This window comes from Mesorhizobium sp. M0983, from assembly GCF_040318975.1.
In the GTDB taxonomy this organism is placed as follows: domain Bacteria; phylum Pseudomonadota; class Alphaproteobacteria; order Rhizobiales; family Rhizobiaceae; genus Mesorhizobium.
Genome location: NZ_JAMYNH010000007.1, coordinates 115,344 through 173,014 on the forward strand (window position 1 = coordinate 115,344; position 57,671 = coordinate 173,014).

At 63.8% G+C, this 57,671-nt stretch carries 49 protein-coding genes (2 of these 49 cut by a window edge); 28 read left to right on the top strand and 21 right to left on the bottom strand.

The features are described from left to right. Nucleotides 1–1,968, bottom strand: the 5' portion of a protein-coding gene (locus tag NKH71_RS15325) for an ATP-binding protein (protein WP_352895146.1). 717 nt of this gene lie to the left of the window's left edge; 1,968 of the gene's 2,685 nt are visible here — the first part of the coding sequence; it begins with the start codon at nucleotides 1,966–1,968; its stop codon lies off the left edge, out of view. 333 nt (nucleotides 1,969–2,301) lie between these two features. Here NKH71_RS15325 and NKH71_RS15330 point away from each other — a divergent pair, with 333 nt between their 5' ends. After that, a complete protein-coding gene (locus NKH71_RS15330; RefSeq protein ID WP_352483273.1) occupies nucleotides 2,302–2,472 on the top strand; it encodes a hypothetical protein in 171 nt (56 codons plus the stop codon). Nucleotides 2,473–2,498: 26 nt separating this feature from the next. On the opposite strand, the gene NKH71_RS15335 is transcribed toward NKH71_RS15330, so the two are convergent. The 5 genes from NKH71_RS15335 to NKH71_RS15355 all read right to left on the bottom strand — a co-directional run bounded on the left by NKH71_RS15335 (nucleotide 2,499) and on the right by NKH71_RS15355 (nucleotide 9,434). After that, nucleotides 2,499–4,088 (bottom strand): indolepyruvate oxidoreductase subunit beta family protein, encoded by a 1,590-nt coding sequence (locus NKH71_RS15335; protein ID WP_352895147.1) that lies wholly within the window; start codon nucleotides 4,086–4,088, stop codon nucleotides 2,499–2,501. Further along, complete coding sequence (locus NKH71_RS15340) at nucleotides 4,081–6,234, bottom strand: thiamine pyrophosphate-dependent enzyme (protein ID WP_352483275.1); 2,154 nt, start codon at nucleotides 6,232–6,234, stop codon at nucleotides 4,081–4,083. The genes NKH71_RS15335 and NKH71_RS15340 overlap by 8 nt, the downstream gene beginning before the upstream one ends. Nucleotides 6,235–6,279: 45 nt before the next feature. Continuing rightward, nucleotides 6,280–6,759 carry a MarR family winged helix-turn-helix transcriptional regulator gene (locus NKH71_RS15345; protein ID WP_352493744.1) on the bottom strand — a complete coding sequence of 160 codons (480 nt, stop codon included), beginning with the start codon at nucleotides 6,757–6,759 and terminating at the stop codon, nucleotides 6,280–6,282. Beyond that, nucleotides 6,759–8,330, bottom strand: a complete 1,572-nt coding sequence (locus tag NKH71_RS15350) for a phytoene desaturase family protein (RefSeq protein ID WP_352493743.1) — start codon at nucleotides 8,328–8,330, stop codon at nucleotides 6,759–6,761. Before NKH71_RS15350 ends, NKH71_RS15345 begins: the two co-directional genes overlap by 1 nt. 312 nt (nucleotides 8,331–8,642) lie before the next feature. Then, nucleotides 8,643–9,434 carry a cyclase family protein gene (locus NKH71_RS15355; RefSeq protein WP_352791874.1) on the bottom strand — a complete coding sequence of 264 codons (792 nt, stop codon included), beginning with the start codon at nucleotides 9,432–9,434 and terminating at the stop codon, nucleotides 8,643–8,645. A gap of 121 nt (nucleotides 9,435–9,555) precedes the next feature. Here NKH71_RS15355 and NKH71_RS15360 point away from each other — a divergent pair, with 121 nt between their 5' ends. From NKH71_RS15360 to NKH71_RS15435, 16 genes are all read left to right on the top strand, one after another. Beyond that, a complete protein-coding gene (locus NKH71_RS15360; protein WP_352791875.1) occupies nucleotides 9,556–11,130 on the top strand; it encodes a phytoene desaturase family protein in 1,575 nt (524 codons plus the stop codon). A gap of 108 nt (nucleotides 11,131–11,238) precedes the next feature. Continuing rightward, a complete protein-coding gene (locus NKH71_RS15365; RefSeq protein WP_352791876.1) occupies nucleotides 11,239–12,765 on the top strand; it encodes an ABC transporter substrate-binding protein in 1,527 nt (508 codons plus the stop codon). A gap of 70 nt (nucleotides 12,766–12,835) precedes the next feature. Then, nucleotides 12,836–13,843 carry an ABC transporter permease gene (locus tag NKH71_RS15370; protein ID WP_352791877.1) on the top strand — a complete coding sequence of 336 codons (1,008 nt, stop codon included), beginning with the start codon at nucleotides 12,836–12,838 and terminating at the stop codon, nucleotides 13,841–13,843. Beyond that, on the top strand, nucleotides 13,836–14,684 hold the full coding sequence (locus tag NKH71_RS15375) for an ABC transporter permease (RefSeq protein WP_352895148.1): 849 nt from the start codon (nucleotides 13,836–13,838) through the stop codon (nucleotides 14,682–14,684). Before NKH71_RS15370 ends, NKH71_RS15375 begins: the two co-directional genes overlap by 8 nt. Continuing rightward, a complete protein-coding gene (locus NKH71_RS15380) occupies nucleotides 14,681–15,571 on the top strand; it encodes an ABC transporter ATP-binding protein (protein ID WP_031193635.1) in 891 nt (296 codons plus the stop codon). Before NKH71_RS15375 ends, NKH71_RS15380 begins: the two co-directional genes overlap by 4 nt. After that, nucleotides 15,564–16,394 (top strand): ATP-binding cassette domain-containing protein, encoded by an 831-nt coding sequence (locus tag NKH71_RS15385; RefSeq protein WP_023717868.1) that lies wholly within the window; start codon nucleotides 15,564–15,566, stop codon nucleotides 16,392–16,394. Before NKH71_RS15380 ends, NKH71_RS15385 begins: the two co-directional genes overlap by 8 nt. An 80-nt stretch (nucleotides 16,395–16,474) precedes the next feature. Then, entirely contained in the window at nucleotides 16,475–17,074 is a 600-nt protein-coding gene (locus NKH71_RS15390; protein WP_352483281.1) for a VOC family protein, read from the top strand. Nucleotides 17,075–17,215: 141 nt separating this feature from the next. Continuing rightward, nucleotides 17,216–19,510, top strand: a complete 2,295-nt coding sequence (locus NKH71_RS15395) for a bifunctional salicylyl-CoA 5-hydroxylase/oxidoreductase (RefSeq protein ID WP_352493742.1) — start codon at nucleotides 17,216–17,218, stop codon at nucleotides 19,508–19,510. Beyond that, entirely contained in the window at nucleotides 19,507–20,280 is a 774-nt protein-coding gene (locus tag NKH71_RS15400; RefSeq protein WP_023717869.1) for an SDR family NAD(P)-dependent oxidoreductase, read from the top strand. The genes NKH71_RS15395 and NKH71_RS15400 overlap by 4 nt, the downstream gene beginning before the upstream one ends. After that, complete coding sequence (locus NKH71_RS15405) at nucleotides 20,274–20,753, top strand: MarR family winged helix-turn-helix transcriptional regulator (protein WP_023717870.1); 480 nt, start codon at nucleotides 20,274–20,276, stop codon at nucleotides 20,751–20,753. The genes NKH71_RS15400 and NKH71_RS15405 overlap by 7 nt, the downstream gene beginning before the upstream one ends. Further along, on the top strand, nucleotides 20,741–21,553 hold the full coding sequence (locus NKH71_RS15410; RefSeq protein WP_023717871.1) for an enoyl-CoA hydratase family protein: 813 nt from the start codon (nucleotides 20,741–20,743) through the stop codon (nucleotides 21,551–21,553). Before NKH71_RS15405 ends, NKH71_RS15410 begins: the two co-directional genes overlap by 13 nt. Before the next feature lie 231 nt (nucleotides 21,554–21,784). Next, nucleotides 21,785–22,933 carry an acyl-CoA dehydrogenase family protein gene (locus NKH71_RS15415; RefSeq protein WP_352483285.1) on the top strand — a complete coding sequence of 383 codons (1,149 nt, stop codon included), beginning with the start codon at nucleotides 21,785–21,787 and terminating at the stop codon, nucleotides 22,931–22,933. 75 nt (nucleotides 22,934–23,008) lie between these two features. Next, the gene (locus NKH71_RS15420; protein ID WP_352483286.1) at nucleotides 23,009–23,404 is read left to right on the top strand and encodes a RidA family protein; all 396 of its coding nucleotides are present in this window, start codon (nucleotides 23,009–23,011) and stop codon (nucleotides 23,402–23,404) included. 177 nt (nucleotides 23,405–23,581) lie between these two features. After that, a complete protein-coding gene (locus tag NKH71_RS15425; protein WP_023717874.1) occupies nucleotides 23,582–24,373 on the top strand; it encodes an ABC transporter substrate-binding protein in 792 nt (263 codons plus the stop codon). Nucleotides 24,374–24,482: 109 nt separating this feature from the next. Beyond that, a complete protein-coding gene (locus NKH71_RS15430; protein ID WP_023717875.1) occupies nucleotides 24,483–25,157 on the top strand; it encodes an amino acid ABC transporter permease in 675 nt (224 codons plus the stop codon). A 30-nt stretch (nucleotides 25,158–25,187) separates the two neighbouring features. Continuing rightward, complete coding sequence (locus NKH71_RS15435) at nucleotides 25,188–26,480, top strand: cysteine desulfurase-like protein (protein WP_352548809.1); 1,293 nt, start codon at nucleotides 25,188–25,190, stop codon at nucleotides 26,478–26,480. Here the strand turns inward: NKH71_RS15435 and NKH71_RS15440 are convergent. Next, on the bottom strand, nucleotides 26,411–27,283 hold the full coding sequence (locus tag NKH71_RS15440) for an NAD(P)H-dependent oxidoreductase (protein ID WP_352791077.1): 873 nt from the start codon (nucleotides 27,281–27,283) through the stop codon (nucleotides 26,411–26,413). The two genes, NKH71_RS15435 and NKH71_RS15440, sit on opposite strands and share 70 nt — an antisense overlap. A 93-nt stretch (nucleotides 27,284–27,376) precedes the next feature. On the opposite strand from NKH71_RS15440, the gene NKH71_RS15445 reads away from it, so the two are divergent. Further along, the gene (locus NKH71_RS15445; RefSeq protein ID WP_023717878.1) at nucleotides 27,377–28,297 is read left to right on the top strand and encodes a LysR family transcriptional regulator; all 921 of its coding nucleotides are present in this window, start codon (nucleotides 27,377–27,379) and stop codon (nucleotides 28,295–28,297) included. A gap of 22 nt (nucleotides 28,298–28,319) precedes the next feature. Here NKH71_RS15445 and NKH71_RS15450 read toward each other — a convergent pair whose 3' ends face one another. The 5 genes from NKH71_RS15450 to NKH71_RS15470 are packed head-to-tail and all read right to left on the bottom strand — an operon-like array spanning nucleotide 28,320 to nucleotide 33,604. Beyond that, the gene (locus NKH71_RS15450; protein WP_352483289.1) at nucleotides 28,320–29,150 is read right to left on the bottom strand and encodes a dipeptide ABC transporter ATP-binding protein; all 831 of its coding nucleotides are present in this window, start codon (nucleotides 29,148–29,150) and stop codon (nucleotides 28,320–28,322) included. Next, nucleotides 29,147–30,022, bottom strand: a complete 876-nt coding sequence (locus tag NKH71_RS15455; protein WP_352483290.1) for an ABC transporter ATP-binding protein — start codon at nucleotides 30,020–30,022, stop codon at nucleotides 29,147–29,149. The genes NKH71_RS15450 and NKH71_RS15455 overlap by 4 nt, the downstream gene beginning before the upstream one ends. A 4-nt stretch (nucleotides 30,023–30,026) precedes the next feature. Beyond that, nucleotides 30,027–30,944, bottom strand: a complete 918-nt coding sequence (locus NKH71_RS15460) for an ABC transporter permease subunit (protein ID WP_023717881.1) — start codon at nucleotides 30,942–30,944, stop codon at nucleotides 30,027–30,029. A gap of 1 nt (nucleotide 30,945) precedes the next feature. Next, nucleotides 30,946–31,953 (bottom strand): ABC transporter permease subunit, encoded by a 1,008-nt coding sequence (locus tag NKH71_RS15465; protein WP_352483291.1) that lies wholly within the window; start codon nucleotides 31,951–31,953, stop codon nucleotides 30,946–30,948. 58 nt (nucleotides 31,954–32,011) lie between these two features. After that, nucleotides 32,012–33,604 carry an ABC transporter substrate-binding protein gene (locus NKH71_RS15470; protein ID WP_023717882.1) on the bottom strand — a complete coding sequence of 531 codons (1,593 nt, stop codon included), beginning with the start codon at nucleotides 33,602–33,604 and terminating at the stop codon, nucleotides 32,012–32,014. Between the two features lie 479 nt (nucleotides 33,605–34,083). Here NKH71_RS15470 and NKH71_RS15475 point away from each other — a divergent pair, with 479 nt between their 5' ends. Both NKH71_RS15475 and NKH71_RS15480 read left to right on the top strand, forming a co-directional pair. Further along, complete coding sequence (locus tag NKH71_RS15475; protein WP_352791079.1) at nucleotides 34,084–36,045, top strand: long-chain fatty acid--CoA ligase; 1,962 nt, start codon at nucleotides 34,084–34,086, stop codon at nucleotides 36,043–36,045. 7 nt (nucleotides 36,046–36,052) lie between these two features. Further along, entirely contained in the window at nucleotides 36,053–36,787 is a 735-nt protein-coding gene (locus NKH71_RS15480) for a class I SAM-dependent methyltransferase (RefSeq protein WP_352483293.1), read from the top strand. Here NKH71_RS15480 and NKH71_RS15485 read toward each other — a convergent pair. From NKH71_RS15485 to NKH71_RS15495, 3 genes are all read right to left on the bottom strand, one after another. After that, on the bottom strand, nucleotides 36,771–37,493 hold the full coding sequence (locus NKH71_RS15485; RefSeq protein WP_352483294.1) for an HAD family hydrolase: 723 nt from the start codon (nucleotides 37,491–37,493) through the stop codon (nucleotides 36,771–36,773). The genes NKH71_RS15480 and NKH71_RS15485 overlap by 17 nt on opposite strands. 5 nt (nucleotides 37,494–37,498) lie before the next feature. After that, nucleotides 37,499–39,142 (bottom strand): glucose-6-phosphate isomerase, encoded by a 1,644-nt coding sequence (gene pgi / locus NKH71_RS15490; protein ID WP_352895149.1) that lies wholly within the window; start codon nucleotides 39,140–39,142, stop codon nucleotides 37,499–37,501. Nucleotides 39,143–39,236: 94 nt separating this feature from the next. Then, the gene (locus NKH71_RS15495) at nucleotides 39,237–39,392 is read right to left on the bottom strand and encodes a hypothetical protein (protein ID WP_156948037.1); all 156 of its coding nucleotides are present in this window, start codon (nucleotides 39,390–39,392) and stop codon (nucleotides 39,237–39,239) included. 5 nt (nucleotides 39,393–39,397) lie between these two features. On the opposite strand from NKH71_RS15495, the gene pdxR reads away from it, so the two are divergent. Together pdxR and NKH71_RS15505 are read left to right on the top strand one after the other, a co-directional pair. Beyond that, nucleotides 39,398–40,891 carry a MocR-like pyridoxine biosynthesis transcription factor PdxR gene (pdxR, locus tag NKH71_RS15500; protein ID WP_352467513.1) on the top strand — a complete coding sequence of 498 codons (1,494 nt, stop codon included), beginning with the start codon at nucleotides 39,398–39,400 and terminating at the stop codon, nucleotides 40,889–40,891. Nucleotides 40,892–41,085: 194 nt separating this feature from the next. Continuing rightward, entirely contained in the window at nucleotides 41,086–42,675 is a 1,590-nt protein-coding gene (locus tag NKH71_RS15505) for a trimethylamine methyltransferase family protein (protein ID WP_352791081.1), read from the top strand. Between the two features lie 3 nt (nucleotides 42,676–42,678). On the opposite strand, the gene chrA is transcribed toward NKH71_RS15505, so the two are convergent. The 4 genes from chrA to NKH71_RS15525 all read right to left on the bottom strand — a co-directional run bounded on the left by chrA (nucleotide 42,679) and on the right by NKH71_RS15525 (nucleotide 48,373). After that, nucleotides 42,679–44,067: a chromate efflux transporter gene (gene chrA, locus NKH71_RS15510; RefSeq protein ID WP_352590780.1), complete on the bottom strand. Its 1,389-nt coding sequence runs from the start codon at nucleotides 44,065–44,067 to the stop codon at nucleotides 42,679–42,681. Further along, on the bottom strand, nucleotides 44,064–44,903 hold the full coding sequence (locus tag NKH71_RS15515; RefSeq protein WP_352493737.1) for a chromate resistance protein ChrB domain-containing protein: 840 nt from the start codon (nucleotides 44,901–44,903) through the stop codon (nucleotides 44,064–44,066). Before NKH71_RS15515 ends, chrA begins: the two co-directional genes overlap by 4 nt. Before the next feature lie 264 nt (nucleotides 44,904–45,167). After that, the gene (locus NKH71_RS15520; protein ID WP_352493736.1) at nucleotides 45,168–46,973 is read right to left on the bottom strand and encodes an IlvD/Edd family dehydratase; all 1,806 of its coding nucleotides are present in this window, start codon (nucleotides 46,971–46,973) and stop codon (nucleotides 45,168–45,170) included. 227 nt (nucleotides 46,974–47,200) lie between these two features. After that, nucleotides 47,201–48,373, bottom strand: coding sequence for an Mrp/NBP35 family ATP-binding protein (locus NKH71_RS15525; RefSeq protein WP_352791101.1), 1,173 nt, complete (start codon nucleotides 48,371–48,373; stop codon nucleotides 47,201–47,203). Nucleotides 48,374–48,568: 195 nt separating this feature from the next. Here NKH71_RS15525 and NKH71_RS15530 point away from each other — a divergent pair, with 195 nt between their 5' ends. After that, nucleotides 48,569–48,946: a VOC family protein gene (locus NKH71_RS15530; protein WP_352483299.1), complete on the top strand. Its 378-nt coding sequence runs from the start codon at nucleotides 48,569–48,571 to the stop codon at nucleotides 48,944–48,946. Between the two features lie 40 nt (nucleotides 48,947–48,986). On the opposite strand, the gene NKH71_RS15535 is transcribed toward NKH71_RS15530, so the two are convergent. Beyond that, a complete protein-coding gene (locus NKH71_RS15535; RefSeq protein WP_352483300.1) occupies nucleotides 48,987–49,991 on the bottom strand; it encodes an inorganic phosphate transporter in 1,005 nt (334 codons plus the stop codon). Further along, a complete protein-coding gene (locus NKH71_RS15540) occupies nucleotides 49,991–50,632 on the bottom strand; it encodes a DUF47 domain-containing protein (RefSeq protein ID WP_023717896.1) in 642 nt (213 codons plus the stop codon). The genes NKH71_RS15535 and NKH71_RS15540 overlap by 1 nt, the downstream gene beginning before the upstream one ends. A gap of 193 nt (nucleotides 50,633–50,825) precedes the next feature. Here NKH71_RS15540 and NKH71_RS15545 point away from each other — a divergent pair, with 193 nt between their 5' ends. The 5 genes from NKH71_RS15545 to fdhD form a co-directional block, all read left to right on the top strand. Next, nucleotides 50,826–51,725 carry a LysR family transcriptional regulator gene (locus NKH71_RS15545; protein WP_023717897.1) on the top strand — a complete coding sequence of 300 codons (900 nt, stop codon included), beginning with the start codon at nucleotides 50,826–50,828 and terminating at the stop codon, nucleotides 51,723–51,725. A 133-nt stretch (nucleotides 51,726–51,858) separates the two neighbouring features. Further along, nucleotides 51,859–52,338 carry a formate dehydrogenase subunit gamma gene (locus NKH71_RS15550; RefSeq protein ID WP_352791084.1) on the top strand — a complete coding sequence of 160 codons (480 nt, stop codon included), beginning with the start codon at nucleotides 51,859–51,861 and terminating at the stop codon, nucleotides 52,336–52,338. After that, nucleotides 52,335–53,891 (top strand): formate dehydrogenase beta subunit, encoded by a 1,557-nt coding sequence (locus NKH71_RS15555; RefSeq protein ID WP_352791086.1) that lies wholly within the window; start codon nucleotides 52,335–52,337, stop codon nucleotides 53,889–53,891. The genes NKH71_RS15550 and NKH71_RS15555 overlap by 4 nt, the downstream gene beginning before the upstream one ends. Nucleotides 53,892–53,903: 12 nt before the next feature. Next, nucleotides 53,904–56,816 carry a formate dehydrogenase subunit alpha gene (fdhF, locus tag NKH71_RS15560; protein ID WP_352483303.1) on the top strand — a complete coding sequence of 971 codons (2,913 nt, stop codon included), beginning with the start codon at nucleotides 53,904–53,906 and terminating at the stop codon, nucleotides 56,814–56,816. 183 nt (nucleotides 56,817–56,999) lie between these two features. Continuing rightward, on the top strand, nucleotides 57,000–57,671 hold the 5' portion of the coding sequence (fdhD, locus tag NKH71_RS15565) for a formate dehydrogenase accessory sulfurtransferase FdhD (RefSeq protein ID WP_023717901.1). It continues 156 nt past the right edge of the window; 672 of the gene's 828 nt are visible here — the first part of the coding sequence; the start codon lies at nucleotides 57,000–57,002; its stop codon lies off the right edge, out of view.

Sequence of the window (57,671 nt, forward strand, 5' to 3'; positions counted from 1 at the left end):
CGTCTGCCCCTCCGCAAGGGCCCGCTGCAAAAGGTCGACGCCGTCGGTCTCGCCCAGCCTTACGCGGACCGTGCCAAGCACGGTGAGCGCCGGCAAGTGCATCACCATCGGCAGGCGCTCCACATTCATGACGCCCTGAGCGATGGTTGCGGCCTCGCGAAACCGACCCTGTTCCATGCAAAGCTGCGCCTGCCGGCCGAGCAGGTATTGCGCCGCCGAATCGAGGTCGTGCCTGGTGCAGAATGCGATGCCTTCGGCCAGCAGCCGCTCCGCCAGCTCGAAGTCCTTGGCCACCACCGCGCATTCCGCAAAGTTCGTATAGGCCCGCGCCGCATGGTCGTGGAGCCCGTGCTCGAGCGCCAGGGCAAGGCTTTCCTCCAGCCGCTCACGGCCGCCAGGGCAGTCGGCGAACATGAGCGCGGTGCCGACATTGTTGAGGGCGTGAACGCGCGTCTCGACCTCACCCAGCCGATCGGCCAGGCTGATCGCGCGCTCGCCCCATTCGATCGCCTCGTCGAAACGATAGTGCAGCATATGGAGCTGCGAGCGTGTGCTGTAGGCCATTGCCACTTCGGGACCCGGCGGCAGGCCTTCCACTTCATGCACGGCCTGGTCGGCATACTCTTCCGCCTGCGGGCCTTCGCCGCGCCGCCAGTGCAGCCGCGACAGCCAGCGCAAATTGAGCCCTATCTTGTCGACCCGGTCCAGCTGCCGCCAGATGGCGATGGCGCGATGCCGGGCCTCGATGATGGCATCATAGACAAGCAGTGCCAGGCCGGCCTCGTAGGCCCAGTCCTCGTGCAACTGCGCGGCCAGTTCCGGCGGGGCTTGGTCGACATATCTGAGTGCGGTCGCCAGATGCGAGGCCGCCTCCCGGTGCGCGCCCAGGCGGGCGGCCTGCCGGGCGGCGAGCGGCGCGAGTTCGAGCACGCGTTCGCCATTGTCGGCGCCACCGGCGTGATGGACGCGGCGCGAAAGCAGAGCGCTTGCCTGCGACGCCGGAACTTCCGAGAGTGCCGCTTCGACCTTGGAATGAAGCAAACGTTGCAGAGAGGGGGAGAGCCGGTCGAGCGTCGCTTCCCTGGCAAGCTCGTGGCGAAATGTCAGCGCGCCCTGATCGTCCCGCCGCAGCAATCCACGGTCGACGCATCGATCCACGAGCGCTTCGGTCTCGTCCCCGAGAAGGGCCCGGATCAGCCACGGCTCAACGCTGCCCGGCATGATGCTCATGACCTCCAGCACGTCGCGCTCTCCAGGCGTCAGGCGCGACAGGCGGGACCACACCGCGTCGCGTATGGAATCGGGCACGCGCGCCGATTCGGTCTCGCTGCTGGACAGGAGCTCGGTAACGAAGAAGGGATTGCCCTCAGTAATGCGGTAAAGCCCGTCGGCGGAACGGCCGGCCTGTTCGGCCAGCATCGTAACCGCCTGGGGAGACAGCGGTTTAAGCGTCACGCGGCGTACGGAGGCGGCGGGAAGATCGCCGAGCACGTGGGTCAGCGGGTGATCGGCGTTCAAGTCCTCTCTGCGCATGCTGAGCACCAGCATGGTGCGGAGCAGGGAGACGCGGCGACCGAGATATCTTACGAGGTCGAGCGTCGCATTATCCGCCCAATGCATGTCCTCGAAGATGAGCACGGTCGTGCCCTTGGCGCGCTGCAGCGCGTTCAGCAATGCCGGGAAAAGCCGCTCCGGGGCTGCGGTCTCCTCAAGCAGCGCTGCCACGCGCGGGTCGAGCAAGTGCGCCATGTCCTGGAGAGGGCCCAATGGACGCGGCGTGAAGAGCGCCTCGCACCAGCCCCACAGCACCCGGCAGTCCCGGTCGGCGTTTTCCGCGAATTCGCGCAGCAGAGAGGTCTTGCCTAGGCCCGCCTCGCCATGCACCAGCACGGTCCCGCCATGTCCGGCAGCAGCTCTCTCGGCCGCGGCCAACAAAGCTCCAAGTGGGTCCTCTCGCTCAAGCAGCATCAAACCCGCGCCTCCAGAACATTGAAGGTACAACAGTAGGCAATGAGTGCAACACGCTCATTTCACATGACCTCACATGACCGCGGCGATTTGGCAAATCACCCCTGGGAAGCGGGCGTTATTTTGTCCCGGAGCCGATATGTTTGCTGCTGCCATAGGCATGAAGACTACAAAACAGGCAGACAACCAAGGCGGCGACAAGACCTAGCGAAGCGGGCTGGATAGCCTCACTTCCGTGATGATAGCGTGAAAGAAACGCGTTCCATCGATCCAGCCCAAAGCCTATCTCATCGTCGGCCGTTCCGGCCTGACGTTCAACAGGGGGTGAAAATCATGGAAGAGGAAGACGATGTCCTAAGCGACCTGAGCTATGTCGCCGAAAATTTCGATGATGTGGCAAAGGAAACGATCGTCCTGGTGCTGGAGGCTGCGATCGCCGAGATCATTGGCCTCAGAATTGCCCTGCAGACTGCCGCGTCGAAGGCGACACGGGCAACAGACTGAGTTGCAGCCGGGGTTGAACGAGCGCCTCAACTCGGCGAGGTGTCACCCAGCGACGCCACGGTTTTCAGCGCGCCGTCAAGCATGTCGCCCTTCTCGTCCTTCAGCGCGGCTTCGCGCAGGCGTCTGATCCAGTCGGCGGCGTCCGGGCGGCCCTTGACCACGTCGAGCGCCGACAGCACGCGGTCGAACTTCGACTGCGCGCGGGCATGGGTATCGCTGTAGCCTTTGATCAGCCGGCGGCAGTTGAGGATCTCCGTGCCAAGCGCGTAGTCCTGGCCGACTTGGCCGAGCGCCAGCGCATACCAGCGCTCGAGATGGGCGGTCTCGACCTTGTGGCGCAGCAGGCGGCGGCGCCAGCGGCGCAGGCCGCCGATGAACCACAATGCGGCAAAGCCGGCAAAACTGTCGGTGCGGACGTGGCGGCCGCGATTGATGCGGCGGTCGAGAAAGGCGGCGAGCCTCGGCCGGCTTTCGATATAGCTGCCGAGCCCGGCCGGCAGCGTGCCGCAGAATTCCTCGATGCGCGGATGGAAGTATTCGGTCACCTGCAGGACCGAGCCGTCCTTGACGCCGACCTCGCGGCGTACGCGTCGGTCGCGGCTCGAGCGCGTCTTCAGGTCGGCGACGCGGATCATGTCGTCGTAGCACATCGCATTGGCCAGATGCTTGGCGGCGGCGATCGACAGCGCGTAGTCATGTTCGGCATTGTCCAGGACGACGGCCCGGTCTAGCCGGTCGAGATACTCGCCGCCATAGTCGATGTCCTGATAGTCGACAACCTTTTTCAGACCGCGCATCGCCATGTCGCGGACAGGAGCCGGCAAAGGATCGACCCGGGCGGCCAGGTGCTGCCAGCCTCCCAAGAGACTTTGCGGGCCGCTGACTTTTGTCGCCGCGCCCGAGCCAGTTTCAGCGGCTGCCGGCTGTGCCGTCTTATCGCCCGAAGGCGCACTCGCGATGCCGCGCGCCCGATCGTAGGAGGCACCGAAGGCGGCGAGGCTGGCCTTCACACCGCGGCCGCCGGCACTGACCGCCTGCTCGTAGCTCTCGCGTGTGAACGGCAAGGCATCGGAGCCGGCCAGCGCGCCGAGCAGGCTCGCCGAGATCACCGAGCCGTTGTCGGCGGCGATCTTCTCCATGTCGAAGGCGATGAAGCGCTTGGCCGCGGCTTCCGCCGTGGCATGCACCTTGGCGGACGAGGCGCGGCCGTCGCCAGGCTCGATCTTTTCCGAGACAGCTGCGATGCGGTGCGACGAGGCGATCAGTGTCGTGCGCTCCGGCGTGACGAAGCCGCGGATGATGGCGCGGCCGGCCTCCATCAGTTCGGCGGCGATCAATATATCGACGTCGCCCTGCGACGGCGACAGCGCGAAGACCGGCAGCCGGCCGCTGTCGCGGCACATCTCGACGTAATAGATGGTGGCGCCGGTGCGCTGGGCGACGCCGGCGACCGAGGTCGATTGCGCGACATAGCCGTTGCGCTCGGTGACGTCGGTGATCCAGTCGGCCAGCACGCCGCCGCCCTGGCCGCCGACCGCCAGCACGGCAAGCTTGATGACGCGCTCGTCGTCCGGCGCGCCGGCCTTGGAACGGGCTGATGGGACAGCGTCAAGCATCGGCGAATGTCAGGCGCCGGCTTTCACGGCGCCGCTGCAAGAGGCCGATCATGGCGCGGCGCGCCGCTTCCAGGAAACGGTCCCGGCGGCTCGGATTGTGCACCACGTCGGCGCGGTAAAAGGACGGGCAGAGCACCGCCGCGTCGGCAACCTCGCCGCAATTGCCACAGCCGACGCAGCTCTCGTCGATATGCGCCACCGGATCGTCGCGCAGCGGGTCGTCCAGCGACTTCACCGATAGCGACGGGCAGCCGGAAAGCCGCATGCAGGCATGGTCGCCAGTGCAGATATCCTCGTCGACGCCGAATTTCGGCTTGACCATCCGCTTACCGCCCTTGATCGCCTTGTCGACCAAAGGCTTTTCGCGGCGCTGCCGGTTGAGCATGCATTCGGACGAGGCGACGATGACTTTTGGGCCCTTCTCGTCCGTCGTCAGCGCTTCGCGCAGCGCGTCTTGCATCTTGGTTACGTCGTAGGTGCGGTCGATGTGGCGCAGCCATTTGACGCCCATCCCCTTCACCGCCTCGGTGATCGGATGCTTGGTCGACTTCGTCTTGTTGCCGGCGCGGGACGACAGGATGTCCTGCCCTCCGGTCGCGGCCGAATAGAAATTGTCGACGATGACGATGACGCCGTCGTTCTTGTTGAACACCGCATTGCCGATCGATGAGGTCAGGCCGTTGTGCCAGAAGCCGCCATCGCCGACGAAGGAGATCGAGCGGCGCCTGGCATCGGGCGAATTGAACGCCGAGGCCGAGGCCGGCCCCAATCCGTAGCCCATGGTGGTGGCGCCGAGCTCGAAGGGCGGCATGATCGAAAATAGATGACAGCCAATGTCGGAGGCGATGTGGTGCTTGCCCAACTCCTGTTCGACCAGCTTGGTCGCTGCGAAGATCGGCCGCTCCGGGCAGCCGACGCAGAAGCCGGGCGGGCGGCCCGGGACGACGTTGATCAGGTCGGCGGTGTCGAGCCCGTCGCCGATCTTGTTCGGCGCGCGGACCTCGCTTGGCAGCAGATGCGGGATGGTGGCGCGCAGGAATGATCCGATGCCGTCGAGCATCACTTGGCCGGTGTATTCGCCGGCCATCGGCAGATGTTCCTTGCCGACGAGCTTGGTGCCGCGCCCGGCCTTGTGCAGCATCGCGGCAAAGGCCTGTTCGATGTAGTTGGGCTGGCCTTCCTCGACGACGAGGACGGCGTCCTTGCCTTCGCAGAAGGACAGGAACTCGTCATCGACCAGCGGGTAGACGGCGTTCAGCACATAGAGCGGCACGTCGGTGTCGCCATAGGTGTCGGCGAGGCCGAGCCGCTGCAGCGCCCGGATGACGGAATTGTACATGCCGCCCTGCATGACGATGCCGACCGCGCCGTGCTCCGGGCCGAAGAACTCGTTGATCTTGTTGTCGCGGATGAAATCCACCGCCGCCGGCCAGCGTTTCTGCACCTTTTCCTTCTCGTGCAGGAAGGACGCGGGCGGCAGCACGATGCGGCCGGTGTCGCGGCGCGGCGCCTCGAGCGCATCGGCGACCGTCATCGCCGGGCGCTTGTTATCCTTGGCGATGAAATGGCCGTGCACATGGCAGCAGCGGATGCGCACCTGCAGCATGACCGGCGTGTTGGAAACCTCGGACAGCTCGAAGCCGTCCTCTACCGCCTTGACGATCGACGGCAGGTTCGGTCGCGGGTCGAGCAGCCAGACCTGGCTTTTCATGGCGAAGGCGTGGCTGCGCTCCTGCATGATCGACGATCCTTCGCCGTAATCCTCGCCGACGATGATCAGCGCACCGCCGGTGACGCCGCCGGACGCCAGGTTGGCCAGCGCGTCGGAGGCGACATTGGTGCCGACCGTCGACTTGAAGGTCGCCGCACCGCGGATCGGATAGTGCACCGATGCCGCCAGCATGGCGGTAGCGGTGGCTTCGGAGGCGCTTGCCTCGAAATGCACGCCAAGCTCGCCGAGGATATCCTGCGCATCGGCCAGCACGTCCATCAAATGGCTGATCGGCGCGCCCTGATAGCCGCCGACATAACCGACGCCGCATTGCAGCAGCGCCTTGGTGATGGCCAGAATGCCCTCGCCGGAAAACTCCTCGCCGGCGCCGAGTCTGAGCTTTTCGACTTCCTTGGCAAAAGACCGTTCGGCCATTTTGGGCTCCTTCCGTTGCCGCCAGGAATCTGGCGGCGCGTAAGATCAGATGTCGTGCTTGCGAATGTTCTTCAGCATCTTTTGCAGCGTCGCGATCAGCGCCGCGTATTCGGCATCGTCGATGTCGTCGAACATCGTCTCGAAAGCGTCGTGCATGGCCGGCCAGGCGCGCGCGAATTCGGCGCGGCCATCGTCGGTCAGGAACACATGGCGGATACGGCTGTCGGTAACCCCCTGCTCGCGCCGCACAAACCCTTGTCCCTCCAGCGTGTCGAGCGTGCGGCTCAAGGTCGACTGCTCGATGACGGTATAGACCGACAGATCGTTGACGGTGACGCCATCGGTGACCGACAGGACGGCCAGCGTCCTCACCTGCGGAATGGTCAGGCCCTGCTTGCGGAAATTGTCGCGCAAGGTGGCATTGTAGCGGCCCATGATGCGGTTCATCAGATAGGGCGCGAATTGCTGCAGGCCGATCTGGCCCAAAGTCGAGATGCGCTGGCGCTTTTCAACTTTCTGTTCCATCACAGCCTCCCCGCCAGGAGAAAGCCGGAGCCGCCGCCCAGCCCGGCGCCGGGATGGGTCGAGGCGCCGATGTGGTAGAGTCCCTTGACTCCGGTGGCGTGATTGCGGCTCGTCTTGAACGGCCGCCACAGGAACGACTGGTCAATAGTCGAGGAGCCGCCATAGGGATCGCCGCCGACCAGATTGATGTTCATCGCTTCCAGGTCGGCCGGCGAATAGGCGCGACGTGCGATGACGCTGTCCTTGAATCCTTCGATATGGCTGGCGAGGATCGCTTCGGCACGGTCGGCATAGGCTTCGCGCAGCGCCTCGGTCCAGCGGCCATCCGCAGGCGTCTCGAGCTTGCCGGCCGCATCACCCTTGATATTGCGAGGCGCCTCGGGAAGTTGAAGCCACAGGATCGCCTTGCCGTCTGGACAGCGCGACGGGTCGAGCGCGTGCGGCTGGCCGACGCAAATGGTCGGCACCTCCGGCAGCATGCCGCGCACGGCCTCGTTGCAGGCCTTCGAGACGCCGTCGAGCCCCGGCGTCAGATGCAGCAGCGCGACCTTGTCCAGGCCCTCGCCGCGCCATGCCGGCGGCTTGTCCAAGGCATAGTGGATCTGGAAATTGCCCTTGCCGTAGCGGTATTTTTGCGCCGCCTCGACGTCGGCTTTCGGGGCCGCGTCACCGAGCAGCCGCTCGTAGAGCTGGGTCGGCGTGACCGAGCAGATAACGCTCTTCTTCGCCGTGACCGTCTCGCCCGAAGCCAGCCGCACACCGGTGGCGCGGCCTCCGCTCTGGACGATGGAGGCAACGTCGGCGCCGGTGCGGATTTCGCCGCCACGTTCCCTGATCAGGGCTTCGAAGGCGGACAGCAGGTTCCTGGCACCGCCCTTGACGATCGGCGCGCCGGCCGCCTCAAGCGCGAAGGCGATGACCTTGGCGATCTGTCCCGAAAACGCATCTTCGGGCCCGAGGCCGGCATGCAGCACCCAGGGCGCCCACAGCGCGCGCATGGTTTCCGACTGGTAGGTGCTTTCCAGCCAGCCGCGCGCCGGCACCAGCGCGTCGCCGACAAAGGCGGCAAGGCCACGCGGGCCGCGCCGCCATGCCTCGCCCGCCAGCAGCTTTGCCGTCGGGTAAGACCACAGGCTGCCGCCGAGCAGCCCGAACAGGAGGCCGGCATTGCGCTCGATCTCGCCGACATCGCTGCCGTGCCGGTCGCCGTCGCCCGCGGCAAGCGCATTGGCCGCCGCGACATTGGCGGCGCGATCGGAGCGCAGGATGGCATGGCTGCCATCCGGACGCAGCACGCCGGTCGGCGTGGAGGTGTTGCAGAACTCCAGCCCGTGCCGCGCCAGATCCTTGCCCAGCGCCGCATAGGCCGGCGAGGTGATGAACAGAACGAAGGTCGTCGCCATCACGTCGTGGATGAAGCCGGGCGCGGTGATTTCTTCTGTGCGCATGCAGCCGCCGATGCGGTCGTTGCGCTCGAGCACCAGCACCTTCGCCCCCTTGCCGCCAAGCATCGCGGCGCAGACCAGCGCGTTGATGCCGCTGCCGACGATGATGTGATCAGGAGCGCTCATCGATGCGTGCTCCCGGTGAGCGGAAGGTGGAATTCATTTGCGCGGGTTGGCGTTCCTTCGCGCCCCCCTCTGTCCTGCCGGACATCTCCCCCACTTGGGGGGAGATCGGCTGTCACCGCGGCCTTCGCCACTCTCCAACGTCGCAGGAATGAGCGGGGCGCCGAAACTGCCAATCTCCCCCTTAGAGGGGGAGATGTCCGGCAGGACAGAGGGGGGCGCCGTAGAGCGGCAGCTTTGCAACGCTGCCGCTCCCAACCCGTCACCACAGCATTGCCTGCGCACATGATCTTCTCCCGAAGACCGCCAGTTGCCCTATTGTCTCGGCACCAGCGCCAGGGCGCGGATCGGGCTGCCGGTACCGTGCTCGATCTTGAGCGGCGCCGCGATCAGGATCGCGCCCTTCGGCGGCAGCCGGTCGAGGTTGCAAAGGCTGGCGAGGCCGTAGCGATTGGCCTTGTGCATCAGGCTGTGCGCCGGGAATGGCGGCTCCATGCCGCCGGCCTTGCCGGCATCGGTGCCGATCGTCTCGCTGCCCCAGCCCTTGATGTCCTTGCCGATCAGATACTGGATGGCTTCCGCGGTCGGGCCGGGCGTGTGAGGACCGGTCTCATTGGCGTTGAGGAACTCGGCTTCCGAGCCGTTGCGCTTATACCAGTCGGTGCGCATCACCACCCACTCGCCCGCGTTGATAACGCCATGTTCGGCTTCCCATGCCTTGATGTGATCGACGGTGAGCAGGAAATCGTGATCGGCGGCCGCTTCCTTCGAACAGTCGATGACATTGACGGGTCCGACAAAATTCTGCGCCGGAATGGTGTCGGTGGCGCCGTCCGGATAATCCTTACCGGTGATCCAGTGATTGGGCGCATCAAAATGCGTGCCTGAATGCTCGCCGAGTTTGAGCCAGTTCCACGCCCACCAAGGTCCGTTCTTGTCATAGGCGGAGATGGCGTGGATCTCGATCTTCGGCGTGTCTACCGCCAGTTCCGGCGGCAGCTTGATCAGCGGTGTGTCCGGCCCGAGCGGCGCCGTCAGGTCGACCACCTGGATGGCGCCTGAAAGAAGCTGGCCGGCGACTTCGCCGAGGAGTTGTTGCGTATCCATGGTCTCTGTTCCCTCTTTCTCGATGGTGCTGAAGGCTCTCGCGGCCCTTAATATCCTACTAGACGAAAACATATGCATCTGCAATTATCTTTAAGCATAAAGGAAATGGGTTGGGTGGGATGTGAGCGAGTTCGACGCCATATTTGTCGGGGCAGGCCACAACAGTCTGGCATGCGCCGCGCATCTGGCGCTCAAAGGCTGGAAAACAGCGGTTTTCGAACGCAACGCAACGATCGGCGGCGCCGTCCAGACGCGCGAATTCACGTTGCCGGGCTTCCGGCACGATTTCGGCGCGATGAATCTGAGCCTTTTTGCCGGCTCCGCCTTTCACAAGAAATATGCAAATGAATTGAAAACCCACGGGCTGGAATTCGTGCCGGTGTCCGACTGTTTTGCCAGCGCGTTCCCCGACGGCCGCTGGTTCGGTGTCAGCAGCGATCTGGAAACGACCGCTGCACGAATGGCCGCCTTCTCCGCAATCGACGTCGCCACATGGCGCCGCTTGGTTGCGGCATTCCCGGCCGAGGCCGAGCATCTGTTCCGGCTGCTGGGCTCGCCGATGAGCGGTCGAGCGCTCGCCGGCACTGCCTGGAACCTGTGGCGCAAGAAGGGTTTTGCCGGCGCGCTCGATACCGGGCGGCTGCTGCTTTCCTCACCCCGCGCGTGGCTCGAGGAGATTTTCCAGTCGCCGCATGTCAGGGCGACGCTCGCCACCTGGGGCATGCATCTCGACTTCGCCCCCGACATCGCCGGCGGCGCGGTGTTTCCTTACCTCGAATCCATGGCCAACCAGTGCTTCGGCATGGTGCTCGGCAAGGGCGGCGCCGACACCATCATCCACGCTTTGTCGGGGATGCTCACGGCTGCCGGCGGCAAGATCGTCACTGGGGCTGACGTCGCCGAAATCACGGTGTCCGCCGGCAAGGCGACCGGCGTGCGGCTCGCTTCCGGCGAGATCCACACCGCCACCAAGGCTGTTATCGCCGGTGTCGCGCCCAAGGCGCTGATCGGGAAGCTGTTGCCTGACGGTTCGGGCGACGCCGGTTTCGACACGGCCATGAAAAACTTTCGCCACGCGCCGGGGACGATGATGATCCATCTGGCGCTCGACGATCTGCCGGATTGGCGCGCCGGCGCCGAGCTTCGGCAGTTCGCCTATGTGCATCTGTCGCCGTCGCTCGATGCCATGTCGCGGACCTATCAGCAGGCGATGTCAGGCATGCTGCCGGACGAACCGGTGCTGGTCGTCGGTCAGCCGACGGCGGTCGACACATCGCGCGCGCCCGACGGCAAGCATGTGCTGTGGGTGCAGGTGCGCATGCTGCCGGCCGAGATTGTGAGCGATGCGGCGGGCACGATCGCGGCGGCTCACTGGGACGAGGCTAGGGAGCACTACGCCGAGCGCGTCCTCGACATTATCGAGCGCTATGCGCCCGGCCTTCGCCGGAAGATCCTCGGCCGCGCCGTGTTCTCGCCCATCGACCTCGAACGCGAGAACCCCAACCTTGTCGGCGGCGACCAGATCTGCGGCAGCCATCATCTGGCGCAGAATTTCCTGTTCCGGCCGGCGCGCGGCTACGCCGGCTGGAACACGCCGGTCGGCAATCTGCATCTGACCGGGGCGGCAACATGGCCGGGCGCCGGCACTGGTGCGGGCTCGGGCTTCATGCTCGCACAACAACTTGGCGGGAGGTAAAGCCGTAATTTTCAACTAGGGTGAAGGAGGACAAGGCGCGGTTGCCCAAGGAGCCTGAACCCACCGATTGACAACGACACCGCGCATAAAAGCAACAGGGGAACGACCATGACAATCAACAGACGAGAATTGCTCGGATATGGCGCGGCCGCGCTTGGCGCTACGGCGCTCGGCCTGCCGCAAATCGCCAAGGCTGCCGGCGAACTGACCATCGCCTACAATGTCAACCTGCCGTCCTGGGACCCGACCACCGGGCCTTCGGCAGTCAACCCGACCATCCAGGGCCTTTACCAATCGGTGTTCGACCAGTTCATCCCGCAGAAGCCGGACCTTTCCTTCGCGCCCGGCCTGCTCACCGAATGGGGCTGGAACGAAGATCGCAGCAAGATCACGATGACGGTGCGCGAGGGCGTCACCTGGCATGACGGCTCGCCATTTACGGCCGAAGACGTGGTCTGGTCGCTGCAGCGGGCGGGCGATGAAAAGACCGGCAACCCGATCCAGTTCGTCTGGAAGAACGTCAACAATTTCAAGATCGACGGCAACAAGATCACCGGCGATGTCGTGCAATTCGACCCAGTGTATTTCAAATGGATGTCGTTCCTGACCGGCTACATCATGCCGAAGGCCTATTACGAAAAGGTCGGCGCCGAAGGCTTCGAGAAAGCTCCGATCGGCACCGGGCCCTATATGGTCGACAAATTCGAGCGCAACGCCTTCCTGCGTCTCAAGGCCAACCCGAACTACTGGGGCGGCAAGCCGGCCTTCGAAAACGTGACCATCAAGTTCGTCACCGATGCGGCGAGCCGCGTCGCCGAGATCGAGTCCGGTTCCTCGCAGGTTACGCTCGAAATCCCCTATGAGGAATATGACCGCCTGATCGCCAAGGACGGGCTTGCCGGCTCGTGCAAGAACGTTTCCGACATCGGCATGATCTTTTTCAACGACATCGACGTGATGCTGGACAAGAACGTGCGCCAGGCGGCGGTGATGGCGGTCGACAAGAAGCTGCTGGTCGACCGGCTGCTGCGCGGCTACGGACAGCCCATCGATACGCTGGAGACGCCGGAATACGCCGCCTACGATCCGTCGATCAAGGTCGAGCACAATCCGGAAAAGGCCAAGGAATTGCTGGCCGCATCCGGCTATTCGCCGGAAAAGCCGGTCAAGTTCACGATCCAGACGACCAAGGGCTTCAAGCCCAAGGATTACGAGATGATCCAGGCGATCGTCGGCATGTGGCGCAAGGTCGGCATCGAGGCGACGATCGAGGTCTACGAAATCGCCAAGCACTACGAGCTGCGCGCCGCCGACAAGCTGGCGCCGGCAGCCTTCTACAATTGGGGCAACGCCATCGGCGACCCCACCACTTCGACCGGCTTTGCCATGTATGGCCCGAGCCCGCATTCGGTGTGGGACAGCCAGGACTTGATCGACATGATCAACCCGCTATGGGGCGAGAAGGACGAGGCCAAGCGCATCGCCGGCTGGAAGGCCGTCGACAAATACATCGCCGAGCAGGCCTATGTGCTGCCGCTGATCCAGTATGCGCAGCCGATCGTGCATGCCAAGGGCGTCAATGTCGTGCAGCATGTGTCGGGCGCGCTGTTGCCGGCGCTGATGAGCCCGGCCTGAGATCGGCCCGGGACTAACGCGCGCCGTCTGCAACGACGGCGCGCCTTTTCCGCCAGGCATACAGGCGACCATGCTGCTGCAAAGATTCCTGATCCGTCTTCTGACGATGGCGATCACGCTGTTCGGCGTGGCCGTCGTCGTCTTTATCGTCATCCGCGTCGCCCCCGGCGATCCGATCGCGATGATGCTGCCGCCCGGCGCCACCGATGCCGACATCGCGCGGCTGCGCGCTCTGTACGGGCTGGACAAGACGATCGTCCAGCAATTCTTCATCTGGCTGTCCGGCGTAGTCAGAGGCGATTTCGGCACGTCGATCTCACTGCGGCAGGATGTGCTGGGGCTGGTCTTCAATCGCCTCCCGGCGACGCTGGAGCTCGCCTCCGTCGCGCTTGTGATGGCGGTGGCGATCGGCGGCACGATGGCGATCCTCGGCGCGCGCGAGCGCGGCACCGCGGTCGAGGCCGGCATCGACATTGCCAGTGGTGCGGCGCTCTCAATTCCCGATTTCCTGTGGGGTCTGGTGCTGATCTTGTTGTTCGGCGTGCTGGTGCCGGTGTTCGACATTTCCGGCCGAGTGTCGCCGCAACTCGACCTGCCCTTCGCCACGCAATTCTATCTGTTCGAAAGCATCGTGCGACTGCGCTTCGACCTGACCAGGGACCTGCTGGCACACATGCTGATGCCGGCGATCGCGCTGGCGCTGCCGCTGGCCGCGATCATCTCGCAGCTGCTGAAACAGTCGCTGAAGGAAGTGCTCGACCTCGACTATGTCGTGCTGGCGCGGGTAAAGGGCTTTTCGGAAACGCAGGTCATCCTGCGCGAGGCGTTGAAGAACGCGGCGCTGCCGACGCTCACTCTGGTCGGCGTGCAGTTTACCTTCCTGATCGGCGGCACGGTCATCGTCGAACGGCTGTTTTCCTATGAAGGTCTCGGCAATATGGCGATCGATGCCGTCATCAATCGCGACCTGCCGATGATCCAGGGCATCGTGCTGGTGTTCGCACTGCTGTTCGTGCTGATCAATCTTGCCGTCGACATGATGTATGCGCTGCTCAATCCGAGGCTGCGCCATGGATGAGGCCCGCATTTCAAGACATGGCTGGCGGGCACGCCTGTGGCTGGCCGGCGGCTGGCTGCTGATTGCGCTGCTGGCCGCAATTTTCGCGCCGCTGGTCGCACCGCAGGACCCGCTGGCGCAGGATTTGATGCTGGAGCGCCTGCCGCCGTTCTGGCTGAGCGGTGCCGAGCCCGGCGACTGGCTCGGCCCCGACAGCCTCGGCCGCGATCTGTTGTCACGGCTGATCTTCGGTGCGCGCATCGCCTTCATCGTCGCCTTCGCGGCGGCCTTTGCCGCCTGCCTGGTCGGCTCGACGCTCGGCCTGATCGCCGGCTATTTCGGCGGCTGGGCCGACCGCATCATCTCGCGTATCGTCGATGTCTGGATGGCGTTTCCGCCGGTGCTGTTTGCCATCCTTCTGGTCGCCGTGCTCGGCACCGGCTTGAGCTCGGTCATCATCGCCATCGCCGTCATCGACTGGACGCGCTTCTGCCGGGTGATCCGCGCCGAGACCATGGGTCAGTCGCGCATGGACTATGTCGAGAACGCCCGCATCGCCGGCTATGGCCGCATCGGCATCATGCTGCGCGAGGTGCTGCCCAATGTGGTGCCCTCGATCGTGGCACTCCTGTCGCTCGAAATGGGCATCGCCGTCATCGTCGAGGCGATCCTGTCCTTCGTCAATCTGTCGATCTCGACCGACGATCCGACCTGGGGCGGCATTATCGCCGAGGGCCGCCTGTCGATCCATCAGGCCTGGTGGGTGCTGGTGTTCCCGCTGGTCACGCTGATCCTGACGGTGCTGTCGTTCAGCCAGTTCGGCGAAGGTCTCAGGGCACGTTTCGATCCGGTGCTGCGATGAACGCGCCTGCGAAACCCTGCCTGGACATACGCAACCTTAGCGCGGTGCTGCCTAATGGCTTGCGCGTGCTGCGCTCGGTGTCGCTCGCCGTCGAGCCCGGAGAAGTCCGCGCGCTGGTCGGCGAGAGCGGCGCGGGCAAGACAATGATCGGCAAGGCCGTGCTCGGCGTGCTGCCACCGAGCGTGCGCATCGTCGAAGGCAATATGCTGCTCGAAGGCGAGGATCTGGGCCGGCTGGCACCCAAGGCAAGGCGCACCCTGATCGGCGCGCGCACGGCGCTGATCCCGCAAGACCCGCTGACGGCGCTCAATCCGTCACGGCGCATCGGCCCGCAAATGACCGACCGGCTGGTGCGCATCCTCGGCTGGAGCGGTGAGAAGGCCGATGCACGCATCCGCCAATTGCTGGACGAGGTGCAGATCCGCGACCCCGAGCGCGTGCTCAAATGCTATCCGCACGAGCTGTCCGGCGGCATGCGGCAGCGCGTGCTAATCGCCGCGGCGTTTGCAGCCGAACCAAGGCTGATCGTCGCCGACGAGCCGACGACCGCGCTCGACGTGACCGTGCAGAAACAGATCTTGCGGCTGATCGCGCAATTACAGCGCGAGCACGGCACGGCGATCCTGTTCGTTACTCACGATCTCGGTGTGGTTGCCAAGATCAGCCAGAAAGTTTCGGTGCTCTATGCTGGCAAGGTGGTGGAAGAGGCCGATACCGCAGCGCTGTTCGCCGCACCCCAGCACCCTTATACGCTGGCGCTGATGGCGGCGACGCCGCGCTACACCGATCCGTTCGCCTCGCTGAAGCCGGTCGACGACAAGGTGCTGGCCGGGCTGGCCGCGGAGATCGCCGCCGCCGACCAGGCATGGAGGCGACCGCATGGTTGAGCCGCTGTTTTCCGTGCGCGGGTTGAAGGTTGCGTTGCCCGACATGACGCGCAAACCGCTGATCGGCCGGGCGCCGCTGGCCGAGATCCTGAAAGGCCTGGATTTCGACCTGCCAAGGGGATCGGTGACCGGCATCGTCGGCGAATCCGGCTCCGGCAAATCGACGCTCGGCCGTGCCTTGGTGCGCCTGCTGGAGCCCAGTGCCGGCAACGTCATGTTCGACGGCCGCGACATCACACATCTGCCTGAGGCCGAGCTCCGGCCGCTGCGCCGCAATCTGCAGATGATCTTCCAGGATCCGATGTCGTCGCTCAACCCGCGCCGCACCATCTTCAGCATCATTGCAGCACCCCTCAAGCAGAACGGGCTTGGCGACAATCTCAAGGCACGCGTCGCGGAGGCGCTGCAGCGCGTCGGCCTGCCGCAGAGCTTTGCCGGCCGCTACCGTCACGAAGTGTCGGGCGGCCAGCGCCAGCGCGTCGGCATTGCCCGCGCACTGGCGCTGTCGCCGAAATTCGTGCTGGCCGACGAAATCGTCTCCGGCCTCGACGTGTCGACCCAGGCGCAGATCCTGACGTTGCTGGAAAAACTCGCCGCCGAAATGGGCCTGACCGTTGCCTTTATCAGCCACGATCTGTCGGTGATCCGGAGGCTCTGCCGACAAGTGATCGTCATGCGCGAAGGCGCGATCGTCGAAGCCAGCGCGACGGATACTTTGTTCGAGCACCCGCGGCAGGCCTACACGCGCGACCTCCTCGCCGCCATTCCGCTGCCCGAGATCGATGACGCCTGGCTGCTTCCCGCCCCAAAGGCGCCGGCATGAAGCACAATCCTATTCGCACGCCGAAGAGCGGGCCTCGGGCGTGCGCCCGGCAAAATGTCCCGCTATGGAGGATGACTGATATGAAGAATGCGATCCGATATGCGACGCTTGCAGCCACCGTGCTGGGAAGCATCGGCACCGCTTGCGCCAGTTCCATACCCGGCATGCGTGGCCACGACCACACCGGCGTCACCGTCCCCGACATGCAGCAGGCGGTCGATTTCTTCACCGAAGTGGTTGGCTGCAAGAAGGCGATGTCGTTCGGCCCGTTCGCCGACGACAAGGGCACATTCATGCAGGATCTGCTGGGCGTCGATCCCAAGGCGGTGATCGAGGAGATCACCCTGGTCCGCTGCGGACACGGGTCGAACATCGAGCTGTTCAAATACACCGCGCCGGACCAGAAGGACCTGACGCCTCGCAACAGCGACATAGGCGGCTTCCATATCGCCTTCTATGTCGACGACATCGCCGCCGCAAAAGCCTATCTTGACGGCAAGGGCGTCAAGACGCGAATGGGACCGCTGCCGGTTACCGAAGGCCCCGCCGCCGGCCAGGCCATCCTTTACTTCCAGGCCCCTTGGGGCTTGCAGTTGGAAGCGATCAGCTATCCCAATGGCATGGCCTATGAAAAGGATGCAGAAACGGTGCTGTGGAGTCCGAAGAACCCGGAAAAATAGCCCGGGAGTCCCTGGCCTGCGGAGCCGACTGCCGGCAAGGCGAGTTATCCGGGCGGATTGTTTCAATCTTGAAACTTCAAGCTTGAATTAATTTTCCTCAGGCGTAAACTCGACAAACAGAAGCGAAGAGGAGATCGCACGATGAAAGTTGCGGTTCTCGGCGGCGGACCAGCCGGCCTCTACTTTGCCATCTCGATGAAGCTCCGGGATGCGGCGCATGAGGTGACGGTGTTCGAGCGCAACCGTGCCGACGATACGTTCGGCTGGGGCGTCGTGCTGTCGGCCGAAACGCTGGAGAACCTGACCAGGAACGACCCGGTCAGCGCCGTCTGGATCCGCAAGCATTTTGCCTATTGGGACGATATCGCCGTTATCCATGACGGCGTGCGCACGGTCTCGACCGGTCACGGCTTTTGCGGCATCGGCCGCAAGCGGCTGCTCACGCTGCTGCAGCGGCGGGCGCGCGAACTCGGCGTCAAGCTGGTCTTCGAGACCGACATCGCCGATCCCAAGCCATATATGGAGACGCACGATCTGGTCGTCGCCGCCGATGGGCTGAACTCGAAAGCGCGGGGCGCCTTCGTCGACGTGTTCAAGCCCGATATCGATGTCCGCAAATGCAAGTTCGTCTGGCTCGGCACCCGTCAGAAATTCGACGACGCCTTCACCTTCATCTTCGAGAAAACCGAACATGGCTGGGTCTGGGCGCATGCCTACCAGTTCGACAGCGATACCGCGACCTTCATCGTCGAATGCAGCGAGCAGACCTGGCAACGCTTCGGCTTCGGCGCGATGTCTCAGCAGGAATCGATTGCCGTCTGCGAGCGCATCTTTGCCCGCCATCTCGGCGGCCACGCGCTGATGACCAATGCCAATCATATCCGCGGCTCGGCCTGGATCAATTTCCCGCGCGTCTTGTGCGAACGCTGGTCCTACAAGAACCTGGCGCTGATGGGCGACGCGGCGGCGAGCGCGCATTTCTCGATCGGGTCCGGCACCAAGCTGGCGCTGGAAAGCGCGGTGGCGCTGGCCGATTATGTCGAGTCCGAGCCGGACCTCGAGGCAGCCTTCCGCAAATATGAGGACGCCCGCCGCACCGAAGTGCTGAAGCTGCAGTCGGCGGCACGCAATTCGCTCGAATGGTTCGAGGAGGTCGAGCGCTATCTCGGCCTCGATCCGGTGCAGTTCAATTATTCGCTGCTGACACGTTCGCAGCGCATCAGTCACGAGAATTTGCGGCTGCGCGATGCCGAATGGCTGGCCGGCGCCGAGGAATGGTTCCAACGTCAGGCCGGTGCCGGCGGCAACAGTCTGCGTCGCGCGCCGATGTTTGCGCCGTTCCGGCTGCGCGACATGGCGCTGCAGAACCGTATCGTCGTCTCGCCGATGGCGCAGTACAAGGCGGTCGACGGCTGTCCGACCGACTGGCATTTCGCCCACTATGCCGAACGGGCCAAGGGCGGTGCCGCTCTCCTCTACATCGAGATGACCTGTGTCAGCCCGGAAGGCCGCATCACGCCAGGCTGCCCCGGTTTCTATGCGCCCGAGCATGAGGTCGCCTGGAAGCGGCTGGTCGAGTTCGTCCATGCCGAAACCGAAGCCAAAATCTGTGCGCAGATCGGCCATTCCGGCGCCAAGGGATCGACCCGGCTCGGCTGGCAGGGAACCGACGTGCCGCTGACCTCGGGCAATTGGCCCGTCATGGCGGCATCTTCCGTGCCGTGGTCGCCGCAGAACCAGGTGCCGAAGGCGATGGACCGCGCCGACATGGATACGGTGCGCGAGCAGTTCGTCGCTTCGGCCGAGATGGCGGCGCGCTGCGGCTTCGACATGCTCGAAATCCACGCCGCGCACGGCTATCTCCTGTCCTCCTTCATCACACCCTTGACCAACCGGCGCACCGACTCCTATGGCGGCTCGTTGGAAAACCGCATGCGCTATCCCTTGGAAATCTTTCATGCGGTGCGCGCCGTATGGCCGGCTGAAAAGCCGATCTCGATGCGCATCTCCGCCAATGACTGGCTCGGCATCGAGGGCGTGACGCCGGCCGATGCGGTCGAGATCGCGCGGCAGCTGCATGAAGCCGGAGTCGACATCTGCGACGTGTCGGCCGGCCAGACTTCGGCCGTGGCAAGACCGGTCTATGGCCGCATGTTCCAGACGCCATTTTCCGACCGCATCCGCAACGAAGTCGGCATGGCGACCATGGCGGTCGGCAATATCTACGAGCCGGACCATGTCAACTCGATCCTGATGGCCGGCCGCGCCGACCTCGTCGCACTGGCAAGGCCGCATCTTGCCGATCCCTATTGGACGCTGCATGCGGCGGTCACGCTTGGCGATCGCGGCGTCAAATGGCCGGATCCCTATCTGCCCGGCCGCGACCAACTCTACCGGCTGGCCGAGCGCGAAGCGGCGGCGGGGTTGAAAGTATGAGTTCCGCCGCAGCGATTTCAGGGCGACATGCGCTGGTCACCGGCGGCGGCTCCGGCGTCGGCCGGGCGATCGCGCTGGCGCTGGCCGGCGCAGGCATCGATGTGACCATCTGTGGCCGGCGCGTGGAGCCGCTTGCCGAGGTCGCCGCTCAGAACAAGCGCATCTTCGCCATTGCCGCCGACGTCACCGACGAGGCATCGATGGCGTCGCTCTACGAGGACGCGGAAGCGGCACGCGGACCGTTAGACGTCGTCGTTGCCAATGCCGGCATGTCCGGCAGCGCCTCGGCGCAGCGGACCTCGCTGGCAGACTGGCAGCGCACGCTCGACGTCAACTTGACCGGTGTGTTCCTGACGGTGAAGCCGGCGCTGGCCGGCATGGCCGCGCGCAAGACGGGCCGTATCATCTTCATCGCTTCCACCGCCGGACTGAAAGGCTATCCCTATGTTGCAGCTTATGTCGCAGCCAAGCATGGCGTCGTCGGTCTGATGCGGGCACTCGCCGTCGAGACCGCGAAGTCCGGCGTGACCGTAAATGCGGTGTGCCCGGGTTTCGTCGAAACCGAAATGCTGGAAGGCGCCGTTCGGCGCATCGTCGAAACGACCGGCCGCTCGGCCGAGCAGGCGCGGACAAGCCTTGCCGAGACCAACCCGCAAGGCCGCTTCATCCAGCCAGAGGAAATTGCAGCCGCCGTGCTCTATCTGTGTAGCGACGCCGCCGGGTCGATCACCGGACAAACGATTTCGATCTCCGGAGGTGAGACATGGTAGCCGGTCCCCTGCCCGCCCCGTCCGGACCCGGCAAGGACCGCCTGCGGCTGTGGATACGCTTGCTGCGCGCCTCGCGCACCATCGAGGCCGAGCTGCGCGAACGCTTGCGGCAAGAATTCAACACAACGCTGCCACGCTTCGACGTGATGGCCGCGCTCTACAGGGCGCCCGAGGGCATGCTGATGAGCGACCTGTCGCGCTTCCTGCTAGTGTCCAACGGCAATGTCACGGGCATCATCGACCGGCTGGTCTCGGAAGGGCTGGTGATGCGAGCCCGACGCAATGGCGACCGCCGCACCTCGATGGTACGGCTGACGGAAGAGGGATCGAAGACTTTCGGCGTGATCGCCGCCGCGCATGAAAAATGGGTCGGCGAATTGCTGGGCAATGTGAGCGAGGACGAGGCGCGCCGGCTGACCGGCATGCTGACCTCCTTCCGCAGCAATTGGGAGGGACGGGAATGGCAAAGATAGCCGGCCGCAAGCCGAAGCATTTCCTCTGGCAGGTCGAAGGCAAAATCGCAAAGATCCGGCTTGACCGACCGGAGCGCAAGAACCCGCTGACCTTCGACAGCTATGCCGAATTGCGCGACACTTTTCGCGATCTCGTCTATGCCGACGACGTCGATGCGGTGGTGTTCCTTCCCAATGGCGGCAATTTCTGCTCGGGCGGCGATGTCCACGAAATCATCGGCCCACTGGTCAAGATGGACATGAAGGCGCTGCTCGCCTTCACTCGCATGACCGGCGATTTCGTCAAGGCGATGCTGAATTGCGGCAAGCCGATTATTGCGGCGGTCGACGGCGTGGCGGTCGGCGCCGGCGCGATTATCGCCATGGCCTCCGACATCCGCATCGCCACGCCACAGGCAAAAACGGCTTTCCTGTTCAGCCGCGTCGGCCTTGCCGGCTGCGACATGGGCGCCTGCGCGATCCTGCCGCGCATCATTGGCCAGGGTCGCGCCGCCGAACTGCTCTATACCGGCCGCACGATGAGCGCCGAGGAAGGCGAGCGCTGGGGCTTCTACAATCGGCTGGTCGATGCCGCAACGCTCGAGGCCGACGCGCTCGACATGGCCGCGCGCATCGTTTCCGGCCCAACCTTCGCCCATGGCATGACCAAGACGCAGCTGAACCAGGAGTGGTCGATGGGCCTCGACCAGGCTATCGAAGCGGAAGCGCAGGCGCAGGCGATCTGCATGCAGACCCGCGATTTCGAACGGGCCTACAAGGCTTTCGTCGCCAAGGAGAAGCCGGTGTTCGAGGGGGATTGAGGATGATCGCTTCCATGGGCACGCTGGCAAGACAGCACCCCCCTCTGGCCTGCCGGCCATCTCCCCCTCAAGGGGGGAGATTGGATGTCAGGCCCGCTTTCGCCAATCTCCAACATCGCCGGGAGAGCAGTGGCAGCGAAGCCGCCAATCTCCCCCCTAGAGGGGGAGATGTCCGGCAGGACAGAGGGGGGCGCCGTGGAGCGCCAGGGCCGGAGAACTGTGGAGGCAGAAATGCCTGACCGTTCCTTCCTCACCTGGCCGTTTTTCGAGGACCATCACCGCGAGTTGGCAGAGCGGCTGGAGGCATGGTGCGCCAAGAACCTGCCGGTCGCGCATGACGATGTCGACGCAGCCTGCCGCGAGCTGGTGGCCAAGCTCGGCCGGGATGGCTGGCTGAAACCGACAGCGCTCGACACCGAAAACCCTGCAGCACTCGACGTGCGCACATTGTGCCTCACGCGCGAAACGCTGGCCCGGCATGACGGGCTGGCCGATTTCGCCTTCGCCATGCAAGGGCTCGGCACCGGCGCGCTCAGCCTGTTCGGCACGCCAGACCAGCAGCACTGGCTGGGGAAGACACGGGCCGGCAAGGCGATTTCGGCTTTCGCACTGTCGGAGGCGCGTTCGGGCTCGGACGTTGCCAATATGGAAATGACGGCCACGCGTGACGGCGATAGCTATATCCTATCCGGCGAAAAAACCTGGATCTCCAACGGCGGTATCGCTGACTTTTATGTTGTCTTTGTCCGTACTGGCGAAGCGCCCGGTGCCAAGGGGCTTTCGGCGTTCATCGTGCCGGCCGAGACAAAGGGCCTGACCATCGCCGAGCGGCTGGAGGTGATCGCGCCGCACCCGCTCGCCCGGCTGTCTTTCGACAATGCCCGCGTTCCAGCCTCGGCGCTGATCGGCAAACCCGGTGATGGTTTTCGCATCGCCATGTCGGTGCTCGACGTGTTCCGTTCGACGGTCGGGGCAGCTGCGCTCGGCTTTGCCCGGCGCGCGCTGGACGAAAGCATCAAAAGAGTGGCCGAGCGCAGGCTGTTCGGTGCAGCGATGGCCGAGCTGCAGATGGTGCAGGGCCACATCGCCGAGATGGCGCTGGATGTCGATGCCGCCGCCTTGTTGGTCTACCGCGCCGCCTGGACCAAGGACATGGGGACCGCCCGTGTCACCCGCGAAGCGGCGATGGCCAAGCTGTTCGCCACCGACAAGGCGCAGGAGGTGATCGACAGGGCTGTGCAGCTGCATGGCGGCGACGGCGTCCGCAGGGGCCATATCGTCGAAAGACTGTATCGCGAGATCCGGGCACTGCGCATCTACGAGGGAGCGTCGGACGTGCAGAAGGTGGTGATTGCACGGCAAGTGATGGGAGCGGCCTGAGACCGGAGTTTGTGTGGAAGAATTGATTGTCTTTGAGTTTTGAGCGACCGGATTTGAGCATTGGGAGGCTTTGATATGCACACCATCCTGCAGCCGGAAGGCTGGGCGAAACCCGTCGGCTACGCCAATGGCGTCGCCGCGCGTGGGCAGCTTGTCTTCGTCGGCGGGCAGGTCGGCTGGAACGGGCAGGGCCGCTTCGAGACCGACGATCTTGTCGGCCAGGTGAAGCAGACGCTGGCCAATATTGTCGCCGTGCTCGCCGAGGCCGGCGCCAAGCCGCAGCATATCACCTCGATGACCTGGTACTTTACCGACAAGGCGGAATATTTGGCCAATCTCAAGGGGATCGGCGAGGTCTATCGCGAGGTGATCGGCCGGCATTTTCCGGCGATGGCCGCCATGCAGGTGATGGCGTTGGTCGAGGATCGCGCCAAGGTTGAGATCCAGGCCACGGCGGTTATTCCGGACTGATGGCAACACGCGGCAATTTTTTAAGCTTAAAACTTTCGCCTTGAAAAGCGCGGTACTTTGGATAGCATCCGATGTCTTACGACTGCCGTGCCGGGAGGGCTTTCCGGCAGTCCGGTTACTTGGCGTATCAAAACCGTGCGGGGCCAACCCGTCCGATCACAACCAGAGGGAACGAAAATGAACTTCACCCGTCGCAACCTGCTTCTTGTTGCTGCCGCCATCGGCATCGCCGGCGGCCCGGCCTATGCCGAAGGCACGCTGAATGTCGGCGCCTATCCGACCAATCCGCCTTTTGAATACAAGAACGAGAGCGGTACATTCGAGGGTTTCGAAGTCGACATCATCAACGAAGCGGCAAAGCGTATCGGCATGACCACTGACATCGCCGACCTCGGTTTCCAGGCGCTGTTCGCCGCCACCACCTCTAAGCGCATCGACGTCGCCATTTCGTCGATCACCATCACGCCGGAGCGGCTGAAGTCGCAGTCGTTCACGCAACCCTACTATGATTCCGACATGGGCATCGCCGCGAAGGCCGACAGCCCAATCAAGGCCGAGGCCGACCTCAAGGGCAAGATCGTCGGCGTGCTGTCCGGCTCGACCGGCGAAACCTGGGTCAAGGCGCACCAGGAAGCGGACGGGTTCAGTGACGTCAAGGGCTACGACACGCAGCAGAATTTGCTGCTCGATCTCAGCTCCGGCCGCGTCGATGCGGCGGTCAGCGATATTCCGGGCCTGGAATATTCTTTCACCAGGATGAAGGATCTCGCCGTAAAAGAGCGCATCAAGACCGGCGAGCAGTACGGCCTGATGATGACCAAGGACCACCCGTTGCTCGGCAAGCTGAACGACGCGCTGACCGCGATGAAGACGGATGGCACGCTGGCCGCGATCCACAAGAAGTGGTTCGGCAGCGACGCACCGGCCGATTCCTCGACCGTCAAGGAAATGCCTATGCCGAAGGCCTGAGCGGCAGTTCGCGCTTAAATGTCGTGCCGGCTTTCGATGCCGGCACGATTTCGGATTTCGGGCTCGGGCTCGAGCGTCGCGGGACGCCAAACGTTTCGGGAATGCTGCGATGTCGCTGCTGGACACCTTCTTCAACGCCGACGTCATGATCTCCAGCCTGCCGGCACTGCTGCGCGGCTTCCTGAACACGCTGCTGCTCGGAATCATGAGCATCGGCATCGGTATTCCCGTCGGCCTCGCGATCAGCCTGGTGCGGCTCTATGCGCCAAAGCCGCTTCGGCTGCTGGCTGTCGGCTACATCGACATTTTCCGGGCGATGCCGGTGCTGGTCGTGCTGATCCTGATCTACTATGCGCTGCCGTTTCTCGGCATACGCCTGTCGTCTTGGACTTCCGCGGTGATGGCGTTCGCCATCATCATGGCGGCCTATTCGGCCGAGGTGTTCCGCTCCGGCATAGAAAGCATTCCGCGCGGCCAGTTCGAGGCGGCGCAGGCGCTCGGCCTGCCGTTCTTGCTGACCTTGCGCAAGGTAGTGCTGCCGCAGGCGATCCGCGTCGTCATTCCACCGATGACCAGCAACTGCGTTTCGATGTTCAAGGACACCTCGCTCGCCTCCACCGTGGCGCTGCCCGAACTGCTGAAGGAAGCGACCAACGCGCAATCGCTCTATGCCAACCCCTCACCGCTGATTGGCGCCGCGCTGGTCTATCTCATCTTTCTCTGGCCGATGGTCCGTCTCGTCAGCCTCCTTGAACGCCGATTTCAAACCGAAAAGACCCGCTGAATCTGTCAGCGCACTTCGCAGGAGACGACCTTGAACCAGCATCAGATTTCGAAAACGGGCGATGCCGCAGCTTTCCCGGTCGAGACGATCCGCGCCATGTTTCCCGCCTTGCAGCAGGCCGGCGACTTCATCTTCATGGACAATGCCGCCGGCGCGCAGATCCCGCAAAGTGTGCTCGACGCGGTCACCAACCATTTGGTCGCGCATAATGTGCAGCGCGGCGGCCGCTACGGCCGCAGCGTCACCGTCGATCAAGCCGTCGCCGGCGCGCGCGAAAGCGTGGCCTTGCTGATCAACGCCACCAACCCGGCGGAGATCTGTTTCGGCATGAACGCCACTTCGTTCATCCGCCTGGTCAGCCTCGGCATCGGCCAGATGCTTTCTGAGCGACCAAACGGGGAGCGTGACGAGATCGTCATCACCGACATGGATCACGATGCCAATATCGCGACGTGGCTGGCGCTGGCACCCGCCGGCGCCAAGTTCAAATGGTGGCGGATGCGCGAGGACGGCAATCTGCATGTCGACGATTTGCGCCCGCTGGTCTCCGAGCGCACCCGCCTCGTGGCCTGCACGGTGACGGCGCATTCGATCGGCTCGATCGTCGACGTTGCTTCAGTGGCTGGGATCGCGCATGCGGCAGGCGCCGAAGTGTTCCTCGACTGCGTGCATTACGGCCCGCACGGGCTGATCGATGTGCAGGCATGGGACTGCGACTATCTGGTCTGCTCCGGCTACAAGAATTTCTCGCCGCATATGGGCTTCCTGTGGGGCCGCTTCGAAACGCTGAAGCGTCTGCCGACCTTCCGCGAGGACTTCATTCCCGACGAGCCGCCCTATAAGATCGAGGCCGGCACCTTCATCTACGAGAACGTCTCCGGCATGGATGCCGCGGTGCGCTATCTCGAATCGATCGGCCGCAATTTCGCTCCAGCCAATAACCGATCGCGCCGCGACAACATCGTCGCCGGTATGAATGCCATTCGCGATTACGAGCAGGTGCTGGCGCGCGAAATGCTGGCGGTGCTCAAAGATTGCGGCGCGATGATCTACGGCGTGGCCGAAGAGGCACGCCTCCGCGAGCGCGTGCCGACCTTCTGCTTCAACATCGGCACGCTGTCGCCGCAGAGGATCGTCGAGGAGATGGCCGAGATGCAGATCGGCATTCGCGACGGCCACATGTATGCGCCGCGCCTGATGAAGCGGCTCAACCTCAGCATGGACAGCGGCGCCGTCCGCGCCTCGCTGGTGCATTACAATACGATCGAGGAAGTCCGGCGCTTCGGCGAGGCGCTTCGCACCATCATTGCCCGGCTGTCCTGATCGGGCTGGCCGGCGGCGCCGGCGCGATCCTCGTGAAGGGCGAAGGCGGTCGCACCCGGGTTCTCCAAGCCGAGGCGCAACTGCATGCTTGGGATCAGGTAATCGCCGCCATTCTGCTGCCGATAAGGAATGGGCTGGATTGTCTCGAGCGTCCGCATCCTTTCGCGCAGTCGCTCCGCGACAGGCTCGAAATCGGCCTCCCCGAAACGGTCCACCCTGTAGACCACGAACGGCGGAAGCACGTCGTAGCCCGGATAGTATAGAATCCCGTGGTTGATCGGGAACAGCAGGTCGTCGATCGGGCCGTTGACGCCGCGGGCGGAATAATGCTCCTCCCAGCCGCCGGTGGTAACGATTAGCATCGCGCGCTTGCCGGCGAGCGTTCCCTCGCCAAAGCGGTCACCCCACCTCTTATCGCTGTGCTCGCCGACGCCATAGGCGAAGCCGTAGGCATACACCCGATCGACCCAGCCCTTGAGGATCGCCGGCATGGCGTACCACCACAGGGGAAACTGGAGGATCAGGATGTCGGCCCATAGCAGCTTGTCGATCTCCGCTTTGACGTCATCGGTCAGAGTGCCGCTCGCAAAAGCTTTTTTGGAGGCGCCGGCCGGCAGGAAGCGTGCTTCGGGCGGCCACGACGGAAAGTCGGCACGGTCCACCTCGGATTTCCAGCCATCGGCATAGAGGTCAGACACCCGCACCTCGTGGCCTTGGGTCTCGAGCTCCCTGATGGCGACGTCACGCAGTGCGCCGTTGAGCGAATTCGGTTCAGGATGAGCAAAAACAAGCAGGACTTTCATGGGTCTACTCCGAAGAAGGACGATAGACACCAAAGGTAGCCAGCCGTCGGCTAATCCACTATATGTAGGAAATGTATAAGATAATGCCGAATAATGGATAAATCGGACGTCACCCTCGAGCGCATGCGCACCTTCGTTCGCGTCGCCGAGCGCGGCAGCCTCTCGGCGGTGGCGCGCGAGCTCGGAGTTGGTCAGTCGACGGTCACGCGGCATCTGCGGGAGCTCGAGGAGGCCGTCGGCGTGCCCTTGCTCAGCAGGACCACCCGGCGTGTCACGATGACCGATGAAGGCAGCCGTTACTATGCCGACAGCGTCCAGATCCTGCGCCTCGTTGAGCAGGCCGGCGATGAGGCGCGAGGCACGCGCGGCGCATCGGCTGGCACGATCCGGATATCCTGCACGGCGGCGCTCGGCGTCTTGCACGTCAGCCGGCTGATCTTCGCCTTTCAGGACCGTTATCCCGACATCGGCATCGATCTCAGCCTAACCGACGAGCGCATCGACCTTGTGCGGGAGGGCGTCGACATCGCGCTTCGCCTCGGTCCGCTCACCGACAGCTCGATGAAGCTGCGGGCGCTCGGTCAGTCCCGGCGTCTGCTGGTGGCGGCGCCGGCCTATCTGGCGGCCCGGGGCAGACCGGCTGTCCCGCAGGATCTGCCTGGCCATGAAGGCATTCGGATGTCGAACATCGCGGGAAGCGACACGCTCGCCCTGCAGGGGCCGGGCGGCGAGCGCTTTGCGGTGCCCTTTGGCGGCCGATTTCGGGTCGACCATGGGCTTGCTGCGCGCAAAGCCCTTGTCGCCGGACGCGGTATCGCACCCGCCCACCACTGGCTTGTCGACGATCTTCTGGCGGCCGGCCGGCTGGAAATTATCCTGCCGGGCTATTTTCCGCCTCCCGTCCCGCTGAGCATGCTGATCGTTCCGGAGCGTGCGGGCATTGCCCGGGTGCGGCTGCTGGTCGACTTTCTCGCCGAGCAGATCTCCGGCATTCCGGGGATCGAGAAGCGGTAGCCGGCCGGCAAACCTCGCCGGATCAGGCGGCCTTCTTTTTCGCCAATCTTGCCTTGATGCTGGCGACGTCGGCACGCGGCGTCGCCGCGAACAGCGTCCTGGTATAGCTGTGCTTGGGGTCGGCGAAGACCTCGTCGCGCGAGCCGTATTCGACCGCTTCGCCGAAATACATCACCATCACATCGTCGGCGATATAGCGCACCACCGACAGGTCGTGGCTGATGAAAACATAGGTCAGTTGAAACTCATCCTGCAGGTCGGCGAGCAGATTCAGAACCTGCGCCTGCACCGAAAGATCAAGTGCCGAGACCGGCTCGTCCAGCACCAGGAGGCTGGGGTTGAGCATCAGCGCGCGGGCAATGGCGATGCGCTGGCGCTGGCCGCCCGAAAACATATGCGGGTAGCGATTGTAGTGCTCGGGGCCGAGACCGACCTTTTTCAGCATCTTCATGGCGAGATCGCGCCGCTCGCCGGCCGTGCTGTCGGTGTTGATGAGCAGCGGTTCGCCAAGCACGTCGCCGATCTTCTGGCGTGGATTGAGCGAACCATAGGGGTTCTGGAAGACAATCTGCACCTTGCGGCGCATTTCCTTCGACAGGCCGTCCCTCGCGATGTCTACCTTCTTGCCGTCGATGAAAAGCTCGCCGGAGGTCGCCGGGTCGATCAGAGTGATGATGCGGGCGAGCGTTGACTTGCCGCAGCCGCTCTCGCCGACGATGGCCAGCGTCTTGCCCTTGTCGACGCTGAACGAAACACCCTTGACCGCGTGAACCGTACGGGAGGGGCGGAAAAGCCCGCCGCCGACATGATAGTCGCGCACGATGTTCTTGCCTTCGACTACCGTCACGCTCATGTGGCGGTTCCTCCCGCGGATCGGGCTGCGACTACAGATGGGGCCGGCTCGAACAGCATGTCGGAAACAGTAGGCAACCGGTCGCCGACGGCGTTTTCCGGCAGCGCCGACAGAAGCGCGCTCGTGTAATTGCTCTTGGGGGATTCGAACAGCGACAGCACGTCGGCCTCTTCCATCTTGCGGCCCTTGTATTGGACGATGACACGGTCGGCGGTCTCGGCAACCACCCCCATATTGTGGGTGATCATGATCAGGCCCATGCCGTATTTGGCCTGCAGGCCGACCAGCAGATCGAGGATCTGCTTCTGGATGGTGACGTCGAGGGCCGTGGTTGGCTCGTCGGCGATCAAAAGCTTGGGATTGCAGGCGATGGCGATGGCGATCATGACGCGCTGGCACTGGCCGCCCGACATCTGGTGCGGGAAGGAGCCCAGCCGTTCCTCAGGGTCGGCGATGCCGACCAACTTCATCAGTTCGATGGCGCGTGCCCGGCGCTGGGCGCGGTCCATGCCCATGTGAAAGCGCAGCACCTCCTCAATCTGGAAGCCGACGGTAAAGCACGGGTTGAGGCTGGCGACCGGCTCCTGGAAGATCATCGAGATGTCCTTGCCGACAATCTTGCGCCGCTCGGACGGGCCGAGCTTAAGCAGGTCGATGCCGTCGAAGGCCATGCGGTCCGCCCTCACCGTCGCCGTGTTGGGCAAAAGCCCCATCACTGCCAGCATTGCCACTGATTTTCCGGAACCGGATTCGCCGACGATCGCCAACACCTCGCGCGGTTCGACCGACAGGTCGATGCCTTGTACCGCCATGAATGGTCCAGCGGCGGTGTCGAAGGAAACGGTCAGGTTCTTGATCTCGAGAAGAGGCATTGGATTATGACCTCTTCAGCTTGGGATCGAAGGCATCGCGCAGACCATCGCCGATCAGATTGATGGCAAGCACAGTGATCAGAATGGCAAGGCCGGGGAAGGTCACTACCCAAGGCGCGCGCAGGATGAACTCGCGCGCCGAGGCGAGCATCGTGCCCCATTCCGGCGTCGGCGGCTGCGCACCGACACCGAGGAAGCCGAGCGCCGCAGCCTCGAGAATGGCGTTGGAGAAGGACAGGGTGGCCTGCACGATCAGCGGTGCCAGGCAGTTCGGCAAGATCGTCCTCACCATCAAGCGAAGATGACCGGCACCAGCCACCTTGGCGGAGATGACATATTCGCGGTTCTTTTCGGCCATCACGGCGGCGCGGGTGAGACGCGCAAAATGCGGCTGCAGCACCAGCGCGATCGCCAGCATGGCGTTGAACAGCCCGGGGCCGAGGATCGCCACCAGCACCAGCGCCAGAAGCAGCGACGGGAAGGCCAGGATAATATCCATGATGCGCATGATCAGCGTGTCGACCCAGCCGCGGAAATAGCCGGCGAGCACGCCAAGCACGATGCCGCTGGTGAGCGAGAAGACGACCACCACCAGGCCGATGAACAGCGAGAAACGCGCCCCGAAAATCAACCGCGAAAGCATGTCGCGGCCGACCGCATCGGTGCCGAGCAGGAACATCGATTTGCCGCCTTGCTGCCAGGCAGGGGGCGCCAGCAGCGCATCGCGAAACTGCTCGTCGGGCGAATGCGGCGCGACGAACGGCGCAAAGACCGCCACCAGCACCAACGCCGAAAACACGACAAGGCCGATGACCGCGCCGGTGTTCATCGAGAAGTAGTGCCAGAACTCGGCGAAGGCGCGTTGCCTGCCGCCTGTCGGGATGGAGGCAGCGGTGGCTTCGGCGGCGGATTCGTCGGTCATCTCACTGCACCCGGATGCGCGGATTGATGACGGCGTAGAGCACGTCGACGATCAGGTTCACCGCCATGACGATCAGCGCGATGATCAGCAATCCGCTCTGAACGACGACATAGTCGCGCTTGCCGATGGCGTCGATCATCCATTTGCCGATGCCGGGCCAGGAAAAAATGGTTTCGGTAAGAATGGCGCCCGCCATCAACGTGCCGACCTGCAGTCCGATGGTGGTGACCACCGGAATCAGCGCGTTGCGAAAAGCGTGCAGCCCGATGACACGGCGCGGCGCCAGGCCCTTGGCGCGCGCGGTGCGGACATAGTCCTCGCCCAGCACCTCGAGCATCGCCGAGCGAGTCTGGCGCGCTATGACGGCAAGCGGGATCGTCGCCAGCACGATGGACGGCAGGATCAAATGGCTGACGGCGGATTTGAAAGCGCCGCTCCTGCCGGAGATCAGGCTGTCGATGAGCATGAACCCGGTCGTCGGCCTGAAGAAATACTGCAGGCCGATGCGGCCGGAAACCGGCGTCCAGCCGAGATAACCGGAGAAGAAGATGATGAGCAGCAACCCCCACCAGAAGATCGGCATCGAATAGCCGGTCAGCGCGACACCCATCGTCGCCTGGTCGAACCACGAGCCGCGCTTGACCGCCGCGAAGATACCGGCAGGAATGCCGAGCAGGACGGCGATGATCAACGCCACCGTCGCCAGTTCCAGCGTGGCTGGAAACAGCGCCTGGAATTCGCCGAGCACTGGCCGCTTGGTGGCAATCGATATGCCGAAATCGCCGGTCAGGACCCTGCCGATATATTCCAGGTACTGGATGACATAAGACCGGTTGTAGCCAAACTGCTCGATGAGCTGGGCGTAGCGTTCGGGGCTGACGCCGCGCTCGCCGGCCAGGGCCAGAATGGGATCGCCGGGCAGAAGCCGGACGAAAGCGAACGCCGCCAGCGATATGCCGAACACGGTCGGGATGATCAAAGCGAGCTTGTGGAGGAGATAACGGAGCATCTTGCTTCATAGAACGGCGGCGCAGGAAGTCCAGCGCCGCCGTTCAATTTCTCAGGACTTATTCGGTGACGTCGACGCCGTCAAACCGATGAATGCCGAGCGGGTCCATAACGAAGCCCGACACCTTCTTGTTCATCGGCATGAAGACCTTGGAGTGGGCGATGGTCAGCCACGGAGCCTCACGCTTGAACACCACCTGAGCTTCCTCGTAGATCTTGGTGCGCTCGGCGACGTCCGTCGTCGCCTTGCCTTTTTTCAGCAGGGCTTCGAATTCCTGGTTGCACCAGATCGCATAATTGGACTGGCCGATGGCATCGCAACCGAGCAGGAAAAAGAAGTTGTCCGGATCGCCATTGTCACCGGTCCAGCCCAGTTGGAAGGCGCCGTCGCGATCCTTAGCTTTGCCGCGCTGGCGATACTCCGTCCATTCGTAGCTGACGATCTCCGCCTTGACGCCGACGGCGGCATAGTCGGCCTGGATCAACTCGGCGACGCGCTGGGCGTTCGGGTTGTAGGGGCGGCTGACCGGCATAGCCCAGATCTTCATCGACAGATCCTTGACGCCTGCATCGGCCAGCATCTTCTTGGCCGCCTCCGGATCGTAGGGATCGTCCTTGATGTCCTTGTTATAGGACCACATGGTCGGCGGGATCGGGTTGATGGCCGGCGCGCCGGCGCCCTGATAGACCGCGTCGATGATCGCCTTCTTGTTTACCGCCATGTTGAGGGCCTTGCGGACCTCGACTTTGTCGAAGGGCGGCAGCGTCGTGTTGTAGGCGAGATAGCCGATGTTCAGGCCTTCCTGCTCGTCGACTTTCAGGTTCGCGTCACCCTGCAGCCCGGCAATGTCGGCCGGCGCCGGGTATGACATGATATCGCACTCGCCTGCCTTCAGCTTCTGCGCGCGCACGGCCGGATCGGGCGTGATGGCGAAGATCAGATCGTCGATCTTCTGGCGGCCGCCAAAGTAGCCGTCCCATGCCGCATAGCGTACGACCGCATCGACCTGATAGTCGACAAATTGGAACGGACCAGTGCCGACCGGCTTCTGGGTGAACTGCTGCCTGGTGCCGGCCTTGTCGAGCTGGTCGGCATATTCCTTGGAAACGATCGAAGCGAAATCCATGCCGAGGTCCGGCAGGAAGGCGACTTCAGGCTTGTTCAGCACGAACTTCACCGTCAGATCGTCGACCTTGACGATTTCCTTCAGGAGATCGGGGAAGCCCATGCCGGTGAAATACTCCCAGCCGGTGCCTTCCAGGTAGCTGTACCAGGGGCTTTCTTTCTTCCACTGGCGTTCGAAGGAAAAGATCACGTCGTCGGCGTTGAGGTCGCGCGTGGGCGTGAAATAATCCGTCGTCTGGAATTTCACACCCGGGCGAAGCTTGAAGGTGTATTCGAGACCGTCGTCGGAAACCGTCCAGCTCTCCGCCAGGCCGGGCGAGATGGTGGTCTTCCCATGCTCGAACTCGACCAGGCGCGAATAGATGGTGCGCGACGAAGCGTCGAAGTCGTTGCCGCCGCTCCATGGCGACGGGTCGAAGCCGGCCGGCGATGCCTCCGAGCAATAGACCAGTTGTTTTGCATTGGCCATGCCGCCGAGGACGCTTGCAGCCAGCAACGCGGCTGCAAAAGTCAGTTTCTTTTTCATTGAGCACTCCCTGATGTTCTTCCAAGCCCCTCTATCAGGCTCGCGAAGGCCGCATATAAGCACCGTTTTTCTGGCTTTGGAACTGCTTGTTTGCCTAACCCACGGGAAGCAGAAAAAAAATCCGGCATGCGGCGAATTGTGGAAAAAACGAGCCAAATCCGCAGATCACGACATTATTAGCGACTTCAATTTTTTGTTGATCGGCGATGCCGCCAATTCGGGGAATCGAGCCGTTCGGTTCAAGAGATGCGCGTCCGAAAACCGGTCGCGGCCGAGAGCTTTGATGGCAAGTCTTGCCGCACTGCCAGGTGGGCGAGGCTTGCACGGCCGCTGCTAGTGGCAATACATAGATAGGTGGACAGCGTGGTGGATTCCCCAGGCTCCGGACATTGCGGCAAGCGTGGGATACCTTTGTTTGTCAGGGGCGGCGGTGGCGCTCAAGCGTGCCGAAACAATAAGAACGATTGAGGGAGCGACAGGTGGCAAAACCGGCAAAGACAACAACCGCGGCGAAAGCAAAGGCCGAGGCAACATCGAAAGCGGTCAAGCCAAAAGCGGCCGCCGCCAAGCCGAAGACTACCGCGAAGGCAAGTGCGAAGCCGGCGAAGACCGCGGCTGGAAAGACTGCCAAGCCGGCAGCCGGCAAGACGGCGCCTGCCGCAAAGTACCCCACCGTCAAGCCGGCGGCGGAGGCAGTGCCGACAGCGCCCAAACAGGCGGCAGCTTCAGCCAGAAGATTGCCGAAGGCGATCACCTCGCTGGCCGCCGGCCTGCCTGAAAAACCGTGGCTCCAGAGTTACCCAAAGATCGTGCCGGCCGAGATCGGCGCCCTGCCCTCCAGCTCGATCGGTGACTTTCTCGTCGCCGCCTGCAAGCAGTTTGCGAACCGGCCGGCCTTCGTCTGCATGGGCAAATCGATCACCTATGCCGATCTTGAGCGACAGTCGGCTGCCTTCGGCGCCTATTTGCAATCAAAGGGGCTGCAGAAGGGCGCACGTGTCGCGCTGATGATGCCGAACGTGCTGCAATATCCGGTGGCGATGATGGCGGTGCTTCGCGCCGGCTATGTCGTGGTGAACATCAATCCGCTCTACACGCCGCGCGAGCTTGAGCACCAGCTCAAGGATTCCGGCGCTCAAGCCATTGTCATCCTCGAAAATTTCGCCTGCACCTTGCAGGCGGTGATCGCCAGGACCGCGGTCAAGCATGTCGTGGTCGCCACGATGGGCGACATGCTCGGCGGGCTCAAGGGAACGATCGTCAACTTCGTCGTGCGCCGCGTCAAGAAGATGGTGCCGGCATGGTCGCTGCCCGGCCATGTCAAATTCAACGCCGCATTGAAGGCCGGCGCCGGCGTGACCTTCAAACCCGCCGAGGTCGTGGCCGACGACATCGCCTTCCTGCAATATACGGGCGGTACGACCGGCATCTCCAAGGGCGCGATGCTTTTGCACAGCAATGTCTTGGCGAACGTCGCGCAGAACGCGCTCTGGGTCGAAGACGCCTACACGGTCAAGCCGAAACCGGCGCATATGAACTTCCTCTGCGCGCTGCCCCTCTATCATATCTTTGCACTCACAGTGAACGCGATGATGGGAATGCAGCAGGGCGCGCAGAACGTGCTCATCCCCAATCCGCGCGACATTCCCGGCTTCGTCAAGGAGCTGCAGAAATACCCGATCCACATCTTTCCTGGCCTCAACACGCTGTTCAATGCGCTGCTCAATAATGAGGATTTTCGCAGGCTCGACTTCAAGCCGCTGATCCTGACGCTGGGTGGCGGCATGGCAGTGCAGAAGGGCATCGCAGAGCGCTGGAAGGCGCTGACCGGCTGCCCGATCAGCGAGGCCTACGGACTCTCCGAAACCTCGCCGGGGGCGACCGCCAACAAATTCAGCGACGGAGTCTACACCGGCACGATCGGGCTGCCGCTGCCCTCGACCGAGATCGCCATCCGCGACGACGACGGCAACAATTTGCCGCTCGGCGAGGTCGGCGAAATCTGCATCCGCGGACCGCAGGTGATGGCCGGCTACTGGAACCGGCCGGACGAGACCGCCAAGGTGATGACCAAGGACGGCTTCTTCAAGTCAGGCGACATGGGCTTCATGGACGAGCGCGGCTACACCAAGATCGTCGACCGCAAGAAGGACATGATCCTGGTTTCCGGCTTCAACGTCTACCCGAACGAACTCGAGGAGGTGGTGGCGCAGCATCCGGGCGTACTCGAAGTGGCGGCCATCGGCGTGCCGGACGAGCATTCGGGTGAAGTGCCAAAGCTGTTCGTCGTCAAAAAGGACCCGGCATTGACCGCCGAGATGCTGACGGCTTATTGCCGCGAGAACCTGACCGGCTACAAGCGTCCCAGATATATCGAATTCCGCACCGAACTGCCGAAGACACCGGTCGGCAAGATCCTGCGACGAGCGTTGCGGGGCTAGGCGCAGCTTGAGCGATTGCATCGTCGGCACCAACGCCGTGGATATAGGTTCGCGGCCAGACCCGGCAGAGTTCATCCGGGCGCACATGCGGATCGCCCCCGTGCCCGCGCTTCCCGAAATCCGGCTTTACACCGCCCATCCGGGAAGCGGCCTCAGGCGGCTTCTCGAATGGAACCAACATGGGACCGAAGAAGACGGACCTGAACCGGAGCCACCGTACTGGGCCTATGTCTGGGCCGGCGGCGCGGTGCTTGCCCGCTATATACTCAACCATCCGCAAAGCGTGGCCGGCCGCCGCGTTCTCGACCTCGGCTCCGGCTCGGGCCTCGTCGGCATCGCTGCGGCGAAAGCCGGAGCCAGCGAGGTCGTCGCGGCCGAGATCGATCGTAATGGTGTGGCTGCGCTCAGCCTCAATGCGACTGCGAATGGCGTCGCTATCATGATCATTGGCAACGACATCACCGGCGGTCCGCCGCCACCAGTGGACATCGTGGTGGTCGGCGACCTGTTTTACGCCCACGATCTTGCCGGCCGGGTCGTTCCCTTCCTCGACCGCTGCCTTGCTGCCGGCATCGCCGTGCTGATCGGCGATCCGGGCCGCGCCTATCTGCCGCGCTCGCGGCTTCGCCTGCTGGCCGAATACGAGGTGCCGGATGTCGGCGAGGGCAGGAATGCGGCGATGAAACCGAGCGGCGTGTTCTCGTTCGGACCAGCTAGCTGCGAGTCTAGACCGTCTCGCTGACTCGGGCCGCAAGAAAATCGGGCAGATCGGCAATCGAATCGAGGATGACGTCGGCGATCTGCGACAGCGATTCACGTGTGCCGGTGCCGGACAGTACGCCGATCGCCAGGCCGCAGCCGCCGGCGCGCGCCATCTCCAGATCGTGACGATTGTCGCCGACCATTGCGATCGTCGCCGGCCTGAGCCCTGTCAGATCCGAAAAGGCAAGGATCGTATCCGGCGCCGGTTTTGGATTGGCCACCGCGTCGTAACCATAGGCGGCTTCGAAAAGCTGCGCGACGCCCAGCGTGACCAAGGTCTTTTCCGCGCCGCTGGTCGAGTCGTTGGTGGCGACGCCAAGCCGGTAGGATTTTCTGTGAAGCAGCTCAAGCGTCTCGACCACACCCGGCAGCGCCACGGCCATCGCCGATCCTTGCGCCGAGGTGATGGCATTGAAGCGGGCGACGGCAAGCATCTGGTCCTCGTCGGATAGCCGCGGAAACCACAGCTCGACGACGTCCATGTTGGTCCCGGAGGCAAAAATCGAATCCGGCTTGAAGCGCCTGGTGGCGAAGTCGAAGCCCGCCGCCGCAAGCAGCCTGTCTGCCTTCCAGCGATCGCCTTCGGCCGCATCCATCGCCATGAAGTCGGCAATGCCCAGCCATGTCGCGTTGAAATCTACGAGCGTGCCGTCCTTGTCGAACAATATTCCCTTGATGTCCGCCAAGCTTTTCACTCCGGGCCGCGCAAGCGGTGAATGTATTCCACCAGTCCGGCAGTCGAGGCATCCCGCTTTGCGGCATTCTCCTTGCCTTCAACGACGGGCAGCAGCCCGGTCGCCAGTTCCTTGCCGAGCTCGACGCCCCACTGGTCGAAGGAGTTGATGTTGAACAGCGTGCCTTCGACGAAGACGCGATGTTCGTAAAGCGCAATCAGCCGTCCGAATGTACGTGGGTCGAGCTTTCTGTAGAGGATCGTCACCGAGGGGCGGTCGCCGGAGAAGACGCGGTGCGGAGCAATCCTGTCGACATCGGCGGGCTTCACGCCTTTCGCCAGCATCTGCGCGCGGGCCTCCTCCAGCGTGCGGCCCTTCATGAAGGCTTCCGACTGCGCCAGGCAATTGGCAAGCAGAAGGTCGTGGTGATGCTTCAGTTCCGGCTCGTGGCCGACGGCAGCGGCGAGGAATTCGACCGGAATGAAATCGGTGCCCTGATGCAGAAGCTGGAAGAAGGCGTGCTGGCCGTTGGTGCCGGGCTCGCCCCAGACCAGCGGGCCGGTCGGCGTCGTTACAGCACCGCCATCCAGGGTGACGCTCTTGCCGTTCGATTCCATGTCGAGCTGCTGCAGATAGGCCGGCAGCCTGGACAGACGCTGATCGTAAGGGATGACGGCGCGAGCGGGATATTTGCAGATCACGCGATGCCACCAGCCGATCAGCCCCATCAGCGCCGGCAGGTTGTTCGCCAGCGGCGCGGTGCGGAAATGCTCGTCCATCTCATGGGCGCCGTCGAGAAAGGCGCGAAAATCCTTAGGGCCTATGCCGATCATCACCGGCAGGCCGATCGCACCCCAGACGGAATAACGACCGCCAACCCAGTCCCAGAAGCCGAAGACGCGATCGGGCGCGATGCCGAATTTGGCGACCAGGTCGAGCGCCGTCGAGACGGCAGCGAAATGCTTGCCGACCGCTTCCTTGCCGAGCGCCTTCTCGACCCATCTGCGTGCCGTCTCGGCGTTGGTCATCGTCTCGACCGTAGTGAAGGTCTTGGAGGCGATGATGAACAGGGTGGTCTCGGCGGAAAGACCCTTCAGCGTGTCGTGGATATGGGCACCGTCGATATTGGACACGTAATGTGCGCGCGGACCGTCATGATAGGGCGCCAGCGCCAGCGTCGCCATGGCCGGGCCGAGGTCGGAGCCGCCGATGCCGATGTTGACGATGTCGGTGATTTTCTTGCCGGTGGCGCCGGCCGCCTTGCCGGAACGCACCGCGTCGGCGAAGGCGCCCATCGCGTCGAGTACGCCGAGGACTTCTGCCTTCACGTCCTGGCCGTCGAGCACGATGCCCTTGCCGGTAAGGTTACGCAGCGCCGTGTGCAGCACGGCGCGGCCTTCGGTGACGTTGATCTTGTTGCCAGCAAACATCGCGTCGCGCCGGCCTTCGAGGTCGGCGGCCTCAGCTAGGTTCTCCAGCAACTCCATCGTCCGCGCATCGACCGCGCATTTCGACCAGTCGAGCAGCAGGTCGCCGTCGCTGGCGGAGAATTTCTCGAAGCGCTGCGGATCGGCAGCGAAAGCCTCGCGCATCGAGCCCGATTTGGCCGCACGATGATCGCGCAACAAGTCGAGCTGCTTTTGAAAGGACGATTGATCCACTGCTTCGCTCCGGTCTCTTGAGATGCATCTTATCAGGCCGGATGTTTCCGGCGCGTGTCGTCGCGGCAAACTATCGGGTCGAATTCCATCCGTTTCAATGCGCAGCGATGCCGCAGCGCAGCGTGGGCCGGCGCAAAGGATCACTGGCATAAATCCCAGCGATCAGAAAAATTGATTGGCGCAACACCTTGTGCCACCGGTACATTCGACTGGTCCAGCCAAGTGAAAAAAGCTGGCCATCGAGGAACATCTCCCATGCCACAGAGAAACGACACGGCCATATGGTCCGGCCTGTTCCGGATTTCGGCGGAATCCGGTCAGACCCTGCAGGCGCAGATCCGTCAGGCGATCGTCGCCGCTATCCTCGACCGGCAGATCGCGGCTTCCATGCCGCTTCCGTCCTGCCGGATTCTCGCCGAAAAACTCGGCGTAGCGCGTGGCACCGTGGTGCTGGCCTTCCAGCAGCTGGTCGACCAGGGCTTCCTGGTGGCGCGCGAGCGCCGCGGCCACTTCGTCAATCCCGAAGTGCTGGCGACGCCGGCCAAACCGCACCAGAAGGCGCCCGACCAAGCCAACGAGATCGACTGGAAGGCCCGCCGGCAGATCGCGGCGAGCGACATGCCACCGCCGGCCAAGCACGACAACTGGATCAAATCGTCCTACCCCTTCGTCTATGGCCAGTTCGACCCGGCGCTGTTCCCGACCGCCGAATGGCGCGAGTGCAACCGCATGGCGCTGGCGGTGCTCGAAATCCGCAACTGGGCGTCCGACATGGTCGACCGCGACGATCCCCTCCTGATCGAGCAGATCCAGGCACGGCTGTTGCCGCGGCGCGGCATCTTCGCCAATCCGGACGAGATCATCGTGACGCTGGGCGCGCAGAACGCGCTTTACATGCTGGCGACGCTGTTGATGACCAAGGGCTCGAAGGTGGCGATGGAGGACCCGGGCTATCCCGATGCACGTTCGATCTTCCGGCTGGCCGGCGCCGACATCCAGCCGGTTCCGGTCGACCACTCCGGCATCGTAACCTCGGCCATTCCCAATGATTCCGGCTTCGTCTTCGTCACGCCCAGCCACCATTGCCCGACCATGGTGCCGCTGTCGGCAGAGCGGCGGCAGGATCTTTTGGCGCGCGCCAACCGCTACAACCAGATCATCATCGAGGACGGATATGACAGCCAGCTCCTGGACGAGGCGCCGCAGCAGGCGCTGAAGAGCCTCGATCGGTCCGGCCGCGTCGTCTATGTCGGCTCGATGTCGAAGACGCTGGCTCCCGGCCTCAGGCTCGGCTACATCGTCGCCTCGGCCGGGCTGATCTCCGAGCTTCGGGCGCTGCGCCGCTTCATGCTGCGCCACCCGCCGGCAAACAACCAGCGCGCCGTCGCATTGTTCCTGTCGCTCGGCCATCACGAGGCGCTGGTGCGGCGGCTGTCGAGCGCCTTCGACGAGAGGCGCAAGCGTCTGGTCCATGCGATTTCCGCCTTCCTGCCGGAGTGGCGCTCGACCGATTCGGCCGGCGGCACGTCGCTCTGGCTCGAGGGACCGCGCGGCACCGATTCGCGCGGGCTGGCGGAGGCCGCGGCCTCGCGCAGCGTCATCATCGAGCCTGGCGACCGCTTCTTCGACCGCACCGAAAAGCCATCGCGTTTCATGCGCTTGGGCATTTCCTCGATCGCGTTGCAGCACATCGAACCCGGCATCCGCGAACTGGCGACGGCAGCTGGACGCAGGCCGGCAGCGGCCTGATCTCCCTTCCCCGACCGGAGCCTGGCGCATGTAGTGCGGCTCCGGTTCTTTAGCTCCTTGGCATATGCGACGGGACCGGCTGGCACATAGGCTGTGCCAATGCCGGCGGCATAGTCGCTGTATAAAGGGGACGAAGCAGGCCGATGGTGGACCAACCGCCGCGCCCGCTCCGCAGCTAAAGTTGGAGTGCCTTCATGCCAATGGCCCATGAGAAGCAGGACGTGTCCGCAGACCAGCGTTCGCGGCGGTCCGGCGGGCGCGAGGCGCGCCGCGCCATGCGGGCGGCACCGCTCGCCGACGACGTCAAGCCGGTGCGCGCCGGCCTCGAAGGCGGAAGCTACAGCCCGCTCAGCGGCAATGATTGCGAACGTATCCACGAGGCCGTGCTTACCCTTTTGGAGACGGTCGGTTTCGCCAACGCCATCCCCTCTTGCATTGAGGTACTGACCAAGGCCGGCGCAACGCTTGGCGAGGACGGCCGCCTGCGCTTTCCTCGCGGTCTGGTGGTCGAAACGATCAAGAAAGCGGCGCGGCATTTCACCCTGCACGGCCAGGATCCGAAGCACGACATGGTGATCCAGGGCAAGCGTGTGCATTACGGCACGGCTGGTGCTGCGGTGCATCTTGTCGATGTCGAAAAGCGTGAGTATCGCGAGTCGCTGCTGCAGGACATTTACGATGCGGCGCGTCTGGTCGAGGGGCTCGACAACATCCATTTCTTCCAGCGGCCGATGGTGCCACGCGACATCCCCGACCCGCTCGATATGGATTTCAACACGCTCTACGCCTGTGTCATGGGCACGTCGAAGCATGTCGGCACCTCGTTTACCGTGCGTGAGAACGTCAAGCCGGCGCTCGAGATGCTCTATGCCATCGCCGGCGGCGAAGAGAATTTTCGCGCGCGGCCTTTCGTCTCCAATTCGAACTGTTTCGTCGTGCCGCCGATGAAGTTTGCCGAGGACGCCTGCGGCGTGCTCGAAGCCTGTGTCGAGGGCGGCATTCCGATCCTGCTGCTGTCGGCAGGCCAGGCAGGTGCGACGGCACCGGCGGCGATTGCCGGTGCCGTGGTGCAGGCGGTCGCCGAAGTGCTGGTCGGCCTAATCTATGTCAACGCCATCAAGCCGGGCCACCCGGCAATCTTCGGCACCTGGCCGTTCGTCTCGGACCTCCGGACCGGCGCCATGTCGGGCGGTTCGGCCGAGCAGGCGGTGCTGACCGCGGCCTGCGCGCAGATGGCACAATTTTACGACCTGCCGGGCGGTTCGGCCGCCGGCATGACGGATTCGAAACTGCCTGACATTCAGTCAGGCTACGAAAAGGGCATAACCGACGTGATGGCCGGTCTTGCCGGCCTCAACCTGGTTTACGAATCGGCCGGCATGCACGCCTCGCTGCTCGGCTTTTGCCTTGAGAGCCTGATCATCGACAACGACATGCTCGGCCACTGCCTGCGCTGCGTGCGCGGCATCGAGGTGACGGACGAGTCGCTGTCCATCGACACCATCGCCGATGTCTGCCTGAAGGGCCCGGGCCATTATCTCGGCAACGAGCAGACGCTGCGGCTGATGCAGACCGAATATTTCTATCCGGCCGTCGGCGACCGCTTTTCGCCGAAGGAATGGAATGAGAAAGGCAGGCCCGACATCTTGCAGCGGGCGATCATCGAGAAGAAACGCGTGCTTGCCGAACGCTTCCCGCGCCATGTGCCGAAGCCCGTCGACGACAAATTGCGCGCCCGTTTCGGCGATATGATCAAGCTGCCGCGCGGCAGAATGGGCGGCTGAGCGTTAGCCGCTCGCCGCCAGCAACAAGACGCCGGCCAGCGCCGATCCGGCAAGCGTCGGCAGCATGCCGATTTTCAGCTTCAGAATGGCGATCATCGAGGCACAGGAAAGCAGCGCCGCGCGCCAGTCTATCGATGAAAGCACCGGCACGTCCATTCCAAGCCCGACATTGCGCACTTCGCCGAAGATGACGTGCAAGCCGAACCATAGAGCGAGATTCATGATGACGCCGACGACGGCGGCGGTGATTGCGCCGAGCGCCGCCGACAGCGCCTTGTTGCCGCGCAGCGCTTCGATGTAAGGCGCGCCAAGGAATATCCACAGGAAACATGGGGTAAACGTCGCCCACAGCGTGAACAGCCCGCCAAACAACCCGGCAAGCAGCGGCGCCAGCGAGCCCGACTGGCGGAAGGCGGCGACGAAGCCGACGAACTGCAAGACCAGGATGAGCGGGCCCGGCGTGGTTTCGGCAAGTCCGAGGCCGTCGACCATTTCACCGGGTGCCAGCCAGCCGAAGTACTCGACCGCTGCCTGCGCCACATAGGCAAGGGCCGCGTAGGCGCCGCCGAAGGTAACGACCGCCATGACACTGAAGAAGCCACCGATTTGCGTCCAGACGCTGGCCGAGCCGGTGACAGCCCAGACCAGCAGAACAGGCCCGAGCCAGATCGGCAGCCAGATCGCCAAGATGCGCGGCGCGTGCCATCGCGTCGGCCTGACGTGGGTCAGTTCACCGCGCTCGAACATCAGATCGACCGCGCCCTTGATCTCGGGAACATCGCCCTTGCCATGCGAAGCGCCGGAAAAAAATGCCGGCGCACTACGGTTGCCGATCCAGCCTGCCAGGCCGGCAAGCAGGACGATCAGCGGAAACGGCACGTTCAACGCGTAGATGGCGATGAAGGCGGCGAGTGCGATCGACACCATGACGGGGTTTTTCAGCGCGCGTCTGCCGATCCGGATCACCGCCTCGATGACAATGGCGAGCACGGTCGCCTTGACCCCGAAAAACAGCGCCGCGACGAGTGGTACATCGCCATAGAGCGCATAGAGGCTGCTCAGGACGAGCATGACAAGCGCGCCCGGCACGACGAAGAGAATGCCGGCAACAAGGCCGCCGACCGTTTTGTGCAGCAACCAGCCGATATAGATGGCAAGTTGCTGGGCCTCGGGGCCAGGCAGCAGCATGCAGTAGTTCAACGCATGCAGGAAACGCTGTTCGCCGATCCAGCGCCGTTCCTCGACCAATTCCTTGTGCATGAGTGCGATCTGCCCGGCCGGGCCGCCAAAGCTGAGCACGCCGATTTTCGCCCAGACTTTCACGGCCTGCCGGAAGCTCGGCACAACCGGCTCTTGGATCTCCGGCGGCTTTTTCGAAAGGACGGCGCTCACGAAGGTTTGCCCGCGCCGAGATTGCCCGTACCGGCGGCCGGCCAGTTATGCGTCTCCTCGGTGGCATCGCGGCACCAGCGGAAGAACGCATCGTAGAGCAGCATGCCGGCCTCGAGCTGTTCCAGGTCGTCGCGAAACATCCGCGACAGGCCAAGCGAGGCGGCCAGGAACCCGGCCGCCTGTGGGACAAGATCGAGGCTCGCAGTATCGGCGGCGCGTATGATCGTGGCGAGACGATCGAGCGCTTCGGATTTTAGTCCGAACTCCTCGATCATGGTGTCGAAGGTGCAGCGTTCGCCGCGGTGGCTCCAGAACACGTTCTCGATGTCGAAAGGCACGGCCTGAAAGCGATCGGCGACCGCCGCCACTTCGGCCGGCTCGACGAAGAGAAAGACCGCGTGAGGATCGATGAAGCGCCGAATCAGCCAGGGGCAGGCGATGCGGTCGACCTTCGGGCGCGTACGCGTCACCCAAACGGTGCGGCCCTTGGCATCGGCGGGCGGTATCTTGCCGGTGTGAACCAAAAGCCCCTTGGCATCGCGCCATGCCTCAAACCCGCCTTCGAGCGATTCGGCGGCAATGCCCTCGTGCCGCAGCCATGCGGCCACGCCTTGCGAGAGCTTTTTTCCCTGTTGGCAGACCACCGTCACTTGCTGGCCAGTGAATTCGCCAGCCCAGGTGGCGATAGTCTTGAAGTCACACCGGATTGAGCCCGGCAACAGGCGCGGATCGGCGTTGTAGTCATCATTGATGCGGACATCGATGATTGCGGGCGCACCCGGCAGCCCAATCAGACGAGACAGTTGCGATACAGTGATAGCGGTTGTTGACGGCATGGCGTCCACCTCCTTGAAAGAGAAGCTTGGACGCGAACGTTGGGCTGACGCCTCACGGGGTCGTCGCGATGCACCCCTTACGATGATCGTGGATTTGTCACGCCCGCTTGTCAAGCATTCCCGTTCTCGCGGGAGCAATCGCTTTTGACAAATGACCGCGTCCAACTCTGTGGCGGGCATTTCTCCCCGTTAGCGGGCTGTTAACGGGGAGAAATGAGGTGACCGTAACGCTGGCGACCTGACGGCTCGTGCGACGGACCCTGGTCAGTGATTGTCCCTCGGCACGCCGCTTGTATGAGCCACATCCTGGTACTTCACCGCCGGCTTCAGCACCATGCCTTCGGAAAACTGGTCGACCATGCCGCGCTGGATTTCCTGCCACGGCGTCTGGTGCTTCGGATAATGATAGCCGCCATTGTTCTGCAGCTCGGCGCGGCGCCGCGTGATCTCGTCGTCGCTGACGAGGATGTCGGCGGTACCCTTGCGCAGGTCGATGCGGACGCGATCGCCGGTCTTCAGCAGCGCCAAGCCGCCGCCGATGGCGGCTTCCGGCGAGGCGTTGAGGATCGACGGCGAGCCCGACGTGCCTGACTGACGCCCGTCGCCGATACAGGCCAGCGCGTGGATGCCCTTTTTGATCAGATAGGCAGGCGGCTGCATGTTGACGACTTCGGCGCCGCCGGGATAGCCGATCGGGCCGGCGCCGCGCATGAACAGGATGGTGTGCTCGTCGATGCCCTGTGCCGGGTCGTCGATACGGGCGTGATAATCCTCGGGGCCGTCGAAGACCATGGCGTTGCCCTCGAACGCTTCCGGGTCCTTCGGGTTCGACAGATAGCGTTCGCGGAATTCAGGCGAGATGCCGCTGGTCTTCATGATCGCCGAATCGAACAGATTGCCCTTGAGGTTGATGAAGCCGGCATTGGCTTTCAGCGGCTCGGCAACCGTGCGGATGACGTCGAGGTTCTCGTTCACGGCGCCGCCGCAATTGTCGCCGATGGTCTTGCCGTTAGCGGTCATGGCTTCCGGATAGGGCAGCATGCCGCCCTTCATCAGTTCGGCGATCACAGCCGGCACGCCGCCGGCATGGTGATAGTCCTCGCCGAGATATTCGCCGGTCGGCTGCAGATTGACGATGAGCGGAATGTTGAGGCCAACCTTCTGCCAATCGTTGTTGTCGAGCGGCACGCCGAGGTGGCGGGCGATGGCGTTGAGGTGGATCGGCGCATTGGTCGACCCGCCGATCGCCGAATTGACGACGATGGCGTTCTCGAAGGCCTTGCGGGTCATGATGTCGGAGGGCTTCAGATCCTCATGCACCATGTCGACGATGCGCTTTCCAGTCTCATAGGCGATCTGGCCGCGTTCGCGATAGGGGGCGGGGATTGCGGCCGAGCCCGGCAATTGCATGCCGAGCGCCTCGGCCAGCGAATTCATCGTGGTAGCGGTGCCCATCGTGTTGCAATAGCCGGTCGACGGCGCCGAGGAGGCGACGATGTCCATGAACTCGTCATAGCCGATCTCGCCGGCCGACAGGCGCTGGCGCGATTCCCAGACGATGGTGCCGGAGCCGGTGCGCTTGCCCTTGTGCCAGCCGTTGAGCATCGGGCCGACCGAAAGCGCGATAGCCGGAATGTTGACGGTAGCCGCGGCCATCAGCATGGCCGGCGTCGTCTTGTCGCAGCCGATGGTGAGCACCACGCCGTCGAGCGGATAGCCGTAGAGCACCTCGACCAGGCTGAGATAGGCAAGGTTGCGGTCGAGCGCAGCTGTCGGCCGCTTGCCGGTTTCCTGGATCGGGTGGCAAGGAAACTCGAAAGGAATGCCGCCCATCGAGACGATGCCCTCGCGCACGCGCTTGGCCAGTTCGATGTGATGGCGGTTGCAGGGCGACAGGTCCGAGCCGGTCTGGGCGATGCCGATCAGCGGCTTGCCGGACATCAGTTCGGCCCGCGTCAGCCCGTAATTCAGGTAGCGCTCCAGATAAAGTGCTGTCATGCCCGGATTGTCGGGATTGTCGAACCACTCTTGCGAGCGAAATTTTTTCTTGCTGGTGGGGGCGCCTGCCATCGTGGTCTCCGTATTTGTATGACAAATCGATATGACAACGCGCGGGAGCAGGCAAGGGGCACGCGCCATCCGAATCCGCACTTTGGTGCGATAGACACACATCTGCCTCCGCGCTAGACGGGATCGTGGTTTGTCAGTCCGCTATCCCGGAAAAGTTGGAGCGTGTCGCCGCGGACCCCGCCCGGTCCTTCGGGCCACCCTCCGCTCAAAGGGGAGGGATATCCGCATCACTCGAACACGATGCTCGGCACTGCAGCCTCGGCCGCGCCGCGCTCTTCATTGACGCGGTGCCAGACCTTGGCGGCGATGTCGCGATAGATTTTCGCCTCGGCGCTATCGGGCTTGGAGACCACCACCGGCGTGCCGGCATCGGAGCTTTCGCGGATGCCCATCTCGAGCGGCACTTCGCCAAGGAAGGTGACGCCGAGGCGCTCTGCCTCACGGCGCGCGCCGCCATGGCCGAAGATGTCGTAGCGTTTCCCCGTATCGGGGGCGAGAAAATAGCTCATGTTTTCGACGATGCCCAAAAGCGGCACGTCGACCTTTCTGAACATGTTGAGGCCTTTGCGCGCATCGATCAGGGCCAGGTCCTGTGGCGTCGAGACGATGACGGCGCCGGCCAGCGGCACCTGTTGGGCCATGGTCAGCTGGGCGTCGCCGGTGCCGGGCGGCATGTCGACGACGAGCACCTCGAGCGGTCCCCATTCGACCTCGCGCAGCATTTGCGTCAATGCCGACATCACCATCGGCCCGCGCCAGATCATCGGCGTCTCCTCATCGACGAGGAAGCCCATCGACATGACCTTGAGGCCATAGTTCTGCATCGGCTTCAGGATCTTGCCGTCGACGGTCTGCGGCCGGCCATGAATGTTGAGCAGACGTGGCATGGACGGGCCATAAATATCGGCATCGAGCACGCCGACCCGCAACCCGTTGGCGGCCAGGCCAAGGGCGATATTGACGGCGGTGGTCGACTTGCCGACGCCGCCCTTGCCGGAAGCAACAGCGATGATGGCGTCGATGCCTGGTACGCCGCGCTTGCCATGGCTGTGCGAGGCGGGCGCCTGCGGCGCGGGACGAGCAGGTGCGGCCGGCGGAGCGGGCCTCTGAGCCGGTCTTTGCGGAACCGGCGCCTCCATGCCGCCGCCCTTCTTTTCCGCCGTCAGCGCGACCACGGCGCCGGCGACACCGGGGATCGCCTTGACGACACGCTCGGCGGCCGCACGCAGCGGCTCCATCTCCTGGGCACGGGCGGCGGGAACGGTGATCGAGAAGAACACCTTGGCATCGGCAATGAAAATCTCGGAAACCATGCCGAGGTCGACGATATTGCCGGTGAAATCCGGCCCGTTGACCGTCTTCAGGCGTTCGATGACGATTTCCTTGGTGACGGACATCAGATCTTCCTTATGCAAGCTCGCGCCTGAGATAGTGCAGTTTCCGGAGAGAACCAAGTCGTGGAGCAACAGCCGGCCTGGTGTGCCCCGGAAAACGGACCGACGCAGTCGGATTTGCCTGATCGACGGTCGCCAACCATCCGTTACGACCTATCTGAGGGAGCAGCATGAGCACGACATCAAGGGAAGGAGACGATCATGCTCGCAAACAGCAACGCAACGGCCAATCTCGCAGTGAAGGACCTGGCCAGGGCCAGGGCTTTCTACGAAGGGACGCTCGGCCTGAAAGAGGTGCACAATGAAGGTGGCGAACTGATCGTCTATAAAAGCGGCGATACCAGCATCAACGTGTACCGTTCGAATTTCGCTGGGACCAACAAGGCGACGGCAGTGACCTGGACGGTCGGCGACGAGCTCGGCAAAATCGTTGAGGCGTTGAAATCGAAGGGCGTGGCCTTCGAGCATTATGACATGCCCGGCCTGACGCTGGAGGGTGACGTTCATGTCGGTCAGGGCATGAAGGTCGCATGGTTCAAGGATCCGGACGGCAACATCCTGAACCTTGTGGACAGGTAGATACGGCGTTCACGCACCGCCGCGCAGTGCTGCGGTGCTGTCACCTTGCCAGGCCGACCGCGAGGTAGGTGAGAGCCGCAATCGCCGCGGTTGCCGGCAGGGTGATAATCCAGGCAACCACGATATTGCCGGCAATGCCCCAGCGAACGGCTGAGACGCGGCGGGCGGCGCCGACGCCAATGATGGCGCCGGTGATCGTGTGCGTGGTCGATACCGGAATACCGAGCCAGGTGGCGGCGAACAGGGTGATCGCACCGCCGGTCTCGGCGCAGAAACCCTGCATCGGGTTCAGCCGGGTGATCTTCGAGCCCATCGTGTGGACGATGCGCCAGCCGCCGAGCAACGTGCCCAGCGCCAGCGCCGACTGACAGGTGATGACGACCCACAGCGGCACGTAAAAATTCGCGCCGAGCATGCCTTGCGAATAAAGCAGCACGGCGATGATGCCCATGGTCTTCTGCGCGTCGTTGCCGCCATGGCCGAGCGAATAGAGCGAGGCGGAAAAGAACTGCATGACGCGGAAGGTGCTGTCGACGGCGAACGGCGTCTGCCGCACGAACAGCCAGGAGACCGCGAGGATCAAGACGAGCGCCAGCAGAAAGCCTGCCGCCGGCGACAGCACGATGGCCGCCGTCGTCTTGCCCAATCCGGCCCAGACGATGGCGCCGGTGCCGGCCTTGGCAACGCCGGCGCCGACCAAACCGCCGATCAGCGCGTGCGAGCTGCTGGACGGGATACCGACGAGCCAGGTGACGATATTCCAGACGATGGCGCCGACAAGTGCTGCGAAGATCACTGCCGGCGTGACGATGCTGGCGTCGATGATGCCGGTTCCCAGCGTCTCCGCCACGTGAAGACCGAAGAACATGAAGGCGATGAAATTGAAGAAAGCCGCCCAGAACACCGCATAATGCGGCCTCAGCACGCGGGTGGAGACGATTGTCGCGATGGAGTTGGCGGCATCGTGCAGGCCGTTGAGGAAATCGAAGAACAGTGCGACGGCGACAAGGCCGACCAGCACCGGAAAGGCTATCGCGGCTTCCACTATACGTTCTCGATGACGATGCCGCTGATTTCGTTGGCGACGTCCTCGAAGCGGTCGACCACCTTTTCCAGCTGGCCGTAGATCTCGCTGCCGATCAGATAGGCCATCGGATCGCTGCGGCCGTGCCGCTTGAACAGATCCTTCAGGCCCTGTTCGTGCAGGTCGTCGGCCCGGCCTTCGGCGCGCATGACCTCCTCGGCGATGGCGTTGAGGCGCACCGTATGCGCCCCGACCTTGCCGAGCAGTGGGATCGCCTCGGCCACCAACTTGGCGGCCTCGACGATGACGGCCCCCATTTCCTGCATCAGCGGGTCGAATTCCTTCTTTTCGAACAACCTTACCGTCTTGACGGTCTTGTGCATCATGTCGATGGCATCATCCATCGACTGGATCAGGTCCTTGATGTCGCCGCGATCGAAGGGCGTGATGAAGGAGCGGCGCACGGCCAGCAGAACTTCCGCGGTGATCTGATCGGCTTCGTCCTCGAGATCGATGATCGTCTGACACCAGCGGTCGATGTCGTTGCCCTGCAAAAGCTGCTGCAGTGCCTCAGCGCCGCCGACCACAGTGCGGGAATGCCGCTCGAACAGGTCGAAGAAGCGATCTTCGCGCGGCAAAAGCTTGCGGAACCAGCCCAGCATGTTTCGTCTCCCGTCGTGTCCAGTCCACGACCCCGTCCCATCCACATAGCGCCGCGTTCCATCGCGGGAAACAGTAAGCCGGCTGAAAGATGTGGATGCGGGCGATTTGCACAGGCGGCTTGCGGCCGAAGGCGATTTCCCCGACCTTGCGCGCTAAGATCGGACATAGCGTCCGTGACAGGCTCCCGACGGCATGATCGACAAGCTGGAATTCTTCATAGCACTCGCCAGGGAAGAACATTTCGGCCGCGCGGCGGAGGTGTGCGGCGTCACCCAACCGACGCTTTCGGCCGGCATCAAGCAGCTGGAGGGCCAGCTCGGCGTGATGCTGGTGCTGCGCGGCTCGCGCTTCCAGGGGCTGACGCCGGAAGGCAAGCAGGTGCTGGTGTGGGCGCGCCGCATCGTCGGCGATAGCAGGACCATGCGCGAGGAGATGCGGGCGGCACGCCACGGCCTGTCAGGACGCATCCGCATCGCCGCGATCCCGACGGCCCTCGCCATGGTGGCGCGATTGACGACGCCGTTTCGGGCAAAGCATCCCGGCGTCACCTTCTCGGTGCTGTCGCGGACATCGATCGAGGTGCTGTCGCTGCTCGGCAATTTCGACATCGACGCCGGCATCACCTATCTCGACAACGAGCCGCTCGGACGCGTCACCAGCGTGCCGCTCTACGACGAGCGCTACCAGTTGATCACCGCTGTCGGGAACCCCTATTTCGACCGCGACAAAGTGACATGGGCGGAACTCTCCCAGCTGCCGCTCTGCCTGCTGACGCCGGACATGCAGAACCGCCGCATCATCGACCAGCATCTGGCCGAAGCCGGCGTGCAGGTGCGGCCGACACTGGAATCCAACTCGATGATCGTGCTGTTCTCGCATATCCGCACCGGCAAATGGTCGTCGATCATGCCGCTTAACCTTGCGGAAACGTTCGGCTTTTCCGAGCCGATCCGGGCTATCCCGATCGTCGAGCCGGATGCCAGCCACACCGTCGGGCTGGTGGCGGCGCCGCGCGAACCGCACACGCCGCTGGTCTCGGCGCTGTTGGACGAGGCAATGGCGCTGGCGGACGATTTCCGCGCCCGCCGCTAGGCTAGACAATGCTGGTGAGCAGGACCGATAGAAAATTTCTATCGAGCAACGGATCGGCTTTATTGATTTAGCGGGTTTCCTCTGATTTCCTAAGCACTTAGCGGAAGACCGCCACGACCAGGGAGGGCGCTGCATGACGATGCAGCCTGCAAGTACCGAGATCGCATCGCGCACGGCGGCGATCATCCACGAGCTGAAAGGCCTCGAAGGCCCGCTGCTGCCCATCCTCCACGGCATCCAGGAAGAGTTCGGCTATGTGCCGCAGGACGCGCTGCCGGTCATCGCCGAGGCGCTGAACATCTCCAGGGCCGAGGTGCATGGCGTCGTCACCTTCTATCACGATTACCGCAGCCAGCCGGCCGGCCGGCATGTGCTGAAGCTCTGCCAGGCGGAAGCCTGCCAGTCGATGGGTTCGGATGCGATTGCCGCCAAGCTCAAATCATTGCTGGGCATCGGTTTCCACGAGACAAGCCGCGACGGTTCGGTGACGCTGGAGCCGGTCTATTGCCTCGGCCTTTGCGCCTGCTCGCCGTCGGCGATGCTGGATGGCGAGGTGATCGGGCGGCTCGACGACGAAAAGCTCAGTGAGATCGTTGCCGAGGTGCGCTCATGATCCCGCGTATCTACATTCCTGGCGATTCCGGCGCGCTGGCGCTGGGTGCGGAAAGGGTCGCCAAGGCGGTTCGGGCGGAGTTGGCCGAGCGCGGCATCGAGGCCAAGATCGTGCGCAACGGCTCGCGCGGCGCCTATTTCCTCGAGCCGATGGTCGAAGTGGCGACAGCCACTGGCCGCGTCGCCTATGGGCCGGTGAAGCCATCCGACGTCAAAAGCCTGTTCGACTGCGGCTTCCTCACCGGCGGCCACCACAAGCGCTGGCTTGGCGCGCCGGACAAGATCCCGTTCCTGGCCAGGCAGACGCGGCTGACCTTTGCGCGCTGCGGCGTCACCGATCCGCTGTCGCTCGATCACTACAAGGCGCATGGCGGGCTGAACGGCCTGCAGAATGCAGTGGCGACGACACCGGCCGACATCGTCAAGCAGGTGACCGAGTCCGGGCTGCGCGGTCGTGGCGGCGCCGGCTTCCCGACCGGCATCAAATGGAAGACGGTCCTCGATACGTCGGCCGACCGCAAATACATCGTCTGCAATGCCGATGAAGGCGATTCCGGTACGTTCGCCGACCGCATGATCATGGAAGGCGACCCCTTCGTGCTGATCGAAGGCATGGCGATCGCCGGCATCGCCACCGGCGCGACCAAGGGCTTCATCTATATCCGCTCGGAATATCCGCATGCGGTGGCGGTGATGCAGAAGGCCGTCGAGATCGCCCGCAGGGCCGGCGTGCTCGGCGTCAATGTGCTCGGGTCACCCAATTCATTCGACATGGAAGTGCGCGTCGGCGCCGGCGCCTATGTCTGCGGCGAGGAGACCGCCCTGCTCGACAGCCTCGAAGGCAAGCGCGGGCAGGTGCGGGCCAAGCCGCCGCTGCCGGCGCATAAGGGCCTGTTCGGCAAGCCGACGGTAATCAACAATGTCATCTCGCTGGCCTCGGTGCCGGTGATCATGGACAAGGGCGCCGCCTTCTACAAGGATTTCGGCATGGGCCGTTCGCGCGGCACCATCCCGATCCAGATCGCCGGCAACGTCAAATATGCTGGTCTCTACGAGGCGGCGTTCGGCATGACTCTGGGCGAGATCGTCGACGATATCGGTGGCGGCACGGCAACGGGTCGCCCAGTCAAAGCGGTGCAGGTCGGTGGCCCACTCGGCGCCTATTTCCCGCGCGCCCTGTTCGACACGCCGTTCGACTACGAGGCGTTCGCGGCCAAGGACGGGCTGATCGGCCACGCCGGCATCGTCGTTTTCGACGACAGCGCCGACATGCTGAAGCAGGCGCGCTTCGCCATGGAATTCTGCGCCATCGAGAGCTGCGGCAAGTGCACGCCCTGCCGCATCGGCTCGACGCGCGGCGTCGAGGTGCTGGACCGGCTCGCTGAGAACATCGAACCGGAAAAGCAGATCGCGCTGGTCACCGACCTTTGCAACACGATGAAGTTCGGCTCGCTTTGCGCTCTCGGCGGCTTCACCCCATATCCAGTGATGAGTGCACTCAACCATTTCCCGGACGACTTTCGGCCGACGCCGGTCGCCGAAGCAGCGGAATAGGAGCGGACAGGCATGAACGCGGCATTCGACATCAAATCGCTGGTCCAGGAAATCGACTACGGCACACCCGCCTCCGAAGCGGAACAGCAGGTGACGCTGACCGTCGATGGCAAGCCGGTGACGGTGCCGGCGGGTACCTCGATCATGCGCGCTTCGATGGAAGCGGGCGTTGAAATCCCGAAACTCTGCGCCACCGACATGCTGGACTCGTTCGGCTCCTGCCGGGTCTGCCTCGTCGAGATCGACGGGCGCGGCGGCACGCCGGCCTCGTGCACGACGCCGGTTGGCGAAGGCATGGTCGTGCATACCCAGAGCGACCGGCTGAACGCCATTCGTCGCGGCGTGATGGAGCTCTATGTCTCTGACCATCCGGCTGCGTGGGGCGAGACGGCCGGCACCGGCGCCAGCGAGTTCGACAAGGTCGTCAGGACGGTCGGCCTGACCGAGAACCGCTATGGCGTGGACGGCCGCAACCACGTCGAGCAAGAAAACGGCGTGGCGCCCGGCCATGGCTCGCTGACCATCGACTACATCGCCCGCGATGAATCGAACCCCTATTTCACCTATGATCCGGCGCAATGCATCGTCTGCTCGCGCTGCGTGCGCGCCTGCGAAGAGGTGCAAGGCACGTTCGCGCTGACCATCGAGGGCCGCGGCTTCGAATCCAGGGTCTCGGCCGGCATGCACGAGGCGTTCGTCGATTCCGAATGCGTGTCGTGCGGGGCCTGCGTGCAGGCCTGCCCGACCGATGCGCTGAGGGAGAAAACCGTGCTGGCGAAAGGCCTGCCCGAGCGCTCGACCGTCACCACCTGCGCCTATTGCGGCGTCGGCTGCTCATTCAAGGCCGAGGTCAAGGGCGACGAGGTCATTCGCATGATGCCCTACAAGGCAGGCAAGGCCAACCACGGCCACTCCTGCGTCAAGGGCCGCTTCGCCTATGGCTATGCGACACACAAGGACCGTATCCTGAAGCCGATGATCCGCGAGCGGGTCAGCGATCCGTGGCGCGAAGTGTCGTGGGAAGAGGCGCTCACCCATACGGCGAATGAATTCCGCCGCATCCAGTACCAGTACGGCCGCACGTCGATCGGCGGCATCACCTCGTCGCGCTGCACCAACGAGGAGACCTACCTCGTCCAGAAGCTGGTCCGGCAGGGCTTCCGCAACAACAATGTCGATACCTGCGCCCGCGTCTGCCATTCGCCGACCGGCTATGGCCTGGGCCAGACCTTCGGTACCTCCGCCGGCACGCAGGATTTCGATTCGATCGAGCAGACGGACGTCATCCTGCTGATCGGCGCCAATCCGACCGATGCGCATCCGGTGTTCGCCTCGCGCATGAAAAAGCGCATGCGCCAGGGCGCCAAGCTGATCGTGCTCGATCCGCGCCGCACCGATATCGTGCGCTCGGCCCATGTCGAAGCGCAGTTCCATCTGCCGCTGAAGCCGGGCACCAACGTCGCCATGCTGACCGCACTTGCCCATGTCATCGTCACCGAAGGCCTGTTCGACGAGGCGTTCATCCGCGAGCGCTGCGACTGGGACGAGTTCCAGGACTGGGCATCGTTCGTGGCACTGCCGGAAAACAGCCCGGAGGTCGTCGGTCAGCTCGCCAATGTCGATCCCGACGACATACGCGGCGCGGCGCGGCTCTATGCGCGCGGCGGCAACGGCGCGATCTATTACGGCCTCGGCGTGACCGAGCACAGCCAGGGCTCGACCACCGTCATCGCCATTGCCAACCTCGCCATGGCGACCGGCAATATCGGCCGGCCGGGCGTCGGCGTGAATCCGCTGCGCGGCCAGAACAATGTGCAGGGCTCCTGCGACATGGGTTCGTTCCCGCACGAACTTCCCGGCTACCGCCACATTTCGGGCGACGCGGTGCGCGCCATCTATGAGAGCCTGTGGGGCGTCAAGCTCGACGACGAGCCCGGCCTGCGCATCCCCAATATGCTGGACGCGGCCGTCGACGGCTCGTTCAAGGGGCTCTATGTACAGGGCGAGGACATCCTGCAGTCGGACCCCGACACCAAGCATGTCGCCGCGGGTCTCGCCGCGATGGAATGTGTCGTCGTGCACGACCTCTTCCTCAACGAGACGGCCAACTACGCGCATGTGTTCCTGCCCGGCTCGACCTTCCTCGAGAAGGACGGCACCTTCACCAATGCCGAGCGCCGCATCAACATGGTGCGCAAGGTGATGGAGCCGAAATGCGGCTATGCCGACTGGGAGACGACGCAGGAGCTCGCCAAGGCGCTCGGCCTCGGCTGGAACTACACGCATCCCTCCGAGATCATGGACGAGATCGCCAAGACGACGCCGAGCTTCTCCGGCGTTTCCTTCGACCTTCTCGACCGGGTGGGCTCGGTGCAGTGGCCCTGCAACGAGAAGTCGCCGGAAGGCACGCCGATCATGCATATTGGCGGCTTCGTGCGCGGCAAGGGCAAGTTCATCCGCACCGAATATGTCGCGACCGACGAGAGGACCGGGCCGCGCTTCCCGCTGCTGCTGACCACCGGCCGCATCCTGTCGCAGTATAATGTCGGCGCGCAGACCAGGCGCACCGACAACGTCGTGTGGCACAGCGAGGATCGGCTGGAGATCCATCCGCATGATGCCGAAAATCGCGGCCTGCGCGATGGCGACTGGGTGCGGCTGACCAGCCGCTCGGGCGAGACGACGCTGCGCGCGCTGATCACCGACCGGGTGTCGCCGGGCGTCGTCTATACGACCTTCCACCATCCCGACACCCAGGCCAACGTCATCACCACCGACTTCTCCGACTGGGCGACCAACTGCCCGGAATACAAGGTGACCGCGGTGCAGGTGGGTGCATCCAACGGCCCGTCGGAATGGCAGCGCGACTATGACGAGCAGGCAAAGCAAAGCCGCCGCATCGCCTCGCTGCAAGCAGCGGAGTAGCGTTTTGGCGTCGTGCCGGAGCACCCCCCTCTGGCCTACCGGCCATCTCCCCCTCAAGGGAGGAGATTGGATGTCATCTCGGCTTTCGCCAATCACCAGCGTCGAAGGGTGCCTTACGTCTGAACTGCCAATCTCCCCCCTTGAGGGGGAGATGGCCGGTAGGCCAGAGGGGGGTGCCGCGTGATGCCCAAACGTCGTGCTGTCACCCAGATCAGCCGCCTCGCGCGCCGCGCCGGCGGCACCGCGGCCGCCAACCGCATGGTGCCGGAAGAGACGCCGGTAGCATTCTCCTTTGCCGGCACCACGCATGCGGTGATGATGGCAAGCCCGGCCGATTTCGAGGATTTCGCGCTCGGCTTTTCGCTGACCGAAGGCATCATTGCCTCGCCAGACGAAATCGAAGCCATCGAGGTCGAGGATCACGGCGCCGGCATCGATATCCAGATCCGGCTGAAGGACCAGGCCAACACCCGTTTCGAGGCGCGTCGCAGACGGCTCGCCGGCCCGGTCGGCTGCGGGCTGTGCGGCATCGAATCGATCGAGGAAGCGATGCGCTCGGTCGATCCGGTCGGTGCGTCGAAACTTACACTTCAGGCCGATGACATCGTCCGCTCGGTCAAGCTTTTGTCGAAGGTGCAGCCGCTGCACGCCGAGACCGGCGCGGTCCACGCCGCCGGTTTTTACCTCCCCGGCAAGGGCATCGTCATGGCGCGCGAGGATGTCGGCCGTCACAATGCGCTGGACAAGCTGGCCGGCGCGCTGGCCAAAGCCGGTATCGACGGCAGGTCGGGGGCCGTCGTCGTGACGTCGCGCGTTTCGGTCGAGATGGTGCAGAAGACCGCGGCGATCGGTGCT

Coding starts and splice junctions, on each gene's coding strand:
- NKH71_RS15365 (WP_352791876.1), top strand. CDS start 11,239: ATGACAATCAACAGACGAGAATTGCTCGGATATGGCGCGGCCGCGCTT.
- NKH71_RS15465 (WP_352483291.1), bottom strand. CDS start 31,953: ATGCTCCGTTATCTCCTCCACAAGCTCGCTTTGATCATCCCGACCGTG.
- NKH71_RS15415 (WP_352483285.1), top strand. CDS start 21,785: ATGCCTGACCGTTCCTTCCTCACCTGGCCGTTTTTCGAGGACCATCAC.
- NKH71_RS15335 (WP_352895147.1), bottom strand. CDS start 4,088: ATGCTTGACGCTGTCCCATCAGCCCGTTCCAAGGCCGGCGCGCCGGAC.
- NKH71_RS15385 (WP_023717868.1), top strand. CDS start 15,564: ATGGTTGAGCCGCTGTTTTCCGTGCGCGGGTTGAAGGTTGCGTTGCCC.
- NKH71_RS15520 (WP_352493736.1), bottom strand. CDS start 46,973: ATGGCAGGCGCCCCCACCAGCAAGAAAAAATTTCGCTCGCAAGAGTGG.
- NKH71_RS15445 (WP_023717878.1), top strand. CDS start 27,377: ATGGATAAATCGGACGTCACCCTCGAGCGCATGCGCACCTTCGTTCGC.
- NKH71_RS15540 (WP_023717896.1), bottom strand. CDS start 50,632: ATGCTGGGCTGGTTCCGCAAGCTTTTGCCGCGCGAAGATCGCTTCTTC.
- NKH71_RS15375 (WP_352895148.1), top strand. CDS start 13,836: ATGGATGAGGCCCGCATTTCAAGACATGGCTGGCGGGCACGCCTGTGG.
- NKH71_RS15395 (WP_352493742.1), top strand. CDS start 17,216: ATGAAAGTTGCGGTTCTCGGCGGCGGACCAGCCGGCCTCTACTTTGCC.
- NKH71_RS15550 (WP_352791084.1), top strand. CDS start 51,859: ATGACGATGCAGCCTGCAAGTACCGAGATCGCATCGCGCACGGCGGCG.
- NKH71_RS15345 (WP_352493744.1), bottom strand. CDS start 6,759: ATGGAACAGAAAGTTGAAAAGCGCCAGCGCATCTCGACTTTGGGCCAG.
- NKH71_RS15455 (WP_352483290.1), bottom strand. CDS start 30,022: ATGCCTCTTCTCGAGATCAAGAACCTGACCGTTTCCTTCGACACCGCC.
- NKH71_RS15370 (WP_352791877.1), top strand. CDS start 12,836: ATGCTGCTGCAAAGATTCCTGATCCGTCTTCTGACGATGGCGATCACG.
- NKH71_RS15450 (WP_352483289.1), bottom strand. CDS start 29,150: ATGAGCGTGACGGTAGTCGAAGGCAAGAACATCGTGCGCGACTATCAT.
- NKH71_RS15410 (WP_023717871.1), top strand. CDS start 20,741: ATGGCAAAGATAGCCGGCCGCAAGCCGAAGCATTTCCTCTGGCAGGTC.
- pdxR (WP_352467513.1), top strand. CDS start 39,398: ATGCCACAGAGAAACGACACGGCCATATGGTCCGGCCTGTTCCGGATT.
- fdhF (WP_352483303.1), top strand. CDS start 53,904: ATGAACGCGGCATTCGACATCAAATCGCTGGTCCAGGAAATCGACTAC.
- NKH71_RS15330 (WP_352483273.1), top strand. CDS start 2,302: ATGGAAGAGGAAGACGATGTCCTAAGCGACCTGAGCTATGTCGCCGAA.
- NKH71_RS15340 (WP_352483275.1), bottom strand. CDS start 6,234: ATGGCCGAACGGTCTTTTGCCAAGGAAGTCGAAAAGCTCAGACTCGGC.
- NKH71_RS15390 (WP_352483281.1), top strand. CDS start 16,475: ATGAAGAATGCGATCCGATATGCGACGCTTGCAGCCACCGTGCTGGGA.
- NKH71_RS15425 (WP_023717874.1), top strand. CDS start 23,582: ATGAACTTCACCCGTCGCAACCTGCTTCTTGTTGCTGCCGCCATCGGC.
- NKH71_RS15530 (WP_352483299.1), top strand. CDS start 48,569: ATGCTCGCAAACAGCAACGCAACGGCCAATCTCGCAGTGAAGGACCTG.
- NKH71_RS15470 (WP_023717882.1), bottom strand. CDS start 33,604: ATGAAAAAGAAACTGACTTTTGCAGCCGCGTTGCTGGCTGCAAGCGTC.
- NKH71_RS15495 (WP_156948037.1), bottom strand. CDS start 39,392: ATGTTCCTCGATGGCCAGCTTTTTTCACTTGGCTGGACCAGTCGAATG.
- NKH71_RS15430 (WP_023717875.1), top strand. CDS start 24,483: ATGTCGCTGCTGGACACCTTCTTCAACGCCGACGTCATGATCTCCAGC.
- NKH71_RS15405 (WP_023717870.1), top strand. CDS start 20,274: ATGGTAGCCGGTCCCCTGCCCGCCCCGTCCGGACCCGGCAAGGACCGC.
- NKH71_RS15440 (WP_352791077.1), bottom strand. CDS start 27,283: ATGAAAGTCCTGCTTGTTTTTGCTCATCCTGAACCGAATTCGCTCAAC.
- NKH71_RS15460 (WP_023717881.1), bottom strand. CDS start 30,944: ATGACCGACGAATCCGCCGCCGAAGCCACCGCTGCCTCCATCCCGACA.
- NKH71_RS15400 (WP_023717869.1), top strand. CDS start 19,507: ATGAGTTCCGCCGCAGCGATTTCAGGGCGACATGCGCTGGTCACCGGC.
- NKH71_RS15555 (WP_352791086.1), top strand. CDS start 52,335: ATGATCCCGCGTATCTACATTCCTGGCGATTCCGGCGCGCTGGCGCTG.
- NKH71_RS15355 (WP_352791874.1), bottom strand. CDS start 9,434: ATGGATACGCAACAACTCCTCGGCGAAGTCGCCGGCCAGCTTCTTTCA.
- NKH71_RS15420 (WP_352483286.1), top strand. CDS start 23,009: ATGCACACCATCCTGCAGCCGGAAGGCTGGGCGAAACCCGTCGGCTAC.
- NKH71_RS15505 (WP_352791081.1), top strand. CDS start 41,086: ATGCCAATGGCCCATGAGAAGCAGGACGTGTCCGCAGACCAGCGTTCG.
- NKH71_RS15380 (WP_031193635.1), top strand. CDS start 14,681: ATGAACGCGCCTGCGAAACCCTGCCTGGACATACGCAACCTTAGCGCG.
- NKH71_RS15545 (WP_023717897.1), top strand. CDS start 50,826: ATGATCGACAAGCTGGAATTCTTCATAGCACTCGCCAGGGAAGAACAT.
- NKH71_RS15515 (WP_352493737.1), bottom strand. CDS start 44,903: ATGCCGTCAACAACCGCTATCACTGTATCGCAACTGTCTCGTCTGATT.
- NKH71_RS15350 (WP_352493743.1), bottom strand. CDS start 8,330: ATGAGCGCTCCTGATCACATCATCGTCGGCAGCGGCATCAACGCGCTG.